The organism is Dactylosporangium sp. NPDC049525 (assembly GCF_040676755.1).
In the GTDB taxonomy this organism is placed as follows: domain Bacteria; phylum Actinomycetota; class Actinomycetes; order Mycobacteriales; family Micromonosporaceae; genus Dactylosporangium.
In genome coordinates this window covers 114,233-169,991 of sequence record NZ_JBFAPO010000012.1, presented here as the reverse complement: position 1 = coordinate 169,991, position 55,759 = coordinate 114,233, and the positions used below count along the sequence as shown (strand labels likewise).

The 55,759-nt window shown below is 70.3% G+C and carries 56 protein-coding genes and 1 pseudogene (1 of these 57 only partly in view); 32 read left to right on the top strand and 25 right to left on the bottom strand.

The window, feature by feature from the left end; translation table 11 throughout:
- Positions 1-349 carry the 5' portion of a BTAD domain-containing putative transcriptional regulator gene (locus AB0K00_RS20005; RefSeq protein ID WP_363522715.1) on the bottom strand. The gene continues 2,669 nt to the left of window position 1, outside the view, so 349 of the gene's 3,018 nt are visible here — the first part of the coding sequence; the start codon lies at positions 347-349; its stop codon lies off the left edge, out of view.
- 57 nt (positions 350-406) lie between these two features.
- Between AB0K00_RS20005 and AB0K00_RS20000 the strand changes: the two genes are divergently transcribed.
- Complete coding sequence (locus AB0K00_RS20000) at positions 407-1,243, top strand: alpha/beta hydrolase (protein ID WP_363522714.1); 837 nt, start codon at positions 407-409, stop codon at positions 1,241-1,243.
- 190 nt (positions 1,244-1,433) lie between these two features.
- Entirely contained in the window at positions 1,434-2,465 is a 1,032-nt protein-coding gene (locus tag AB0K00_RS19995) for a PHB depolymerase family esterase (RefSeq protein WP_363522712.1), read from the top strand.
- 88 nt (positions 2,466-2,553) lie between these two features.
- Here AB0K00_RS19995 and AB0K00_RS19990 read toward each other — a convergent pair whose 3' ends face one another.
- The gene (locus tag AB0K00_RS19990) at positions 2,554-3,666 is read right to left on the bottom strand and encodes a hypothetical protein (RefSeq protein ID WP_363522710.1); all 1,113 of its coding nucleotides are present in this window, start codon (positions 3,664-3,666) and stop codon (positions 2,554-2,556) included.
- 517 nt (positions 3,667-4,183) lie between these two features.
- Here AB0K00_RS19990 and AB0K00_RS19985 point away from each other — a divergent pair.
- A complete protein-coding gene (locus AB0K00_RS19985) occupies positions 4,184-5,245 on the top strand; it encodes a hypothetical protein (protein WP_363522709.1) in 1,062 nt (353 codons plus the stop codon).
- A gap of 30 nt (positions 5,246-5,275) precedes the next feature.
- Here AB0K00_RS19985 and AB0K00_RS19980 read toward each other — a convergent pair whose 3' ends face one another.
- Entirely contained in the window at positions 5,276-6,319 is a 1,044-nt protein-coding gene (locus AB0K00_RS19980) for a LacI family DNA-binding transcriptional regulator (RefSeq protein ID WP_363522707.1), read from the bottom strand.
- Between the two features lie 174 nt (positions 6,320-6,493).
- Between AB0K00_RS19980 and AB0K00_RS19975 the strand changes: the two genes are divergently transcribed.
- Genes AB0K00_RS19975 through AB0K00_RS19940 form a run of 8 tightly spaced genes read left to right on the top strand, consistent with a single transcriptional unit; the run spans position 6,494 to position 15,796 of the window.
- Positions 6,494-7,498, top strand: a complete 1,005-nt coding sequence (locus AB0K00_RS19975; RefSeq protein WP_363522705.1) for an alcohol dehydrogenase catalytic domain-containing protein — start codon at positions 6,494-6,496, stop codon at positions 7,496-7,498.
- A complete protein-coding gene (locus tag AB0K00_RS19970; RefSeq protein WP_363522704.1) occupies positions 7,495-8,556 on the top strand; it encodes a Gfo/Idh/MocA family oxidoreductase in 1,062 nt (353 codons plus the stop codon). The genes AB0K00_RS19975 and AB0K00_RS19970 overlap by 4 nt, the downstream gene beginning before the upstream one ends.
- The gene (locus AB0K00_RS19965; RefSeq protein ID WP_363522702.1) at positions 8,553-11,174 is read left to right on the top strand and encodes a glycoside hydrolase family 2 TIM barrel-domain containing protein; all 2,622 of its coding nucleotides are present in this window, start codon (positions 8,553-8,555) and stop codon (positions 11,172-11,174) included. The genes AB0K00_RS19970 and AB0K00_RS19965 overlap by 4 nt, the downstream gene beginning before the upstream one ends.
- Positions 11,171-12,367, top strand: a complete 1,197-nt coding sequence (locus tag AB0K00_RS19960; protein ID WP_363522700.1) for a family 1 glycosylhydrolase — start codon at positions 11,171-11,173, stop codon at positions 12,365-12,367. Before AB0K00_RS19965 ends, AB0K00_RS19960 begins: the two co-directional genes overlap by 4 nt.
- Positions 12,364-13,710 (top strand): ABC transporter substrate-binding protein, encoded by a 1,347-nt coding sequence (locus tag AB0K00_RS19955; protein WP_363522698.1) that lies wholly within the window; start codon positions 12,364-12,366, stop codon positions 13,708-13,710. The genes AB0K00_RS19960 and AB0K00_RS19955 overlap by 4 nt, the downstream gene beginning before the upstream one ends.
- 57 nt (positions 13,711-13,767) lie before the next feature.
- Positions 13,768-14,733, top strand: coding sequence for a sugar ABC transporter permease (locus AB0K00_RS19950; RefSeq protein ID WP_363522696.1), 966 nt, complete (start codon positions 13,768-13,770; stop codon positions 14,731-14,733).
- Complete coding sequence (locus AB0K00_RS19945; RefSeq protein ID WP_363522798.1) at positions 14,733-15,599, top strand: carbohydrate ABC transporter permease; 867 nt, start codon at positions 14,733-14,735, stop codon at positions 15,597-15,599. Before AB0K00_RS19950 ends, AB0K00_RS19945 begins: the two co-directional genes overlap by 1 nt.
- A complete protein-coding gene (locus AB0K00_RS19940; RefSeq protein ID WP_363522694.1) occupies positions 15,596-15,796 on the top strand; it encodes a DeoR family transcriptional regulator in 201 nt (66 codons plus the stop codon). Before AB0K00_RS19945 ends, AB0K00_RS19940 begins: the two co-directional genes overlap by 4 nt.
- An 85-nt stretch (positions 15,797-15,881) precedes the next feature.
- Here the strand turns inward: AB0K00_RS19940 and AB0K00_RS19935 are convergent, their stop codons facing one another.
- Positions 15,882-17,138: an MFS transporter gene (locus tag AB0K00_RS19935; RefSeq protein ID WP_363522796.1), complete on the bottom strand. Its 1,257-nt coding sequence runs from the start codon at positions 17,136-17,138 to the stop codon at positions 15,882-15,884.
- Positions 17,139-17,533: 395 nt separating this feature from the next.
- Here AB0K00_RS19935 and AB0K00_RS19930 point away from each other — a divergent pair, with 395 nt between their 5' ends.
- From AB0K00_RS19930 to AB0K00_RS19920, 3 genes are all read left to right on the top strand, one after another.
- Positions 17,534-17,995: a response regulator gene (locus tag AB0K00_RS19930; protein ID WP_363522692.1), complete on the top strand. Its 462-nt coding sequence runs from the start codon at positions 17,534-17,536 to the stop codon at positions 17,993-17,995.
- A 515-nt stretch (positions 17,996-18,510) separates the two neighbouring features.
- Entirely contained in the window at positions 18,511-19,317 is an 807-nt protein-coding gene (locus tag AB0K00_RS19925) for an SAM-dependent methyltransferase (RefSeq protein WP_363522690.1), read from the top strand.
- On the top strand, positions 19,314-19,424 hold the full coding sequence (locus AB0K00_RS19920) for a hypothetical protein (protein ID WP_363522794.1): 111 nt from the start codon (positions 19,314-19,316) through the stop codon (positions 19,422-19,424). The genes AB0K00_RS19925 and AB0K00_RS19920 overlap by 4 nt, the downstream gene beginning before the upstream one ends.
- Here AB0K00_RS19920 and AB0K00_RS19915 read toward each other — a convergent pair.
- The 7 genes and pseudogenes from AB0K00_RS19915 to AB0K00_RS19885 form a co-directional block, all read right to left on the bottom strand.
- Positions 19,402-20,700, bottom strand: coding sequence for an MFS transporter (locus tag AB0K00_RS19915; protein WP_363522688.1), 1,299 nt, complete (start codon positions 20,698-20,700; stop codon positions 19,402-19,404). The genes AB0K00_RS19920 and AB0K00_RS19915 overlap by 23 nt on opposite strands.
- Positions 20,701-20,704: 4 nt before the next feature.
- Positions 20,705-22,117, bottom strand: a complete 1,413-nt coding sequence (locus tag AB0K00_RS19910; protein ID WP_363522686.1) for an FAD-dependent oxidoreductase — start codon at positions 22,115-22,117, stop codon at positions 20,705-20,707.
- A 106-nt stretch (positions 22,118-22,223) separates the two neighbouring features.
- A pseudogene (locus tag AB0K00_RS19905) lies at positions 22,224-22,322 on the bottom strand (N-acetyltransferase); the annotation flags it as partial.
- Positions 22,319-22,651, bottom strand: a complete 333-nt coding sequence (locus tag AB0K00_RS19900; RefSeq protein WP_363522684.1) for a metalloregulator ArsR/SmtB family transcription factor — start codon at positions 22,649-22,651, stop codon at positions 22,319-22,321. The pseudogene AB0K00_RS19905 and the gene AB0K00_RS19900, both read right to left, overlap by 4 nt.
- A gap of 9 nt (positions 22,652-22,660) precedes the next feature.
- Entirely contained in the window at positions 22,661-23,923 is a 1,263-nt protein-coding gene (locus tag AB0K00_RS19895) for a M28 family peptidase (protein ID WP_363522683.1), read from the bottom strand.
- A complete protein-coding gene (locus tag AB0K00_RS19890; protein WP_363522681.1) occupies positions 23,920-24,168 on the bottom strand; it encodes a hypothetical protein in 249 nt (82 codons plus the stop codon). Before AB0K00_RS19890 ends, AB0K00_RS19895 begins: the two co-directional genes overlap by 4 nt.
- A 44-nt stretch (positions 24,169-24,212) precedes the next feature.
- Positions 24,213-24,359: a hypothetical protein gene (locus AB0K00_RS19885; RefSeq protein WP_363522679.1), complete on the bottom strand. Its 147-nt coding sequence runs from the start codon at positions 24,357-24,359 to the stop codon at positions 24,213-24,215.
- 91 nt (positions 24,360-24,450) lie between these two features.
- Between AB0K00_RS19885 and AB0K00_RS19880 the strand changes: the two genes are divergently transcribed.
- On the top strand, positions 24,451-24,831 hold the full coding sequence (locus AB0K00_RS19880) for a metalloregulator ArsR/SmtB family transcription factor (protein WP_363522677.1): 381 nt from the start codon (positions 24,451-24,453) through the stop codon (positions 24,829-24,831).
- Here the strand turns inward: AB0K00_RS19880 and AB0K00_RS19875 are convergent.
- The gene (locus AB0K00_RS19875) at positions 24,776-25,369 is read right to left on the bottom strand and encodes a hypothetical protein (protein WP_363522676.1); all 594 of its coding nucleotides are present in this window, start codon (positions 25,367-25,369) and stop codon (positions 24,776-24,778) included. The two genes, AB0K00_RS19880 and AB0K00_RS19875, sit on opposite strands and share 56 nt — an antisense overlap.
- 103 nt (positions 25,370-25,472) lie before the next feature.
- Here AB0K00_RS19875 and AB0K00_RS19870 point away from each other — a divergent pair, with 103 nt between their 5' ends.
- Both AB0K00_RS19870 and AB0K00_RS19865 read left to right on the top strand, forming a co-directional pair.
- Positions 25,473-25,817, top strand: a complete 345-nt coding sequence (locus AB0K00_RS19870; RefSeq protein ID WP_363522675.1) for a helix-turn-helix transcriptional regulator — start codon at positions 25,473-25,475, stop codon at positions 25,815-25,817.
- Positions 25,799-26,374 (top strand): permease prefix domain 1-containing protein, encoded by a 576-nt coding sequence (locus AB0K00_RS19865; protein ID WP_363522673.1) that lies wholly within the window; start codon positions 25,799-25,801, stop codon positions 26,372-26,374. The genes AB0K00_RS19870 and AB0K00_RS19865 overlap by 19 nt, the downstream gene beginning before the upstream one ends.
- 32 nt (positions 26,375-26,406) lie before the next feature.
- On the opposite strand, the gene AB0K00_RS19860 is transcribed toward AB0K00_RS19865, so the two are convergent.
- The 3 genes from AB0K00_RS19860 to AB0K00_RS19850 are packed head-to-tail and all read right to left on the bottom strand — an operon-like array spanning position 26,407 to position 28,058.
- Entirely contained in the window at positions 26,407-27,018 is a 612-nt protein-coding gene (locus AB0K00_RS19860; protein WP_363522672.1) for a hypothetical protein, read from the bottom strand.
- A gap of 2 nt (positions 27,019-27,020) precedes the next feature.
- Positions 27,021-27,725, bottom strand: a complete 705-nt coding sequence (locus AB0K00_RS19855) for a cation transporter (RefSeq protein ID WP_363522670.1) — start codon at positions 27,723-27,725, stop codon at positions 27,021-27,023.
- A 3-nt stretch (positions 27,726-27,728) separates the two neighbouring features.
- Positions 27,729-28,058 carry a metalloregulator ArsR/SmtB family transcription factor gene (locus AB0K00_RS19850; RefSeq protein WP_363522668.1) on the bottom strand — a complete coding sequence of 110 codons (330 nt, stop codon included), beginning with the start codon at positions 28,056-28,058 and terminating at the stop codon, positions 27,729-27,731.
- A 248-nt stretch (positions 28,059-28,306) separates the two neighbouring features.
- Here AB0K00_RS19850 and AB0K00_RS19845 point away from each other — a divergent pair, with 248 nt between their 5' ends.
- Complete coding sequence (locus tag AB0K00_RS19845) at positions 28,307-28,693, top strand: hypothetical protein (protein ID WP_363522666.1); 387 nt, start codon at positions 28,307-28,309, stop codon at positions 28,691-28,693.
- Between the two features lie 107 nt (positions 28,694-28,800).
- Here the strand turns inward: AB0K00_RS19845 and AB0K00_RS19840 are convergent, their stop codons facing one another.
- The 3 genes from AB0K00_RS19840 to AB0K00_RS19830 are packed head-to-tail and all read right to left on the bottom strand — an operon-like array spanning position 28,801 to position 30,970.
- A complete protein-coding gene (locus AB0K00_RS19840) occupies positions 28,801-29,076 on the bottom strand; it encodes a hypothetical protein (protein WP_363522664.1) in 276 nt (91 codons plus the stop codon).
- 7 nt (positions 29,077-29,083) lie between these two features.
- A complete protein-coding gene (locus tag AB0K00_RS19835) occupies positions 29,084-30,028 on the bottom strand; it encodes an MFS transporter (protein ID WP_363522663.1) in 945 nt (314 codons plus the stop codon).
- Positions 30,029-30,049: 21 nt separating this feature from the next.
- Entirely contained in the window at positions 30,050-30,970 is a 921-nt protein-coding gene (locus AB0K00_RS19830) for a cation diffusion facilitator family transporter (protein WP_363522661.1), read from the bottom strand.
- Positions 30,971-31,198: 228 nt separating this feature from the next.
- On the opposite strand from AB0K00_RS19830, the gene AB0K00_RS19825 reads away from it, so the two are divergent.
- The 7 genes from AB0K00_RS19825 (at position 31,199) to AB0K00_RS19795 (ending at position 38,956) form a co-directional block, all read left to right on the top strand.
- A complete protein-coding gene (locus AB0K00_RS19825; protein ID WP_363522659.1) occupies positions 31,199-31,849 on the top strand; it encodes a copper resistance CopC family protein in 651 nt (216 codons plus the stop codon).
- A gap of 24 nt (positions 31,850-31,873) precedes the next feature.
- Positions 31,874-32,581, top strand: a complete 708-nt coding sequence (locus tag AB0K00_RS19820) for a YcnI family protein (protein WP_363522657.1) — start codon at positions 31,874-31,876, stop codon at positions 32,579-32,581.
- A gap of 79 nt (positions 32,582-32,660) precedes the next feature.
- On the top strand, positions 32,661-34,676 hold the full coding sequence (locus AB0K00_RS19815; protein ID WP_363522655.1) for a cytochrome c oxidase assembly protein: 2,016 nt from the start codon (positions 32,661-32,663) through the stop codon (positions 34,674-34,676).
- A 116-nt stretch (positions 34,677-34,792) separates the two neighbouring features.
- Entirely contained in the window at positions 34,793-35,437 is a 645-nt protein-coding gene (locus AB0K00_RS19810) for a thioredoxin domain-containing protein (protein WP_363522793.1), read from the top strand.
- Positions 35,438-35,439: 2 nt separating this feature from the next.
- Entirely contained in the window at positions 35,440-36,003 is a 564-nt protein-coding gene (locus AB0K00_RS19805; protein WP_363522653.1) for a vitamin K epoxide reductase family protein, read from the top strand.
- Positions 36,000-37,664, top strand: coding sequence for a copper resistance protein CopC (locus tag AB0K00_RS19800; protein WP_363522651.1), 1,665 nt, complete (start codon positions 36,000-36,002; stop codon positions 37,662-37,664). Before AB0K00_RS19805 ends, AB0K00_RS19800 begins: the two co-directional genes overlap by 4 nt.
- 47 nt (positions 37,665-37,711) lie before the next feature.
- The gene (locus AB0K00_RS19795) at positions 37,712-38,956 is read left to right on the top strand and encodes a serine protease (protein ID WP_363522649.1); all 1,245 of its coding nucleotides are present in this window, start codon (positions 37,712-37,714) and stop codon (positions 38,954-38,956) included.
- Between the two features lie 304 nt (positions 38,957-39,260).
- Here the strand turns inward: AB0K00_RS19795 and AB0K00_RS19790 are convergent, their stop codons facing one another.
- Positions 39,261-39,722: a hypothetical protein gene (locus tag AB0K00_RS19790; RefSeq protein ID WP_363522647.1), complete on the bottom strand. Its 462-nt coding sequence runs from the start codon at positions 39,720-39,722 to the stop codon at positions 39,261-39,263.
- 170 nt (positions 39,723-39,892) lie between these two features.
- Between AB0K00_RS19790 and AB0K00_RS19785 the strand changes: the two genes are divergently transcribed.
- Together AB0K00_RS19785 and AB0K00_RS19780 are read left to right on the top strand one after the other, a co-directional pair.
- Positions 39,893-40,285 carry a hypothetical protein gene (locus AB0K00_RS19785; protein ID WP_363522645.1) on the top strand — a complete coding sequence of 131 codons (393 nt, stop codon included), beginning with the start codon at positions 39,893-39,895 and terminating at the stop codon, positions 40,283-40,285.
- 251 nt (positions 40,286-40,536) lie between these two features.
- Entirely contained in the window at positions 40,537-40,923 is a 387-nt protein-coding gene (locus AB0K00_RS19780; protein WP_363522643.1) for a hypothetical protein, read from the top strand.
- A gap of 60 nt (positions 40,924-40,983) precedes the next feature.
- On the opposite strand, the gene AB0K00_RS19775 is transcribed toward AB0K00_RS19780, so the two are convergent.
- Complete coding sequence (locus tag AB0K00_RS19775) at positions 40,984-41,106, bottom strand: hypothetical protein (RefSeq protein WP_363522642.1); 123 nt, start codon at positions 41,104-41,106, stop codon at positions 40,984-40,986.
- Between the two features lie 73 nt (positions 41,107-41,179).
- On the opposite strand from AB0K00_RS19775, the gene AB0K00_RS19770 reads away from it, so the two are divergent.
- The gene (locus AB0K00_RS19770) at positions 41,180-41,587 is read left to right on the top strand and encodes a BlaI/MecI/CopY family transcriptional regulator (RefSeq protein ID WP_363522640.1); all 408 of its coding nucleotides are present in this window, start codon (positions 41,180-41,182) and stop codon (positions 41,585-41,587) included.
- Here AB0K00_RS19770 and AB0K00_RS19765 read toward each other — a convergent pair.
- A complete protein-coding gene (locus AB0K00_RS19765; RefSeq protein WP_363522639.1) occupies positions 41,551-42,492 on the bottom strand; it encodes a M56 family metallopeptidase in 942 nt (313 codons plus the stop codon). The genes AB0K00_RS19770 and AB0K00_RS19765 overlap by 37 nt on opposite strands.
- Positions 42,489-42,860 (bottom strand): BlaI/MecI/CopY family transcriptional regulator, encoded by a 372-nt coding sequence (locus AB0K00_RS19760; protein WP_363522637.1) that lies wholly within the window; start codon positions 42,858-42,860, stop codon positions 42,489-42,491. The genes AB0K00_RS19765 and AB0K00_RS19760 overlap by 4 nt, the downstream gene beginning before the upstream one ends.
- 232 nt (positions 42,861-43,092) lie before the next feature.
- On the opposite strand from AB0K00_RS19760, the gene AB0K00_RS19755 reads away from it, so the two are divergent.
- Together AB0K00_RS19755 and AB0K00_RS19750 are read left to right on the top strand one after the other, a co-directional pair.
- Entirely contained in the window at positions 43,093-43,797 is a 705-nt protein-coding gene (locus AB0K00_RS19755) for a DUF1775 domain-containing protein (protein WP_363522636.1), read from the top strand.
- 82 nt (positions 43,798-43,879) lie between these two features.
- Complete coding sequence (locus AB0K00_RS19750) at positions 43,880-44,515, top strand: hypothetical protein (protein ID WP_363522634.1); 636 nt, start codon at positions 43,880-43,882, stop codon at positions 44,513-44,515.
- A gap of 8 nt (positions 44,516-44,523) precedes the next feature.
- On the opposite strand, the gene AB0K00_RS19745 is transcribed toward AB0K00_RS19750, so the two are convergent.
- A complete protein-coding gene (locus AB0K00_RS19745) occupies positions 44,524-45,567 on the bottom strand; it encodes a Dyp-type peroxidase (RefSeq protein WP_363522632.1) in 1,044 nt (347 codons plus the stop codon).
- A 418-nt stretch (positions 45,568-45,985) separates the two neighbouring features.
- Here AB0K00_RS19745 and AB0K00_RS19740 point away from each other — a divergent pair, with 418 nt between their 5' ends.
- Positions 45,986-49,039, top strand: coding sequence for a glycoside hydrolase family 9 protein (locus tag AB0K00_RS19740; RefSeq protein WP_363522631.1), 3,054 nt, complete (start codon positions 45,986-45,988; stop codon positions 49,037-49,039).
- Between the two features lie 93 nt (positions 49,040-49,132).
- Entirely contained in the window at positions 49,133-50,392 is a 1,260-nt protein-coding gene (locus tag AB0K00_RS19735; RefSeq protein WP_363522629.1) for an ROK family transcriptional regulator, read from the top strand.
- Between the two features lie 165 nt (positions 50,393-50,557).
- Here AB0K00_RS19735 and AB0K00_RS19730 read toward each other — a convergent pair whose 3' ends face one another.
- Both AB0K00_RS19730 and AB0K00_RS19725 read right to left on the bottom strand, forming a co-directional pair.
- Positions 50,558-51,862, bottom strand: a complete 1,305-nt coding sequence (locus AB0K00_RS19730) for a hypothetical protein (RefSeq protein ID WP_363522628.1) — start codon at positions 51,860-51,862, stop codon at positions 50,558-50,560.
- A 93-nt stretch (positions 51,863-51,955) separates the two neighbouring features.
- On the bottom strand, positions 51,956-55,330 hold the full coding sequence (locus AB0K00_RS19725) for a ThuA domain-containing protein (protein ID WP_363522627.1): 3,375 nt from the start codon (positions 55,328-55,330) through the stop codon (positions 51,956-51,958).
- Between the last annotated feature and the right edge of the window lie 429 nt (positions 55,331-55,759).

The window sequence follows — 55,759 nt, the reverse complement described above, 5'->3', positions numbered from 1 at the left end:
CGAGCCGGTCCACGTCAGTGGCGTCGACGAGCGCGGCGAACCGGTCGGCGTCCACGTCGTCGGCCCGCAGCCGGTAGCCCGGGGGCCGCGACTCGATCAGGTCACGGGCTCCCGCTTCGGCGTCGTTGAGCGCCTTGCGCAGCTGCGATACGCGCACTTGCAGCGCGGCGGCCGGGTTCGCGGGTGCGCCGTCGCCCCACAGATCCTCGACGAGCCGGTCCGCGGAGACCACCTTGTTGCGGTGCGCCAGCAGGTCGGCGAGCAGCATCCGCGCTTTGGCGCCGGGCACCACCACCGGCTCACCGTCGTCGGTGGTGACGGCGAGCGGACCGAGGATTCCGAAGCGCACAGCGGGACATGGTACGGCGGTAAGCCGACCGTAAGCGCACCCACGCACGCTGGGCGCATGGAGATGTACTTCGAGGACTACGGTTCCGGGCCGGGACGGCCGCTGATCCTCGTGCCGGCGGCGCTGTCCGGCATCCGTACGTCGTACGGCGCGCTGTTGCCGTTGCTGGCGAGAAGGCGGCGCGTCATAGCGATCGAGCTGCCGGGGCACGGCCGAACTCCCGACTGCGATGGCCCGTACACCGTCGAGGGCTTCGCGGCGGAGGTGGTGCACCTGCTGGACCGTCTCGGCCTGCCACAAGCGGACGTGCTCGGCTGGGGTCTGGGCGCCGCGGTCGCGCTGCGGCTCGGCACCCACCATCCGGCGCGGGCCGGTCGGCTCGTGCTCGCCTCGTCGACCTTCGACCGCGGTGGCCTGCACCCCGGCCTGCTCGACGGCGCCCAGCACCTGCGGCCTGAGCACCTGTACGGCTCCGAGCTGCACGAGGAGTACCTGCGGACCGCGCCCGACCCGGCCGGCTGGGACCGCCTCGTCATCAAGATGGCCGTGCTGGACGCGCATCCACCGGAGTGGACGGCCGCGCAGATCCGGGCGTTACGGGTTCCCGCGCTGGTCGTGGTGGGCGACGCGGACATCGTCCAGCCGGAGCATGCCGTTCGGATGTTCCGGCTGCTCGGCGGCGGCGTTCCTGGCGACGTCTACGTGCTGCCGAGCTGCCGCCTCGCGATCCTGCCCGGCACCACGCACGCCTCGCTGCCGCAGCGGGCCCCGCTACTGGCCCCGATGGTGGAGGAGTTCCTCGACGAGGGCTTTCAGGACACCGGTTCCTCGGAGATGGCAGGAAGGCGGCAACCCGCTCCGCGGTCAGACACTGCGGTTGCGCATGAAACGTGAGCTGCCGCATTTCAGCCACCCAGCTTGACGGCGCGGTGTACGTCGCCGGCGCAGGCCTCGGGCGGCGGTGGGCGGTCCGCGACGTGAGCCACACCTGCGGACATCGAACTATGTGCCTGCCGCCGATGGTTCGCCGGCGCACGGTCCTCCTACCCTCGGCGGACACACCCCCGCCGCCACGGGAGGATCCATGAGATTCCTCGTCCGCTCCGTCACGGCCGCCGCCGTGACCGCCCTGCTCGTGCTGGCCGGCGCCATGCCGGCGCAGGCCGCCAACCCGCCCACCAAGCTGCCGGTCGCCGGGTCGCTCGGCACCTACAACGTCTCGTCCGTTTACGTCGCCGGCGTCTCGTCCGGCGGCGCGATGGCCACGCAGCTGCACGTCGCGTACTCGTCGCGGATCCAGGGGGCGGCGATCTTCGCGTCCGGGCCGTACTACTGCGCCCAGAACAACGTCAGCCAGGCGCTGTACGGCTGTACGGACAACGTGTGGCCGACGTACCTGACGAACCTGCAGACGTACACGCGCACCTGGGCGACGTACGGCTGGATCGACCCGGTCGGCAACCTCTCCGGCCGACCCGTGTACGTGTTCCACGGCAACGGCGACACTACGGTCAAGAAGTCCGTCAACGACGACCTGGTCCGCTACTACCAACATTTCGGCGCGAGCGTGCAGTACGACAGCGGCTCGTCCGCCGGGCACGCCTGGGTCAGCCCGTACGGGACGGTCAGCTGCTCGGCCACCGCGTCGCCGTTCCTCAACGACTGCGGCACCGACCCGCAGAACGCGTTCCTGCGCAAGCTGTTCGGCTCGGTCAACGGGCCCAACGCCGGCGCGCTCGGTGGCCGGCTGATCAGCTTCAGCCAGAACACCTTCGCCGTCAACGGCTACGCCAACGGGATCAGCATGGGCGCGACCGGTTTCGCGTACGTCCCAGCGGCGTGCACCGCAGGCCAGTCGTGCCGCCTGCTCGTCGCGCTGCACGGCTGCAAGCAGAGCTACACCGACGTTGGCACGGCCTTCGTCGACCGGGCCAACCTCAACCAGTACGCCGACACGAATACCATGATCGTGCTGTACCCCCAGGCGCTCGCCACTCCGGTCAACCCCAACGGCTGCTGGGACTGGTGGGGTTATCTCGGCGCGACCAATTACCCGATCAAGGGCGGGGCGCAACTAGAGACGATCATGAACATGGTGCGCCGCCTGGACGGCTGAGGGTGCTCTGCCGCGCCAGGCTCACGGCGCGTTCACGGTCGACACCCTGGACGCGCCGTGAAGGGCGACCCGGCCGGCGTCGACGCGGTCACAGGCTGTACAACAGCTTACCGGTCAGCGGGTCCTGGCCGTAGCGCAGGCACAGCTCCGCCAGCACGTCCTCGTGGGTCACGGCCACGTTCATGACCGTGTCGTTGCCGGCGTAGTAGATGACGATTGTGCCGGTGGTCTCGCGGACAAGTCCGCAGGAGAAGACCACGTTCGGCACGTGGATGTAGTCGGTGTCGGGGACCCGGCAGTCGGCGCGCGACGGGAACAGGATCGGGATGCTTGACATGCGCACCACGCTCGGGTCGTCGAGATCGTGCAGGGCGACGCCGAGCACGTACGGGTTGCCGTCCATCGTCGTGCGTACGCCGTGGAAGACGTTGAGCCAGCCGTGCGGCGTACGCACCGGCGGCGCGCCCGGCCCGATCTTGTCGGAAAAGGCGCTCGGTCCTGCTCCCGTGCGCATCACCGGCTCGTCGGCGACCTCCCACGGCCCGGTCCGGAAGTCGTCCGTGTATCCGATCCTGACCTGCGTGTACGCGCCGCCGGTGTCGCCCGGGCTGACGTCGTTGGGCCGGAAAAGCCCGACGTACCGCCCGCCGATCCGCTCCGGGAACACGACCACGTTGCGCATGTCTCGATCGAGCATCGGGCCGTGCCTGGTGAACGTCATGAGGTCGTCGGTGAGGGCGAGCGACACGCGTACCCGATTGCGGACCCCGGCATGGTATGCGCTGTATGTAACCGCGAACGTGTCCTCGACGGGGTTGATCCGGGCGTCCTCGACGCCGCCGGACTCGACCTCGACGAGGTTCTGCCAGTCGACGCCGTCGACACACCGGTCGCGTTCGGTCGCCGGCGACAACACCGGCTGCGGGTGCACCGTCCAGTCCGTCACGCCGTCGGCGCTGGTGGCGAGGCCGAGCACGCTGATCCCGCAGCGCAGGTGCGACCGGAACAGCAGCGCGGTCCGGTCCGCGAGCGTCGCCACGCCCGCGTTGTGCACGGTGACCACCTGGAGGTGCGGCTCGCGCCAGACGGCGTTGACCTGCCGCGCGGTGAGGATCGGATTGGCCGGGTGACGCAGGACCGGCCGGTCGATCGAGACCGTGCCGGTCGTCGCGTCGGTGAGGCGTACGTCGCGCGTCGTCACAGCGCTCACCGTCGCACGCGTGCGGCGGTCCCGGATCACCATTCGAGGGCGACGTCACCGCGATTCCGCCGATGCTCTCACGCAGGCCGCGGTCCTGGCTTCCCGCCTGCTCCACAAGCACCGAGTCGTGCTCAGCGGCATCCGTATGCCGAGAATGAACTCGATCATGGAACGTTGGGTCCAGACCTGCCGCCGAAAGCTGCTGGACCGGACCCTGATCTGGAACCACCATGCCGCTTGACCGGCGTGGATGAGGATTTCGGCAAGCACAGGGTCAACAGCTGCAGAACCTGACGCAGGAGCAGGTACACCGGCGAGACGCTCATAGCACGGATCGTCGCAGCCGCCCAAAACTGATCCACGGACAAACCTGCACGCCACAGCCGCCGTACCGAATCTACGAGCCCCACAGGGTCGGCCAGGACCCGGCAAGCGAGGAGTTGCCACGTGGCTTACCACGTGGTAAATCACCTGGTCCGGTGGCACGAGCGGCGGCCGGCACGGCTGGGGCGACTCGGTGCGCGGCACCAACGCGGCCAACATCTTCGGCGGTGGCCTGGTCCGCGGGTCGTGGAGCCTGCCCAGTGCCACCGCGGCGACCGTCACGAGCCTCGGCTCGGGCTGGAACTCGCTCTACCGCGGCGCCGACACGCGCCTCGCGGACTACTCGATGAGCGTCGACGTGCGGCGCACCGCGGCCGGCACCACGTCGGCGTCGCCGAAGTACGGTGTCTACGGCTGCTACCAGAACGACGACAACTACGTGCAGGCGTGGATCGACCCGGTCAACACCACGTTCGTCTCCCACGCCCGGCTCGGCGGCACCGACCTGGGCTGGTCCGGGACGCAGGCGCTGCCGGGCGGCTTCAACACCGGCGTCGCCCACAAGCTGACCGTCGACCGGCAGGGCAGCACGTTCCGGTTCGCGCTCGACGGGGTCGCGCAGCCGTCGCGGACCGTGGCGATCACCGGCGGGTGCCAGATCGGCCTGGTCACCGAGGACACCGCGGCCGAGTTCACCAACGCCCAGGTGCTGGACCGCCTGGAGTGGGGCGACGCACGGTTCGGGTCGAACCCCGGCAACATCTACGGCGGGAAAGCGGTGCGCGGCGGCTGGGTCGTCAACGCGCCGCAGAGCCTCGAGTCGACGTCGCTGGGCTCCGGCTGGAGCTCCATCTACGGCGCCGCCGGCATCCGCACCACCGACTACACGCTCAGCGCGTCGGTGCGCCGGGTCGCGGCGGGCACCACGTCGACGTCGCCGAAGTACGGCGTCTACGGCTGCTACAACGACGACCTGAACTACGTGCAGGCGTGGATCGACCCGGTGAACAACGCGTTCGTGTCGCACGTGCTGGTCGGCGGCACCGACCTGGGCTGGTCGGGTGTCCAGGCGCTGCCCGGCGGGTTCAACCCGGCGGTGCCGCACACGGTCACGGTGACGAAGACCGGCAGCACGTTCACGTTCAAGCTCGACGGGGTGGCGCAGCCGTCGCGCACGGCGGCGCTGAGCAACTGCCAGGTCGGCGCGGTCACCGAGGACGTGAAGGCGAACTACCGGGCCGTCACGATCAGCTGAAGGACAGCGAACCGGGACCGCGCCGCGCGTTCAGCGGCGCGGTCCTGCCGTGCTCTCCCGCACGACCAGGGAGAAGTCGGTGACGGTGTCGTGGTCGGCCTCGTCGCTGCCGTTGACCCGGTCCAGGAGCAGGGCCACGGCGGTCTCGGCGATCTGGGCCTTGTCCGGGGAGACCGACGTCAGCGACGGGATGCTGTAGGTCGCCTCGTCGATGTCGTCGAAGCCGACGACGGCCACGTCATGCGGGATGCGGTAGCCGGTGTCGTGCAGGGCGCGCATCAGCCCCTGCGCGAGCAGGTCGTTGGCGCAGAAGACGCCGTCGGGGCGCTCCTCGGGGGGCAGGGCGAGGATGCGCCGGCCCGCCTCCGCGCCGTCGCGGCGGTGGTACCCGTTGACGCTGAACACCAGCTCGGGGCGCAACGGGACGCCGGCCGCGGCCAGGGCCTGCCGGTAGCCGGCGAGGCGCAGGTCGGCCATGTGCGAGTCGGTGCTGCGGCTCGCACCCACGAACGCCACCCGCTTGCGGGGCAGCGACAGCAGGTGCTCGGTCGCGGTGCGGGCCGCGGCGACGTTGTCGATCCCGACGTGGTCGATGCCGGCGTGGTCCGGCGCGACGGAGACCTGCTCGCCGAGGAGCACGACGGGGAAGCCGCCGCCGCGGTTGAGGATGTCCTCGCCGCTGCTGGCGATCGGGCTGCAGATGAGGCCGTCGATGAGCCGCTGGTGGCCGAACCCGTTGAGTGACGCGTGCTCCCGGGTCAGGTCGCCGAACGTCTGGATGATGAGCACGGTGAAGCCCCGGCGCTCGGTGGCCTGCACGACGAGGCGGGTGAGCTCGGCGAAGTAGGACACGTCGAGCTCCGGCACGGCGAGCCCGATCATGCCGGACCGGCCGCTGCGCAGGTTCTGCGCGGCGCGGTTGGGCTGATAGCCCAGCTCCTCGATGGCGGCGAGGACCTTCTTACGGATGCGGTCGCTGACGTGCGGGTAGTCGCTGATGACGTTCGACACCGTCTTGCGCGCCACGCCGGCGCGGCGCGCCACGTCCTCCTGCGTCACGGCCAACGCGGACACCCACCGTTTCTGGAAAAGGCAGCAGAGAGCGACTGCTCGTGCAGCCACTGTACAGGTTCTCTGCCACGTGGTAAAACTTTCTCTGCCACGTGGTAAACACCGGCGAAGTGATCGTGGGAAATGCCGGTACAACACCGCTGACGTGCTACAACGCAAAGACCGAGGGAGGCGCACATGCCCCGCACCGCGATAGCACCGACATTCGTCGGCGAAGGAAAGATCGAGCTCCGTGAGCACACGTACCGTGACCCCGGCCCGGGCGAGCTGCTGCTCGCCGTGGGCGCGAACGCGATCTGCGGCACCGACCGCGAGCAGTGGTTCGAGGGCTCGGCCGTCGTGCCCGGACACGAGGCGGCCGGGACCGTCGTCGCCGCAGGGGAAGGCACCACGGTCGCCGAGGGCACCCGCGGCGCCGTGTTCCTGATGGACTACTGCGGCGACTGCCGCAGCTGCCGCCTCGGGTACACCAACCAGTGCCTCGCCAAGCGCAACGACATGGGTTTCACCGCCGACGGCGGCTACGGGCCCTACGAGATCGTGCACGAGAGCAACTTCTTCGCCGTGCCGGACAGCGTGAGCGCCGCCGAGGCGACCCTCCTGCTCGACGTGATGGGCACCAGCGGGCACGCGCTCGGCCGGATCCACCGCATGCGCGACGACGTCGAGTCGCTCTACGTCGCCGGCGCCGGACCGATCGGCCTCGGCGTCCTGGTCATGGCCCGCATCCGCTACGGCGCCGACGTCCCCGTCTACGTCAGCGACGTGTCGCCGTGGCGGCTGGCGTTCGCCGAGGAGCTCGGCGCCACCCCGATCGACGCGACCCGGCCGGTCACGCTCACCGGCGTCGACGCCGCGATCGACTCCACCGGCAAGCAGAGCGCCCGGCAGACCGCCGTCGCCGTGCTCGGCAAGCGTGGCGTGCTCGCCTGCGTCGGACACGGCGAGGGCCTGAGCCTCGATGTGTCCGCCGACCTCATCGCCCCCGAGCGGACCGTCATGGGCAGCGAGTACTTCGCCTACGCCGAGATGGCCGCCAACCTGGACCTGCTCCAGGCGCACCTGTCGCAGCTGTCCCGCATCATCACCCACCGGCTGCCGGCCAGTGAGCTGACCGCCGCGTTCGAGCTGTTCCTCGGCGGCGAGACCGGCAAGGTCGTCGTCACGCAGGACGAGCGGTGACCGCCCGCCTCAAGGTCGCGGTCGTCGGCGCCGGCGGCTGGGGCGAGCAGCACGCCCGCATCTTCGCCCAGCGCCCCGACACCGACCTCGTCGCGATCGCCGGCCGCACCCCGCAGCGCACCGCCGAACGTGCCGCCGCGTACGGCACCCGGCCCTACACCGACCTCACCGCCATGGTCGAGGCCGAACGACCCGACCTCATCACCGTCAGCCTGCCCAACGAGGGTCACTTCGAGCCCACCCTGGAGCTGATCCGGCTCGGCGTGCCGCTGCTGGTGGAGAAGCCGCTCGTGTTCGACCTCGCCGAGGCCGACCGGCTCATCGCCGAGGCGGCCGAACGCCACCTGTTCTTCGGCATCAACTTCAACCACCGTTACGCCGAGCCGGTGCTGCGCGCCCGGCAGGCCATCGCCGACGGCGCGATCGGCGACCTCGTCTTCGCCACCTGGCGCTTCGGCGGCGAGCCCAACTTCGGCACCTCCCCGCACGCCAACCTCATCGAGACCCAGTGCCACGGCTTCGACATGCTGGAGCACCTGTGCGGGCCGATCACCTCGGTCGCGGCGCAGCTGACCGACAAGACCCACCCCGGCGTCTACACCACCCTGGCGGTCGCCCTCGGGTTCGCCGACGGCGCCGTCGGCAGCCTCGTCGGCAGCTACGACTCGTCCTACGCGTACCCGGGCACCCAGCTCATCGAGCTCAACGGCACCGCCGGCCGGGCCCTCATCGAGGACACCGTCGCGCGGCTCACCCTGCAGTCCGTCGGCGACGAGACCCGCCACGTCTGGCAGGCCGGCTACTTCAACGACGCCGCCCGCCAGTTCCACCTCACCTTCGACCGGCACGTCGACGCGGTCCTCGCCGCCCTGCGCGCCGGGGCAGAGCCGCCCGTCCACGCCCGCGCCGGCCGCCGCGCCCTCGCCCTGGCCATGGCCGTCATCGAGTCGTTCGAGACCGGCCGCCGCGTCGATGTCCCCGCAGATGTCCCCGCAGATGTCCCCGCAGATGTCCCCGCAGACGTCCCCGCAGACGTCCCCGCTGAGGACCCGTCGTGACCATCGCCGACCACGAGGCCCGCACCTCGGTGCTCAGCCTCGACGGCACCTGGGGCTTCCACCCGGGCGACACCGCCGACTCGCTCCCGCCGGCCCCGGCCGGCCTCGGCACCATCCAGGTCCCCGGCCTCTGGGAAGCGCAGGGTCACCTGCATCTCAGCGGGTTCGCCTGGTACGTCCGTGAGCTCGACCTCGCCGACGTCGAAGGGCACTGGACGCTGGCGTTCGGCGCCGTCATGGACGAGGCGACCGTCCACGTCAACGGCGTCGAGGTCGGCGCGCACGCCGGCGCGTACACCCCGTTCACCGTCGACGTCACCGGGGTGCTGCGGGCCGGGCGCAACGTCATCGCCGTGCGGGTCCTCGACATCCCCGCCGACGCGCCGGAGCACCCGCGCGGCCCGCACGGCAAGCAGGGCTGGAAGAACGACCTGTTCCCCAGCCCGCCCAGCCTGTACCTGACGTACGGCGGCATCTGGCAACCGGTCACCCTGACCCGGCACGGCGCCGTCACCCTCCAGGACGCCTTCGTCAACGGCGACCCGGCCCGGCCCGAGGCGAAGATCCGCATCCGCAACCGCGGCGGCCGCATCGCCGCGGTCGTCGAGTGCACGATCGACGGCCGGGTCACCCGCCAGGAGGTCATGGTCCCCGGGCACGCCGACACCGAGGTCGTCCTGCACCCGCGGCTCGACGGCCTCGGCCGCTGGTCGCCGGAGTCGCCGGCGCTGCACCACGCCCGGTTCGTGGTGCTCGCCGACGGGTTCGCCTGCGACGAGACCGAGGTCCGCTTCGGCGTGCGCACCGTCACCGTCGACGGCGACCGGATCCTGCTCAACGGCGCGCCGAGACGCGTGCAGGCCGCGCTCGTACAGGGCTTCCGCGCCGACACCCTCTACGCCGAGGGCTCCCGCGACGCGATCGAACGGGAGGTACGCGCCGCGAAGGCGATCGGGCTCAACATGCTGCGCCTGCACATCAAGGCGTTCGACCCCCGGTACCTCGACGTCTGCGACGAACTCGGCATGCTCGTGCACTGCGACCTGCCGATCGCCGAGCCGATCGCGGTCGACGAGCTCGACGACACCGGGCCCCTCGCCCGGGCCTGCGCCGCGGCCGCCGCCGAGCAGGTCCTGCGCGACCGCAACCACCCCAGCGTCGTGCTGTGGTCGGCGATGAACGAGATCGGCGCCGAGAACACCGACCGCGACGTGCGCGCCTCCGCTGGCTACGAACGGTTCGCCCGGATGCTGTACGCGCTCGTCACCGACCTCGACGGCACCCGTCCCGTGATCGAGAACGACTCCGTCGAACCCGGCCCGGAGCACGTCTACCGCAGCCCGATCCTTACCGCGCACTGGTACGGGCGGCTCAGCCGCCAGTACCTCGCCGCGCTGCGCGCGAAGAGTGCCGCCGCCCCCGTGCCCGGCAAGGTGCTGCTGGTCAGCGAGTTCGGCGACTGGGGCCTGCCGTCGCTGGAGACATCCACCACAGACACCCCGTTCTGGTGGCCCGTCCATCTCGCCGACGACATCGCGGCGCTGCCGTGGCCCGGCACCGCGGCCGCCTTCGTCGAGGGGACCCAGGCGTACCAGGGCCTCGCCGACCGGCTGCAGATCGAGCTGTTCCGCAGCACGCCCGGCATCGCCGGGTGGTGCCTCACCGAGCTCACCGACGTGCCGCACGAGTACAACGGGCTGTGGGACCTCGAACGTGGCGGCAAGGACCCGGCGATCCGCGAGGTCGCCGCGGCCTGCCGGCCCACCCTGCCGATCGCGCTGCACGACGACGACGCCTGGAACGGCTTCGCCGGCGAGACCTTCGGCCTGTCGGTCGTCGTCTCCAACGACACGCCCACGACGGTGACCGGCGAATGGTCCGTCGACGGCGTCACCGGCACCGCCACGCTGCTGCCGTACACGCCGACGACACCGCACCCGGTGACCGTGCCGCTGCCGTCCCGGCCGGGACGCCACGAGCTGTCCGTGACCTGGAAGGCACCTGGCGCGGCCCCGGTCGAGCAGCGCTATCCGCTCACCGTCCTCGCCCGGCCGTCGGCGGCGCACCCCGTACACCTGCTGGGGTCGGCGACGGACGAGCGGGCGCTGGCCACGGTGGGCGCACGGACCGGCGACACCGGGTGCCTGGTCGTCGGCGAAGGCGCGCTGTCGGCGGCCACCGGCCCGCTGGTCGACGCGGCGCTGCGCGAAGGGCGCAACGTGCTCGTCCTCGCCCAGGGCGTCGACGGCGCCGCGCACCTGCCGGTGCCGGCCACCGTCAAGGACCTGGCCACCGAATGGGGTTCGCTGCCGAATGTGTTCACGACCGGCGAGGCGGTGCTGTCCGCGGTGCCACCCGGCACGGTCGTCACCACCGAACTGCTCAGCGTCACCGCGCACGTCGTCTACACGTCCCTGGACGGGCGTGACTGGCCGCAACGGCCGGTGCTCGGCGTCTACAAACCCCTCCCCGGGCGGCTCACCGGCGTCATCGTCGCCGCGCTGCCGGTGCACGACGGATGGCTGTGGCTGTGCCAGCTGCCGCTCGTCGACGCCGTCCTGCGCGACGACCCGACCGCCGTGGCCACCCTCGCCGACCTGATCGGAGCCGCATCGTGAACCAGTTCTCCGACGGCGCCTTCCGGCTCGGCGTGGGCATCGAGGACACGTTCATCGCGCACACCGCGCTCGGCCGCCGCAAGCTCGACGAGTACGAGCTGACCCAGCACTACACCCGCTGGGCCGGCGACCTCGACCTGGTCAAGGCGTCCGGCGCGCAGACGATCCGGTACGGGCTGCCGTGGTACCGCATCAACCCCTCGCCCGGGACGTTCGTGTGGTCCTGGGCCGATCGGGTCGTCGACCGGCTCTGCGAGCTCGGCCTCGAGGTCATCGTCGACCTCGTCCACTACGGCACCCCCGAATGGCTCGACAACCACTTCATCAACCACCGCTACCCGCAAGCCGTCGCGGAGTACGCGTTCGCGCTCGCCGAACGCTACGGCGACCGGCTCACCGCTTGGACCCCGCTGAACGAGCCGCAGTGGACGGCGCGGCTGTGCGGGGAGTCCGGGACCTGGCCGCCGTACCTCACCGGCGACGACGGCTACCTGCAGCTCATGCGGGCGATCGCGAAAGGCGTCGTCGGCTCGCAACGCGCGATCACCGACGCCACCGGCGGCAACGCCACCTTCGTGCACGTCGAGGCGTCCTTCCGCTACCCGTCCGGGGACTCCGGTGTCCTCAACGAACGCCGGTGGCTGTGCGGCGACCTCCTCAACGGCATGGTCGGCGACGGCCATCCGCTGCTCGGCTACCTGCGCGAGCACGGCTTCACCGACGACGACCTGACCTGGTTCGCCGAGAACCCGGCCGTCCCCGACGTCATGGGGATCAACTACTACCCGATGTGGTCCACGCTCGTGCACGAGGACGGCACGGGCCGGGAGCGCGACGACGGCGTCGCCGGGCTCGAGGAGCTCGTCCGCGAGACCGCGGCCCGCTACGGCGTCCCCGTCATGGTGACCGAGACCAGCTACGAGGGCACGATGGCGCAGCGCATCGCCTGGCTGCGCGACTCCGTCGCCCTGCTGCACAAGCTCCGCTCCGAGGTCGAGATCGCCGGCTACATCTGGTGGCCGTTCTTCGACCAGATCCGCTGGCAGTACCGGGAGGCGCTCGACCCCGTCGAGCACCACCTGCACCGGCTCGGCCTGGTGACCCTCGACGCCGACGACGTGGGCGGCTTCCCCCGCCGGCCCAACGAGCTCTTCGACGTCTTTCAAGCACTCTGTCAAGGAAGGCAACCATGAGACGGACACCCCCCATCCGCGTTCTCAGCCGCGTTCTCAGCATCGCCGCCGCCACCCTCCTGCTCGCCGCCTGCGCCGACACCGCCGGCGACACCGCCCAGGGCACCGCCGGATGCGAGGCCTACCAGCAGTACGGCACGTTCAAGGGCAAGACGGTGTCGCTGTACTCGGGCATCGTCGCGCCCGAGGACGAGCCGCACATCAACTCCTACAAGACCTTCGAACGCTGCACCGGCATCCAGGTCGAGTTCCAGGGCGAGAAGGAGTTCGACACCCAGGTCCAGGTGCGCATCAAGGGCGGCAACCCGCCGGACCTCGCGATCTTCGCGCAGCCCGGACTCGTCAAGCAGCTCGTCGAGACCGGCAAGGCGGTGCAGGCCCCGGACACCGTCGTGGCCAACGTGAAGAAGTTCTGGAGCGAGTCCTGGCAGGGCTACGTCACGGTCAACGGCAAGGTCTACGGCGCGCCGCTCGGCGCCAACGTGAAGTCCTTCGTCTGGTACTCCCCGAAGGAGTTCAAGGCCAAGGGGTACGAGGTGCCCAAGACCCTCGACGAGCTCAAGGCGCTGTCGGAGAAGATCGCCGCGGCCGGGCAGAAACCGTGGTGTGTCGGCATCGGCTCCGGTGACGCGACCGGCTGGCCGGTGACGGACTGGATGGAGGACATGATGCTCCGCCTGTCCGGGCCGAAGGCGTACGACGACTGGGTCAATCACACGATTCCGTTCAACGGCCCGGAGGCGACCGGCGCCCTCGACGCCGTCGGCGAATACCTGAAGAACCCCGCCTTCGTCAACGGCGGCCTCGGCGACGTCAAGAGCGTGGCGTCGACCCAGTTCCAGGACGCCGGCCTGCCGATCCTGCAGGGCCAGTGCAGCCTGCACCGGCAGGGTTCGTTCTACGCGCAGAACTGGCCGAAGGGCGTCAACGTCGCGCCCGACGGCGACATCTACGCGTTCTACTTCCCGAGCAAGGACGACACCACCAAGCCCGTCCTCGGCGGCGGCGAGTTCGTGGTCGCGTTCTCCGACCGGCCCGAGGTGAAGGCGTTCCAGACCTTCCTGGCCTCCGACACGTGGGCCAACGAGAAGGTCGCGAGCACCCCCGGCGGCGGCTGGATCAGCGCCAACACCGGCATGGACGCGAGCAAGCTGACCAACCCGATCGACAAGCTGTCCGCGCAGATCCTGCAGGACCCGAAGTCGGTGTTCCGCTACGACGGCTCCGACCAGATGCCCGGCGCCGTCGGTACCAACGCCTTCTGGAAGCAGGGCACCAACTGGGTGACCGGACAGTCCACCAAAGCCACCCTCGACGCGATCGAAGCGGCCTGGCCCAAGTAGTGCCGTCGGCGCGGCGGCCGCACCCCGTGGCCGCCGCGCCCCACTGGAGGAAATCGCATGGAAATTGCGGCGAAGCTGGGCCAGCTCGCCCTCGGCCTGGGAGCGTTCGCCCTCGTGGTGGCGGTGATCCTGCTCCTTGCCGGGCGCTTCAACGGCCCGACGGCCGACCGCCGGCTGGCCTGGCTGTTCCTAGCCCCGACCGTCCTCGGCCTTGCGGTCGCGGTCGTGTACCCGGCGCTGCGCACCGTCTACGAGTCGCTGTTCGACGCGCACGGCTCGCAGTTCGTCGGCTTCGACAACTACGTCAGCGTCTTCAGCTCCGCCGAGCAACTGCATGTGCTGCGCAACACGGCCATCTGGGTCCTGCTGTCGCCCCTCGCCGCGACCGCGGTCGGACTCGTCTACGCCGTCCTCGTCGACCGCAGCCGGTTCGAGTCCTTCGCCAAGGCGCTGGTCTTCCTGCCGATGGCGATCTCGTTCGTCGGCGCGTCGATCATCTGGAAGTTCGTCTACGAGTACCGCCCCGACCTGCCCGGCGTCTCCCAGATCGGGCTGGTCAACCAGATCCTCGTCGCGCTCGGCGGCACCCCGCAGCAGTGGCTCATCAACGCGCCGCTCAACACCGTGCTGCTCGTCGTCGTGATGATCTGGATCCAGGCGGGCTTCGCGATGACCGTGCTCTCCGCCGCCATCAAGGAGATCCCGGTGGAGATCATCGAGTCGGCGCAGCTCGACGGCGTCACCGGCATCGGCCTGTTCCGCACCATCACCCTGCCGAGCATCCGGCCCACGATCATCGTCGTGCTCACCACGATCGCGATCTGGACACTCAAGGTTTTCGACATCGTGCGCACCATGACCGGCGGGCAGTTCGACACCAGCGTCGTGGCGAACGAGTTCTACACGCAAAGCTTCCGCTCCGACAACCAGGGCCTCGGCTCGACGCTCGCCGTGCTCCTGTTCGTGCTGGTCCTACCGGTCATCCTGTACAACATCCGGCAACTGCGCCGGTGGGGGGCGTGATGCAAGCCATCTCCGAACGGTCGGCCACGGCCCGCAAGCACCTGTCCTCGCCGATCGCCTCGCTCGCCACGGTCATCATCGCCGTGCTGTGGAGCCTGCCGACCGCGGGCCTGCTCGTCACGTCGTTCCGCCCGCAGGCCGACATCCAGCGGACCGGCTGGTGGACCGCCTCGAGCTTCACCCTGGACAACTACCGGCAGGTCCTGGAGAGCCAGACCTCCGGCCGGTCGCTGTCCCAGGCCTTCGTCAACTCCGTCGTCATCACCCTCCCGTCGGTCCTGGCCCCGCTCGCCATCGCGCTCATCGCCGCCTACGCCCTCGCCTGGATCGACTTCAAGGGCCGCGACCTGCTCTTCGTGCTCATCTTCGCGCTGCAGATCGTGCCGATCCAGGTGACCCTGATCCCGCTGCTCAACCTGTACGTCGACGCCGGCCTCGCCGGCACCTACTGGCCCGTGTGGATCTCGCACACCGTCTACTCGCTGCCCCTGGCCATCTTCCTGCTGCACAACTTCATGCGCGGCCTGCCGAAGGAACTCGTCGAGGCGGCCCGCGTCGACGGCGCCGGCCACGTCCAGATCTTCCTGCGGGTCCTCGCCCCGCTGCTCGTGCCGGCCGTCGCCGCGTTCGGCATCTTCCAGTTCCTCTGGGTGTGGAACGACCTGCTGGTCGCCCTGACCTTCGCGAACACCCCCGGCACCAACCCGATGACGGTCGCCCTGGCCAACCTGGCGGGCAGCCGCGGCAGTGCCTGGTACCTGCTGTCCGCGGCCGCCTTCGTCTCCATGCTCCTGCCCCTGATCGTCTTCCTGTCGATGCAGCGCTTCTTCGTCCGCGGCCTCCTCGCCGGAAGCGTGAAGGGATGACCGGCGCCATCACGGTGCTGCCCGAGCTGCGGCACCGCTGGATCATCGAACAGGTGCTGACCTCCGGCGCGGTCACCGTCCGCGAAGTGGCGCAACGCTTCCACGTCTCCGCCTCCACCGCCAACCGCGACTGCGACCGCGTCGCCACCCGCATCGGCCGCCGCGTCCACGGCGGGATCGTCCGCGAGCTCCCGTAAACGGCCCGGTACACGTGCCGCCAGACACCGCTGACCTTCACGTACGTCTCACCCCGGCCGGGCAGCGCCGCCGGCAACGGTCAGCTCAGTCGTCCTCCGGCACGGGCAGGTCCCGGCCCAGGCGTACCAGCGGAGACACCAGCATCAGCAGGGGCGACACCATCATGCCGGCGGCGGCGACCAGGATGGCGGTGCGCAGGCCCAGTTCGCCGGCCAGGAAACCTCCGAACAGCGAGCCGAGCGGGGTCAGGCCCATGCCGGTGAACGTGATGGTCGCGGATGCCCGGCCCTGCATCCCGTCCGGGGTGACGGCCTGCCGGATCGCCATGACGGTGACGTTGACCAGCTGGCTGAAGGTTCCGAAGACGAAGCTGATGCCGATGAGCACCGGCAGCGTCACCGCCGCGGCGCCGTGCACCAGGGGCACGAACAGCATGGCACCGTTGCCGATCGTCGCGGCCGCCGCCAGGACCGCGCCGTAGCCGAGCCTGCCCGGCAGGTGCGCCGCGAGCAGCGAGCCGACGAGCGCGCCCGGCCCGGCGGCCGCGAGCACGATCCCCACGGCGCTGCCGGACAGGTGCAGCTCCCTGGGCAGGAAGATCAGGTACGCGGTCATCACTGCCGCGAAGGAGAACTGAAACGCGGCCGACGCCAGGCACACGGCCCGCAGCGACGAGTGTCCCAGGACGAACCGGACGCCTTCGCGGATCCTGGAGGACCTGCCCGTGCTCTCCGGAACCGTTTCACGGTGCCGGATCCGTGCGACCGACACGAACGACGCCGCGAACAACACCGCGTTGCACGAGGCCGCGATCGGCGCCGACAGCAGCGACACCAGCGCTCCACCGAGGGCAGGACCGCCGATCTGCGCCACGGACCGGCTGCCCTCGACCGCGCTGTTGCCGAGCAGCAACTGGTCGCGGCGCAGCATCCGCACGATGAACGTCTGGTATGCCACGTCGAAGAACGCCGACATCGTGCCCACGGCGAACGCCGCGACCAGCAGCGTCGGCAGCCCCAGACCGCCGGCGAGCGCGGCCACGGCGACGCCGGCCAGCGCCACGGCCCGGCCGAGATCCGCCAGCACCATCACGTTGCGCGCCCGCCGGCGGTCGATCCAGGCGCCGATGAACAGCGTCAGCAACAGCAGCGGCGCCTGCCCGACAGCTCGCAGGGCACCGAGTTGGCCGGCGTCCACATGCAGGGTCAGCACCGCCAGCAGCGGCAGGATCACCACGCTCGCATGCTCGCCGAGTTGCGAGGCGGTCTGGCCGATCCAGAGCCGGCGGAAATCAGCGTCCCGCCAGAGGCTGGACGCAACGATGTGCTTGGCATCGGGCACAGCGGATGAAGCGGTCGACACAGAAACACCCCTGGGATAGCGGAGGACAACGACCGCCGCCCGTTCCGCAACTGCGTGAACGGGTCAGAGCGGGAAACGCTCGCTGTGCCGCGCTATCGAAGGCAGCACGCGATTGACGGGCCGCTTACGGCCCTACCGTCAACGCGTGCTCGGACGACCGGGCATTTCGACTCCTCCGGGGGTTCAATCCGCGCCCCGACAGTAGCCATCGACGGGCCTCCACGACAAGGTCGTCGGGGTACGTTAGCTTCATGATCGGCAGTTGGCCGGTGGAGTTACCGGGTGGCGCGGCCCTGCGACATGTATAGCTGTTCGCGCTGGCGACAGGCTGGTCGGAACACGTGCGCCGGCCACCCTGCATTGAGGAGTGAGACATGGAGGCCGACGAGCGACTGCTGCAGGTGCTCGTCGTCGAGGACGACCCCGGCGACGTCGCGCTGGTGGAGAGCGCCTTCGACGAGCACAGCATCCGCAGCGCGCTGCACCACGTTCCCGACGGCGGGGAGGCCCTCGCCTTCTTGAACCGGGACGACCCCTACGGTGACGCGCCGCGACCGGATCTGATCCTGCTCGATCTGAACATGCCCCGGGTCGACGGCCGGCAGGCACTCGTGATGATCAAAACCGATGACAGGTTCAAGTCGATCCCGACGATCGTGTTCACCACCTCGTCCTCGGACAGCGACGTGACTTCGGCCTACGACGCGCGGGCCAATGCGTACGTCACCAAGCCCATCGATCTCGACGACTACGACCGGGTCATCAGCAAGATCCACGACTTCTACGGTCACGCCGTCGCTCTGCCCGGTCAGCCCTCTGAAGAACCGGCGCCCTGATCGATCCGCGCCGGCAACGACCTGGCTGAGCACCATCGATGCCGAGCCGTTACGTGTACAGATCGGCATCGTTGGCGCCATCGGCCGAGCGCGGCGACCGTGGCGGCATGTGGATGAGTGCTGTTCGTCGGGAGACCAGCCGACGGTACTTGTCGACGGCGCAAACACATCCGGTACGGCGTCGCGTTCGAGCCGGACCGTGGTGGAATGATGCAGGAGACCTACCTAACGTGAATGCATGTGCACATTGCGCTATCCTCGAAGTTCCGCATCGTCGATGTGTCGCCGCGGTCTGCCACCCGGCGCGGCTGGCGGGTGACGATCGCAGCGGGCGGTCGCCGGTGACCGGCGCTGCGGGGAACGCGGACCTGCAGCTGGCTGAGGCGGACCACCGCGACGGCCGCCGGGCTGCGCAGTCACACCTGACGGCGTTCTGGCGTCGGTGAGCTGCACGGGTGTGAAATGGACAGGTGAGCCGGGCCGATGGCCTGGCGGTAGGCGGAGAGGGATCGGCAATGCTGCCGGACTGGGTGCCTGACGGGGTTGACATCACCACACCGAACGCGGCAAGGGTCTACGACTATGCGCTCGGCGGGTTCCACAACTTCGAGGTCGACCGGCGCTTCGCCGAGGAGGCGGAACGCGCGTGGCCGGGTGCCATCCAGGTCGCGCATGACAACCGTGCGTTCCTGGGCCGGGTCGTGCGGTGGCTGGCCGGCAGCGGGGTGCGGCAGTTCCTGGACATCGGCTCGGGTATCCCGACGCTGGGCAACGTGCACGAGGTGGCGCAGTTCGCAGCCGCGGACGCGCGCGTGGTGTATGTCGACATCGACCCGGTTGCCGTCGCGCACAGCCGGCGGATCCTGGCCGGCAACCGGTACGCGACCGCCGTACAAGGGGATCTGCGCCGACCGCAGGACATTCTGGGCCATCCGGACGTGGCCGGGATGCTCGACCTGTCCGAACCGGTCGCCGTGCTGATGGTGGCGGTGCTGCACTTCATCGACGACGCGGACGACCCGGCCGGCATCGCGCGGCAGTTCGCCGCCGCCACCGTGCCAGGCAGCTACGTCGCGATCTCCCACGCGGCGCCCGGCACTGACGCCGTAGCGCAGGAGAACGTGCGGCGGCTGTATCAGCGCACGCCGACGGCACTGCACGTGCGCTCCCCCGCCCGGGTGGCCGAGCTGCTCGCCGGTTGGCACCTGCTCGACCCTGGCCTGGTACCGATCAGCGACTGGCACCCGGACCCCGAGGATGTCGACGATCCCCCGCAGCGCCTAGCGGTCGGTGGGGTCGCCCGTAGGTCCTCGACGGGCTGAGCCTGCAGCGCCGGCCCCGACAAGTTCCGGCGGACCGCTACGACGTCATCGGCACCGCGGTCTGCCTGGTCGGCGTCGTCGTCATCAGGTACGCGCCGCGCCATTGAGGCGGGCTGCCAGGTCATCGTTGGTGGCATCCGTGTCGGGCACCGGCGGCGGTGCGGAGGCCCGGGTGACGATGCCGGTCGCGGCGATGAGGCAGGCGACGCCGATGGCGGCAAGGACGGGGGTGTACCCGCCGGCCGTGTGCAGCGCGGCCGCGCCGAGGGGTGCGCCGGCCCGGGCGAGGGTGATCGGGACGGTCAGGATGCCGGCGATGGTGGCGTAGGCGATGGTGCCGTAGCGGTCAGCGAGCAGCGCCGGGGAGGCGAGGCTGGAGATGCCGAACCCGAGCCCGAACGCGACGACGCCGGCCACCGCCCCCGTCCTGCTGTTGCCGATCGCGAGCAGGGCCAAGGCGGCGACGGCCTGGACGGCGTAGATGGCGGCGACGACGGTGGTGATCCGGATGCGGCGTTGCGCGCCGGTGAGGACGAGCCGGCCGGTCACCGACAGCACGCCCAGAAGGCCGGCGACGGTGGCGGCGAACGTGACCGGGTGCCCGCGGCTGGTGAGGAACCCGACGAGGTGGACGGTCATGGCGGTCATGGCGGCGCCGTGGGCGACGAACGCGACGCCGAGCGCCCAGAACCGGCTGTCGTGCACCGCGGCCCGCACCACCGCTGACCGGCTCGCGCTGGCCCGTTGCCGTGCGGTGATGGTGAGGTGCGGCGCGCGGCGCACGACGAGGCCGTGCAGCGGAATGGTGACGACGCCGTGCAGGGCAGCGAGGATCAGCAGGGCGTGCCGCCAGTCGTAGCGTTGTACGAGGGCACCGGTCAGCGGCAGAAACACGGCGCTGGCGAACCCGGCGACGATGGTGATCGTCAGCAGTGCCCTGGCTCGTCGTTGCGGGTCGAACCAGGACACCACGACGGCGAACGCCGATTCGTACAGCACCATCGCCGAGGTGAGCCCGACACCGACGAGCACGGCGTAGAGCTGCGTGACGGTGCGGACCTGCGACCAGGCCACCAGTAGGCCGGTTGCCGCCGCCGAGCCGGCCGTCATCAGCGCCCGGCCGCCATGCCGGTCCAGCCACCGCCCGACCGGCACCGCCATCACGGCGCCCGCGAGGATGGAGGCGGTCAGGGCGCCGGTGACGGTGGTGGTAGAGGCGTGCAGCGTGGTGGCCATCGGCTGGAGGAACACGGCGAAGGCGTAGTACAGGGTGCCGTACCCGACGGTCTGGGTGACGGCGAGCGCGGCGACGATCCGCCAGCCGTGAAACGACCCGTGGCCGCCGACACGTGGGGCGGCGGCCGCCGTGGTAGCTGGGTTCACGTGGTCAGCTGCAGCAGCTGCCGGACTGCTCACCGCTGGCTGGCACCGACACGCTGACCAGCGTCAGCGGCGAGGACAGCAGCCCACCGGCGATGCCCGTGGCCAGTCCCCGCCCCGCCGGCGCCGTCTCGGCGGCGGGAGCGCCGCAGCAGCCGCCACCGGTCGCGTCGATGGTGTCGTCGCCGACGACCGGGTTGCTGTTGCAGACGCCGGTCTCGGGCAGGTCGAGCTGGACGTCTCGGGCGGCGGTCCAGTCCCCCGCCAGGGCGGCGACGACGGAACGGGCCTGTTCGTAGCCGGTGGCGAGGAGGAACGTCGGGGCGCGGCCGTAGCTCTTCACGCCGATGGCGTAGAAGCCCGGTTCGGGGTGGGTGAGCTCGTCGACGCCGTGCGGTGGGACGGTGCCGCAGGAGTGCTCGTTCGGGTCGATGAGCGGCGCGAGGGCGCGAGTGGAGCCCAGGATCGGGTCCAGGTCCAAACGGAGTTCGGACACGAAGCCGTGGTCAGGCCGGAATCCCGTCGCGGACACGATGCGGTCGGCGACGACGGCGCGGACGCCGTTGGACACCTCGACACCGCCATCGGGCAGGACGGTGAGTGTCTCGGCCGAGAACCCGGTGATGAGGTCGATCCGGCCGGCCTCGACGTGCTCCCGCAGCCGGGTGCCGATCGCGCCACGGGCAGGCAGTGCGTCTGCGGTCTCGCCGCCGTAGGTGCGTGCCGGGGTGGCCGCCCGGATCGCCCACGTGACGTGGGTGCCTGGTACCTCCTCGGCGAGGGCTGCCAGGACGAGCAGTGTGTTGGCGGCGGAGTGCCCGGCGCCGACGACGAGGGTGCGCTTGCCGGCGAACCGGTCTCGGTCGGCGCCGAGGACGTCGGGCAGGGCGTGCTCGAGGTACGTGGCGGCGTCGGCCTCGCCGTGCGCGGCGATGCCGGACGCGCCGAGGACGTTCGGGGTGGACCAGGTGCCCGAGGCGTCGATCACGGCACGCGCGAGGAGGTCGGTGCCGTCGGCGAGGCGTACCAGGAACGGCGTGGATTCGCGGCCGGCGGTCCGCAGCCGGTCCAGGCCGAGCCGGGTCACGGCGGTGACGCGGGCGTCGTATCGCACGTTCGGCTTGAGCGCGGGCAGGTCGGCGAGGGGCTGCAGGTAGTCGGCGGCCAGCTGCCCGCCGGTGGGCAGCCGCTCGGCGTCGGGCTCGACCCAGCCCGCGTCGATGAGGAGCCTGCGGGCTGCGGCGTCGATGTTGTACCGCCACGGCGAGAACAGCCGGACGTGGGCCCACTGGCGGATCGCTGCGGCCGGCCGGTCGCCGGCTTCGAGGACGACGAAGGGCAGGCCGCGCTGGTGCAGGTGGGCGGCGGCGGCCAGGCCGACGGGGCCGGCACCGATGACGACGACAGGCAATGTGTCCATGACAGGTTCCTTTGTCTCGACAGCATTCGAAATATGAGGTCGGTCTGCGGCCTGCGGTGCCGCGGTGAGGGCGTCAGGCGCCGGCGGCGTGGTGCAGGGCAGTGTCCTCGAAGCAGGCGTTGCCGGCGTCCATGCCCGCCTGGTAGATGGCCAGGACTGCGGCCGCGTCGTCGGCTGTCATCGGCCGGATCGCGGTGTCCGTCATGTGCAGCCTCCGATCGGGCTCGGGGCAGGCTTGCCCATGACGACGTCCGCGGCGGACGGGAAGCACGCGATGCAGTTGGTGTTGATCCGGTAGTGCCGGGCGGTACCGACCGCCTCGACCAGGACGAACCGCACCTCGGTCAGGATCTTCAGGTGCTGCGACACGGTCGACTGCGCCAGCCCGACCGCCGTCACGATCTCCCCGACGCTCAACGGTTTTCCCTGCCGCGCCAGGTACTCCACGATCTGCACCCGTGACGGATCGGCCAAGGCACGGAACCAGGACGCGTACGTCTCGGCAGTCCCCCGGTCGAGGAGTTCGCCCACCATCCACCAACTTCATCGTTTATCGCCGATTAACGATTGAAGTGTAGTCGGATCCGCGGTCGCCAGCCAGGCGGTCGCGACGACGAGCTTCGCGACGGCGGTCAGGGTGCTGGTCTCGACGCGGTCGGCGGTGTCGGCAGGGCTGTGATACCCGGCCATCCCGGCGCCGATGCCGACCGACGGAAGGCCGGCGGCAGCGTAGCGGCGGTTGTCGGAGGCCACCGGCCCGGCGACGAGCGGCATGCCCGTGTGCCGGCCGGCCTGGTCCAGCGCGGCGAGGAGAGCGTGCGCGGGGCCGCCGGCCTCGACCGCGGCGGCCTGGTGCAGGTTGCCGGCGCCATCGACGTTGATGACCATCGGCGCCGCACTGGTCTCACGCAGCTGCGCCGCGTGGTGCGCGGAGCCCAACGCGCCCGCTTCCTCGGCGTCGAGCAGCGCGACCGACAGTCGCGCACCGGGCAGGTGCCGGGTGAGGACGCGGGCCGCCTCGAGAACGACGGCGACGCCGCTGCCGTTGTCCGCCGCTGCCGGCTGGCGCAGGCCCGGGTGGTCGCCGACCCCGTCGTAGTGCGCGGTCAGCAGCACCTCCGCACCCGCGCCGGCATGCCACGTGCCGTGCACGTTGATGGCGGACACGTCGAGCCGGCGGATCGGAGCGTTCGCGGCCAGCCATCCGGCACCTGCCTCCGCCGCCGCGCGGAATGCGGTGTGAGTGGCGGTGTCGAGGGTGAGGATCGGCAGCGGGCCGGGGTTCGGGCCGGCGAGCATCGTGTAGTGCCAACCGTCGGCGTCGACACCCCGGCCGAACAGCAGCCCGATCGCGCCGTGGGCGTGGCCGTACGCGTCGAACAGCGTCATCCCCGATGGGACGACCAGCCACCGGCCGGTCGGATCTCCCACCCCGGCCACCGCCAGGTCGCCGCGGCGGATGAGGGGCCGGTCGGCCGAGGCGAGGTGGACCGCGACGTCCCGGCCGAAAGCGAGGCGGCGGGTGGTGCCGCCGTCGTGCCACAGCACGTCGGGCGTGGCGTAGACCTCGGGGACGAACCTGACGGCGAACGCCTCCAGGGTCACGGCTGCGCCGAGGTCGTCCAGGTGCTGGGCGAGCCAGGCGCGGGCTGCGGCGCCGCCGGCTGAACCGACCCGGCGACCGGTGAACGGCTCGCCGGCGAGCGCGGCGACCGTGGCCGCCATGCGCTCGCCGGAGACCGTGTCGAGGAGCCCGGCGAGTGCCTCCACGACGGTGGCGGGCGACCGGCCGGCGGCGGCGTTCATCCGCAGCAACCCGCGCCGGAGGCGACCGCCTCAGCCTTCGCCGACGTACCGCAGCAGGCGCCGGCCTCGGTGGCCTCGGCCGTGGTGCCGCAACAGGGTGACGCGCCGGCCGCCGCAGCGCCGCTGGGCTCCGGCAGGGTGAGGGTTGCCTGGGGCGGGTTGCCGCAGCAGCCGCTCGTGCCGGAAACGTTGAGGGCCGTTGCCGGGTCGCCGGCGAATCCGCCCTGGGTGTGCGTGCTGGTCATGGTGTGCTCCTTCACAGTACGGATGGATGGCAGGGGTCGGGTCGCTAGCGGGGGCCCGCGAGGGCGGTGAGCTCGGTGCGGGTGCGCTCGACGCGGCGCTGGGCGCGCTCGGCGGCGGTGCTGACCTCGGCGCAGCCGTCGCAGAACCGGACGCCGGCCTTCACGGCGGAGCGGCGGGAGAAGCGGAACATGGCGATCTCCTCATCGTGCAGGTACGGACTGTCTTGACGTCTGTCGAATCAAACAGTTGCACGCTGATTCGAGATCTGTCAACCTAGAGGCATGTCGAAACAAGCGGCGGTGCTCACCCTCACGGACCTCAACGCGGACACCGCGTGCTGCCCGCCGATCGCGCAGCACCGCATCCCTGCGGAGACCGCCGCCGTGCTCGCGCCGGCGTTCAAGGCGCTCGGCGACCCGGTCCGGCTCCAGCTGATGTCGATGATCGCGTCCGCACCCGGCGGGGAGATCTGCGTGTGCGACCTGACCCCGGCGTTCGAGCTGTCCGGGCCGACGATCTCCCACCACCTGAAGACCCTGCGTGAGGCGGGCCTGGTGGACTCCGACCGCCGCGGCACCTGGGTCTACTACCGCGCCCGGCCCGGCATCATGCGCCAGCTCGCCGCCCTGCTCGCCGTGGACACCACCGCAGCGGTCGGCTGACCCGCACGTTGCCGGCCGGCGCGGACGTCGCCGGCCGACCGCCGCGCAGCGCACCGTTGCGGCGCAACGCGCGCCACGTGACGGGGATGCCCACGGCGGCCGGCAGCAGCCAGTACGCCAGCGGTGGCAACCGGTCCCACAGCGGCAGTTGCGGACCGTTGTCGACGTAGAAACCGGTCAGCAGGGCGACATACGAGCCGGCCATGGCCGAGCCGTGCCACGCTGCCCATCGACGGGGTCGTGAGCGGCGCGCCCACCAGCCGAGCAGCGCCAGGCCGAATGCGACCGTCGCGATCAGGAACAGATGCCAGTCGCGCTGCCAGCGCAGCGCGGCCATCACGGTTGCCGTCGCGAACACGGCGCCGGCCGCATACAAGTACACCGCACCGGCCCGTGGATGGCGGCCGGCCCGCTTGTGCGCGGCTGCCGCCAGAGCGCCCGCGACGACACCGGTCACGCCCGCGGTGACGTGCACCGCGAGGGCGGCCAGGAACAGCGGGCCTGCATCAGGAACGTCGAGGCCGGCAAGCATGCTCAACGCCGCTTGGTGATATGTCGGGGCATGTCGCCTCCGAACTCATACGTAGTTATCCTACCTACGTTCGAAGAGTAGCATAGCTACCTATGCGGGACGGTTGCCGATGAAGGCCGAGGCACAGGCGCTCAAGGGGCACCTCGACGTGCTGCTGCTCGCCGCCCTCGAGGACGGCCCGCGGCATGGCTACGCGGTCAAGGAGGCGCTCCGCGAGGGCAGCGGCGGCCGGTTCGACCTGCCCACCGGCACGGTCTATCCCGCACTGCACCGCCTGGAAGCCGCCGGCCTGATCAGCGGTACCTGGTCACACACCGACGGACGCCGGCGGCGCATCTACCAACTCACCGAAGCTGGTGAGCGCAAGCTCGCCGGCGACCGGATCAACTGGCAGGAGTTCGCTGCCACCGTCACCACCCTGCTGGACAGGCCGCCATGGCCGGCCACCGGCTGATCGACGCGACCGTCACCGCCCTCGCTCGGCGACTGCCCGCCGACGCGGTCGACGAGCTCGCCGACGGCCTGACCGAAACGTACCTGCACCACCTCTCCCGCGGCTTGGACCCCGATGCCGCCGCGAACGCGGCAATCGCCGAGTTCGGCGAGCCGCACGTGGTCATCGCGGCGTTCGTACGCCAGTCCCCCGGCCGGCACGTCGCGAAGGGACTGATCGTCTCCGGGCCCGCCGTCGGCGCATGCTGGGCCGTCGCGCTGATCGCAGGCCACGCCTGGACCTGGCCGGTGCCGGTCCCGATCAGGCTCGGACTCGGTCTCACCCTCCTGGCCGTCGTCACAACCCTGGCGCTCGCGGCCACCACGCGCCGCAACTACCGGCTCACCAGAGCGGCCGCGGTCGGCGGGCTCGGGCTGATCGGCCTCGACGCGGCGCTCCTCGCGGCGGTCGCGCTGCTGCCGGCGGCGTTCACCTGGCCGTTGATCGTCGCCACGGCAGCCAGCCTCGTTCGACTCGTCCTGACCGCCCGGGCCCTGCCCCGGCTCTTCACCGGTTGACCCTCATCCACCGAAACGACCACAGCACAGGTTCAATCAGCGGTGCGAAGCCAGTTCGTGCCGGCGATCTGCACGGCGTCCCAGGGACTGCCCAGCGGCGGCGTGTAGGACAGGTCGAGCTCGGCGATGTCGGCCACCTTGGCGCCGTAGCTGATCGCGGTGGCGAAGATGTCGATGCGCTTGGCGATCTCGGCGCCGCGGTGGCCCAGCAGTTGGGCGCCGAGGAGGCGCCCGGTCATGCGGTCGCCGGTGACCCGGATCTGGATCGGCGTGGCGCCCGGGTAGTACGCCTTGTGATCGTCCGCAGTGGTCGCGACGGTGACCGGGTCGCAGCCGGCTTCGCGTGCGGCGTGATCGCGCAGGCCGGTGCCGGCGGCGACCAGGTCGAACACCTTGACCGCCTGCGTGCCCGCCTGCCGCACCGGGCCGACCGAATCGCCGTCGGCAACGCCATGACCTGCACGCCGCCGGACAGACGGCAGTTCACGTTCGTACATGTCATCGTCGACCTGGCACCCGCCGGTCGACTGCCGGACCAGCCGCCGTGCGATGCGGGTCCACAGCGGTCGGACGGTATCGAAGTGTCCGAACGCGGGTGAGGCGATTGCGATGATGATCGCGCTGAGCAGCCACACGGCGGCCATGCTCACGCCTCTTTGGTGCAGCAGTCGTCGGTGCAGCCCGCTGCGGACACGTCCGGGGTGGGCGTAGTGAGAGGCGTGCAGCAGGTGTCGCCGCGCCATGCCTCGCGGCCTTCCTTCACCGCGACGGCGGCGATGACCAGCGCGGCGACCGGGTCGGCCCACCACCAGCCGAACAGCGAGTTGACCGTCAGCCCGGCCAGCACCACCGCGGACAGGTAGGTGCACAGCAGGGTCTGTTTGGAGTCCGCGACCGCCGAGGCGGAGCCGAGTTCCCGGCCGGCGCGGCGCTGCGCGGCCGACAGCACCGGCATCACCGCGAGGGACACCGCTGCCAGCACCAGGCCGATGGTCGAGTGCTGCGCGTGGTCCGCGCCGATCAGTGCTCGCACGGATTCGACGGTCACGTACGCGGCGAGGGCGAAGAACGAGATTGCGATGATCCGCAGCGCGGTTCGTTCGCGGCGTTCGTGGTCGGGTCCGGAAAACTGCCACGCCACGGCGGCGGCGGAGGACACCTCGATGACGGAGTCCAGACCGAAGCCGATCAGCGCGGTCGACGATGCCAGGGTGCCTGCGGTCAGCGCGACGGCTGCCTCGATCACGTTGTAGGTGATCGTGGCGGCGACGAAGAGCCGGATCCGGCGGGTGAGCGCCGATCGGCGCGCCGGGGATGGCCCGATCGACATCAGCGGCAGCGGGGCGCCCATCAGTCAGCAGCACCCTTCCTCGGCCGACACGGGGCAGGCCGCCGGGTCGACGGCGAGGACCAGGCCGAGCAGATCGCCCAGCGCGTGCGCGAGCCGGGCGTCGGCGAGCTCGTACCGGGTCCGCCTGCCCTCTGGGACCGCGACGACCAGACCGCAGCCGCGCAGGCAGGCCAGGTGGTTGGACAGGTTCTGCCGACTCGTGCCCAGTGTGTCGGCCAGCTCGGCCGGGTAACCCGGACCGTCGCGCAGCGCGAGCAGCAGCCGGGCACGAACCGGATCGGACAGGGCATGCCCGAAGCGGGCGAGCACCTGGCCGTGCGTCAACGTCTCCATATCGCGATAGTACATCATCTGCTGTATTCAGCACATGATGTATCAACCGCAAGGAGCCTCTACCTACGATGCAGCACCGTAGTGTGTCGGACCGCTTGCTGAAGGTGATTTCTCGCATGAACCCGGTAGACCAGCACGTCTCGCATCGGCAATTCGCTGGCACGAAACGGGGATTCCATCTACTAGGGAGACTAGTAGATTTCTGTTCATCGCAAGGAACACACCACACCACCTGAGAGGACGACACGATGAGTGAGTACGGCGAGTTCGAGACCGGCACCGAGTCCGGCGAGATCGAGCAGCTGCACACCGAAGCCGGCAGCGAGCAGGACTACCAGTCCCAGTTCGGCATCTACGCCCAGGACAGCGCCTCGGCCGAGTCCACCGACTTCGAGACCGGCAAGCACATCGAGTACGAAGGCGCCGACGGCTCCCGCTACGAGTCCACCGACTACACCAGCTACAGCCACGACGAAGCCGAAACCGACTCGGTGTTCGCCGCCGAAGGCAGCGAACAGTCCCACACCTCCGAATACGCAAGCATGGACGCCCTGCGCGCCCAGTTCGAGTCGGCGTTCGCCGAGGGCACCCAGATCTCGACCGGCGACCACGGCCCGGCCATCGCCGGACACTGACGTCGGTGACGCAGGCAACCGGCGAACCATAGTCGTTCGTACCCCCAGGCCGTGCGTGCGGGTGGCCTTGCGACGTACGGCGGGTGTCAGACAGGGCGTGTCAGCCGCTACCTGGCGGAGGGCGCGTCCTTTCTGGCACGTCCGGCAACCACCGATGCCGCGCCTGCTTCCGGCGTTCGAGCCGGCATGAAGATCACGGCGAGGACGGCGCCGACCAGCACGGCCGCCGCGCACGCGATGAGGACGAAGTCCATCGCGTCGGTGTACGCGGCGCGGGCGCTGCCGGCCAGCTCCGGCACGACGAGGCGCTCGGCGACCGCGATCGCCCCGGCGATGGAGTCCCTGGCAGCGTCGGCGGCGGGTGCGGGGAGTCCGGTCACCACGATGCGATCAGCGTAGGTCTCGGACAGCAGGCTGCCGAGCAACGCGATGCCGAGTGCTCCGCCGGCCTGCCGGACGGTCATGGTGATGGCGATGCCGGCGCCGGAGCGTTCCGGCGGCATGACGGCCAGGACGGCATCCATCGCCGAACTGCCGATCACGGAACAACCGCAGGTCGATCATCGGCTCCCGGCGGCGCAGCTCCCACCATCCGAACACGGCCAGCAACCCGACGCCGCCCGCAATCGCGACGATCACCAGCGGATCGTCCCAGCCGCGCCGAGGCGCTTCGATCACCCCGTACACGAACGCGACGAGACCCGTCGTAGATAGCGCGGCGCCCGGCAGGTCGAGACGAGGCGGGGCAGGATCGCGGGACTCGGGGAGGAAGGCCGCGACCACCACGATGGCGACAGCGGCAATCGGCACGTTGATGAGGAAGATCGACCCCCACCAGAAGCGCTCCAGGAGATACCCGCCGACGATCGGGCCGAACGGCACGCCGACGCCCATGCCCATCACCACGACCGACACCGCCCTGCTGCGGTCGGCTCCGGTGAACATCGCGGCGATGGAGGCGAGGGTGGTCGGCATGATGATGGCGGCGCCGAGACCGAGCCCGGCGCGGGCTGCCACGACGAGCGCGGCGGTGTCCGCGCAGGTGGCGACCAGGGACGCGAGGGCGAACACCGAAAGGCCGGCGAGGAGCCACCGGCGGCGTCCGTACCGGTCCGCGAGCGCACCGAACGGCAGCAGCAGCCCGGCGAAGACGAGCACGTAGGCGTTGACCATCCACTGCAGGGCGCTGGTGCCGGCATCGAGGTCCTTCGCCATGGTGGGCAGGGCAATGTTGAGGATGGTGATGTCGAAGCCGATGGCGACGACGGCGACCGTGAGGCCGATCAGCGCCCAGCTCCGTCGCCGCTGGGTGGACATTGGCCTGGAGATGCCCACGGCGTGCTCCGTTCCGGTCGGCTACGGATGGGTCGGGTGCTCGTGGTCGGAGTGGCCGGCCGGCTCCAGCTGGAATGTGGCGTGGTCGACGTCGAAGTGCCCGGCGACGCAGGCTTGGAGCGCGTCGAGCAGTTGCGGGGCGTGCCCGTCCTGGAAGCATTCGTCCCGCACGACGACGTGCGCGGTCAGCACCGGCAGGCCGGACGTGACGGCGTGGACGTGCAGGTCGTGTACTCCCAGGACGTGCTCCAGCTCGGTGATGTGGCTACGGATCTGGTCCAGGTCGATGCCGGACGGTGTCGCTTCAAGGAGCACGTTGGCCGCTTCGCGCAGCAGCCGGACCGCTCGCGGGACGATGACGAGACCAATGAGGACCGACACGATCGGGTCGGCGCGGGTGAACCCGGTCATGGCGATCACGGCGGCCGCGACGATGACACCGACGGAGGTGGCCGTGTCGGTGGCGACCTCGAGGAACGCGCCGCGCATGTTGAGGCTGGCGTTGCGGGCCCGCCACAGCAGGGCCACGCCGACGAGGTTGCCAACCAGGCCGATGACACCGAAGAGCGCCATCCCACCGGGTTCGACCGAGGTCGGTTCGATCAGGCGGCGGACACCTTCGACGAAGACATAGCTGCCCATCCCGGCCAGAACCAGGCCGTTCACCGCAGCGGCGAGGATCTCGGCGCGGGCCCAGCCGAACGTGCGGCGACCTGTCGCGGGGCGGTCGGCGAGCAGCGTCGCACCCAGGGCAAGGGCCACCCCTCCGGCGTCGGCGAGGACGTGGCCGGCGTCTGCGAGCAGCGCGAGGCTGCCGGTCATCAGCGCGCCGACGACCTCGACCGCGAAGATTGCCACTGAGACAGCGAGCGCGCCGCTGAGTGCGGCCCGGTGCCGGCCGGTCGCCGTCACCTGGTGGCCGTGATCGTGCCCGTGGCCCATCAGAGCACCTCCGCGTCACTCATGTTCACATGCGCATACTAATATGTGTCGAGGACGGCCCGTCAAGGCCCGCCCGTACGTCACCTGGATCACTGTCTACTATGCTGCTTCGTAGTTGCGGCTCGTCGGCGATTCACTTCCAGGCACCACCAGTGAGGCTCGGAACTTTCGCACCGTCGCGAACGACTATGTGACGTAGGAGTAGGGCCAGCGGAAGGAATCGGTGCGGTGGGGTCAGACGCACGGACGCGACAGTGGATCCGGTGGCGGGCGGGCGCCGTGCTGACGCTGGTGAGCGTCGCCACGGCCTTGATCACCACGGCTTCACCCGCATGGGCCCACAACGCGTTGCGCGGCAGCACACCGGCCGAGGGCGCGAGCCTGCCCACGAGCCCGGCGGCGATCACGATGACGTTCCGCGAGTCACCGAACGCGGCGATGGCGAAGGTGGTGGTGGTCGACGCCGCCGGTGTTGACCTGATCGCCGGAGCCCCGACCGGCGCCGGCACCACGCTCACGCAGCTCTTGCGGGCGGCGAGCACGGCCGGTCCCGTCACTGTCACGTACCGGGTCGTCTCCACCGACGGGCATCCGGTCCAGGGAAAGATCACCTTCACGGTCACCGCCGTCCCGGCCGCAAGCAGTCCGCCGCCTGCATCACCGGCAACCAGCACCGCTGCTCCGGTACCTACGCCAGCGGCGGCCACGTCCCCTGCCCCGCTCGCGGCGGCGGATGAGCCGGTCGAGCCGTGGGGTGTCGCATTCGTCGTCGGGCTGCTCGGCGGGCTCATCGCGATCGCCGCGGCTCTCGCGTTCTGGCCGCGCCGCCGACGTTCCGATCCGCCGAGCGCACCGGCCGGATCGCCGGACGCCACCTGACAGCCGCCCTACTGGAGGACGTACATGTTCACAGCCATGTGGCAGCGGGTCAGCGTCGCGGTCGCCGTCACCGCAGCCGTCCTGCTGGTCCCGGGCATCGCGGCCGCGCACGTCAGCGTCACCGCGGTCGACGCGATCCCGGGCAAGACCGCCCGCCTGACGTTCCGGGTGCCGAACGAGAGCGACACCGCCAGCACCGTCAAGCTGGAACTGGTCATGCCGACGGCGACCCCGATCGCGTTCGTCGCGCTCAAGGCGGTCCCGGGCTGGACGGCAACGACGGAACGGGCTCCGCTGCCCAAGCCGGTCGACACTCCGGACGGCCAGCTCACCGAGGCCGTCACGAAGGTGACGTGGACCGCGGCGGCCGGTGGCGGCATCAAGCCCGGCTACTTCGAGGACTTCGAGCTGTCCGCAGGTCCACTACCGGATGTGGACACCATCGTGTTCAAGGCGTTGCAGACGTACTCCGACGGCGAGGTGTCGCGCTGGATCGAGGAGCCGACCGGCGGCCAGGAACCGGACGACCCGGCACCGATCCTCCACCTGGACCCCACGTCACCCAGCAGCGCTCCCCTCGCTGCGGCACCCGCCGCGTCTGGGAGCGCCGGCTCCGACCCGCTGCCGGTCGCCCTGTCCGCCGCAGCGCTCGCGGTCGCCGTTGCGGCGTTGACACTGACCGTCATCGTCGCCCGGCGAACCGAACGCAGCGCGGCCCGGCGGCCGGAGTGACCCCACTGTGCTGACCGTTGACCCGGACGCCTCGCGGGTCACGGCACGCCGGCCGGGCCGACGCACGGCAGTAGCCGCGATGGTGATGACTGGGCTCACCGCGGCCGCGGGTGCGGTGTACGCCGGTGGCGGCACCGACGCGACGGCGCTGCCGGGACTGACGGTGGCCGGACCGGTGACCGCGTGGGGACTTCCGGCGGCGCGAGTGCTGGCCGACGTGAGCGCAGCGGCAACGCTCGGGTTGCTCGTCGCCGCCGTCTGCCTCGCACCGGTCGAACGCGAACGGACCTCGACCGGCCGTCGGATGTCGTTGTCCGCCCAGGGATTCCACGCGGTGCGGCTGGCATCCCTGGCAGCGGCGGGATGGCTGGTGGCGACCGCCGCCCTTGCCGTGTTCACCGTGTCGGACCTTCTTGCCACCCCGGCTGCCGATGTCCTGCGCGGGCAGGCGACGGCGAGTTTCCTGCTCGACCTGGTGCAGGGCCGGGCGATGCTGGTGAGCGCGTCCGCGGCGGCGGTGATCGCGGTCGTGGCGCGGTTCGCGCTCCAGGTGCGCACGGTCGTGCCTCTCGTTGCGGTGGCGGTGGTCGGGCTTGTCGCGCCGGCGTTCGCCGGGCACGCCGCCTCGTCGGGCAACCACCAGCTCGCCGTGTCGTCGCTGGTCCTGCACAGCGTCGCCGCGGCCGCGTGGCTCGGCGGGCTCACCGCACTGCTGCTCCTGCGCCCGCGCGGCGCCGCCGACCTGCACCGGGCGGTGCGCAGGTTCTCCGCCCTGGCGGCCTGGTGCCTGCCGCTCGTGGTGGTCGCCGGAGTGGTCAACGCCCTGACCCGCCTGCAACTTCCGGCCGAGCTGTGGAGCAGCACGTACGGGCGACTCATCTCGATCAAGATCGCCGCTGTGGCGGTGGTCGTGTGCCTCGCCGCGTGGCACCGGCGGGTCAGCATCCCCGAGCTGGCCGACGGCCGGTCCGGGATGTTCCGGCGGATCGCCGTCGTCGAGGTGGCCGTCCTGGCTGCGGCGTTCGGGCTGGCGGTCGGGCTGGCGCGCACCCCGCCACCGGCCGGTGACAGCGGCGAGGAGACTCTGGCGCAGACCCTGCTCGGCTTCCCGATGCCCGACCCGGTGTCGGTCAGCCGGCTGCTGACGCAGTGGCTGGTCGAGCCCCTCGCGCTGGTGGTCGCGCTCGTTGCGGTCGGTGGTTACGCCGCCGGGTGGTGGCGGTTGCGGCGGCGCGGTGTCACCTGGCCCGTGCACCGCCTCGCAGTATGGACAGCCGGCTGGGCGGTGGTGGTCCTCGCCACCAGTTCAGGGCTGGCCCGCTACGCGCCGGTGCTGTTCAGCGCACACATGGCGGTACACATGGCGTTGAGCATGCTCGCCCCGATCCTCCTCGTGCTCGGCGCGCCGGTCACCCTCGCGCTGCGGGCGCTGCGACCCAGCGGTGAACCCGGCTGGCCCGGGCCACGGGAGTGGCTGACCGCGGCCCTGCACAGCCGCCCCGCTGGCCTGCTCAGCCATCCGCTCGTCGCGCTCGCGGTCTATGTCAGCAGCCTGTACGGGCTGTACTTCACCGGCCTGTTCGAGCTCGCGCTGCGCTCCCACGCCGCGCACCTGGCGATGCAGACGCATTTCCTGGTCGCCGGCTACCTGTTCTTCCACGCTCTGATCGGTGTCGACCCGGGTCGCCGTCCCGCGCCGTATCCGCTGCGGATGGTGCTGCTGTTCGCCGCGATGGCCCTGCACGCCATCTTCGGTCTCGCCGTGCAGCAGTCCACGACGCTGCTTGCCGTCGACTGGTACACCACCTTGGCCCGTCCCTGGGGCATGTCACCGCTGGACGATCAGCGGCTCGGCGGCGGCATCGCGTGGTCGTTCGGTGAACTGCCGACCGCCGCCGTCGCGATCATCCTCCTCACCCAATGGTGGCGCGCCGACCAGCGCGAGGCCCAGCGCGTCGACCGGGCCATCGACCGCGCCGAGGCCGACGGCGAAGACCACGCCCTCGCCGCCTACAACCGCCAGCTGGCCGCTTGGTCCAGCGCCGCACGACGTACCGCCGCCGACGCCACCGACGAGGGAGCCTCCCGCCGATGACCAAGAAGCCGAAATCCCGCACCGCTGCCCGATCGGGCACCGCGTTCAACGCGCCGGCTCGACGCGCCGATCCGGCGCGCGGCCCGGCACGCAGGTGGTGGCAGAACGGCAACCTGATGCTGACCGTCACCCTGGTGCTCGCCGCCGTGGTCGCCGTCGGCGCGTTCCTCGTCTTCGACGACGCCGGCGGAGATGCCAAACCGGCCACCAGCGAGTCCGATCCGCGGCTGGTCCGCGAGGACAGCCACCGCCTCGACGTCGCCGCCGGCGGCAAGGTCACCCTGGTCGAGTTCCTGGACTTCGAGTGCGAGTCCTGCGGCGCGGCGTACCCGTCGGTCGAACGGCTCCGCAAGGAGTACGCCGGGACGATCACCTATGTGGTGCGGTACTTCCCGCTGCCCAACCACGCCAACGCCCAGAACGCCGCCCAGGCCGCCGAGGCCGCAGCGAAACAGGACAGGTTCGAGGCCATGTACACCAAACTGTTCGACACCCAGAAGGAGTGCGGCGAGGCGCGTACCTCGCACGCGGAGACGTTCGCCGGCTACGCCGAGCAGCTCGGCCTCGACATGACCCGCTACCGCGCCGACGTCACCGCCCAGGCCACGGTCGAACGCATCAACCGCGACAAGGCCGACGGCACCGACCTTGGCGTACAGGGCACCCCGACGTTCTTCCTCAACGGCAAACAACTCCAGGTTTCTCCCACGTACGCCAACCTCAAGAAGGCCGTCGACGACGCCCTCGCTGCGGGTAGCTGACCATGCCGGTGCACCCCCGCAGGATCGGGTGGCTGCTCACCGTCGCGGGCGCGCTCGGGCTGGTCGCCGCGTTCGTGCTGACCGTCGAGAAGGTCCGGCTGCTGCAGGACCCGGTGTACCGGCCGACGTGCAGCATCAACCCGATCCTGTCGTGCGGCTCGATCATGGCGAGCGATCAGGCCGAAGCGTTCGGGTTCCCCAACCCGCTGCTCGGCCTGGTCGGGTTCACGGTGGTCTCCACGACCGGCGCCGCTGTGCTCGCCGGTGCCCTGCTACCCCGCTGGTGGTGGCTCGGGCTCCAGGTCGGCGCTGTTCTCGGTGTGGTGTTCGTGCACTGGCTGTTCGTGCAGAGCGTGTACCGCATCGGCGCCCTGTGCCCGTACTGCATGGGCGTCTGGGTCGTCACGATCGTCATCTTCTGGTACGTGACGCTGCACAACCTCGACGGACGGCCGATCGTCGACACGGTCGCGCGGTACCACAGCACGATCCTCACCGTGTGGCTCCTCGTCCTGGTCACGTTGATCGGCGTGGAGTTCTGGGACTTCTGGCGGACCCTGCCATGAGCACCTCGACAACCAGACGGCGGTCGGTGCTCGCCGCATTCCTGCTCGGCATGCTCTCCGTGTTCGCGCTGCCCGCCGGACCAGCGAGCGCACATGCGACGCTGGTCGGCTCGACCCCGACTGCGGACGTTGTCGTCGACGCGCTACCCGGCGAGGTCGTCATCACGTTCACCGAGGCGGTCCGGCCGGTTGCCGACAAGATCAGGGTCATCGCGCCGGACGGCGCGCGCCTCGACAGCGGCAAGGCCGTCGCCCGTGGCGTCGAGCTCGTCATCCCGGTCCGCAGCGGCGGCCCGAGGGGCACCTACCTGGTCAGCTACCGGGTCGTCTCCGCCGACAACCACCCGATCAGCGGCGGTTTCGCCTTCTCCTTCGGCGAGGTCTCCGCCACGGCGACCAGCGACGCGGTCGCCGACGTCCAGACGGACCCGTTCGTCAAGCACACGATGTCCGCCGCGCGGTGGCTCGGCTTTGCAGGGCTGATCTTGCTCGTCGGACCGGCCCTCGTCCTCCTCACGCTATGGCCGGCCCGGCTGCCCACCGCAGGCCCAGCCAAGCTCGCGGTCGCCGGCGGCATCCTCCTCGCGGTCAGCGGCCTGCTGGAGCTGTACCTGCAGATCCCCTACACGTCAGGCAGCGGCCTGCTCGGCGGGACCGTCGAAGGGGCGGTCGAGGTGCTCGGGACCGCTTACGGCGCTGCTCATCTGGTCCGTCTTGCCGTCGTCGTCGCGGCCGTGCTGCTCCTGCGGCCGGTCGTCGGCCTGCGTGCGGGGAAGCTCGACCAGGCGCTCCTGATCCTCCTGGGCGTCGTCGGCGCCGCCACCTGGCCGCTGTCCGGGCATCCGAGTGCGTCACCGGTACCCGCGCTGACGGTCGTTGCGGATGCCGCGCACCTCGCGGCGATGGCCGTGTGGGTCGGCGGTCTGGTCGTGCTGGTCGGGTTCCTGCTCCGCCGCGCCGACGAACGCGAGCTGGGCGTGATCATGCCGGTATGGTCCGGCTGGGCGCTGCTCGCCGTGACCGTCCTCGTGCTGGCGGGCACCGCGCAGGCACTCGTCGAGGTCGGCACGCTCAGCGCGCTCACCGGCACCCCGTACGGGCAGCTGGTCATCGTGAAGGTCGGCCTGTTCGCGATCATCCTGGCCGCTGCCGCCTATGCGCGGAACGTCACCAACCGGCAGACCCCTGACGAAGGGAACCTTGCCGAGGTTCGTCGACGGCTACGGGTCGGGGTCCTTGTCGAGGTCGGCGTCGTGGTGCTCATTCTCGGCGTGACGTCCGTGCTGGTGCAGACGACGCCCGCCCGCAGCGTCGAAGCCTCCGCGGCCCAACCCGGCAGGCCGGTTGAGGTGAAGGTCAGCAGCAGCCTGTTCCAGGTAGTGGTGGACGTCGCTCCGGCGAAGACTGGGATCAACACCGTCCACCTGTACGCGCTGAAACCTGACGGCCGCACACCGATCAGGGTCGTGGAATGGAAGGCAACGGTCGCGTTGCCGGCCAAGGGCATCGAGCTGATCACCGTCCCGGTGCTGGCCCTCACCCCGGACCATGCGACCGGACAGATCCAGCTCCCGGCCGCCGGCATCTGGGACATGCGCGTGACCCTGCGCCTCGACGACATCAACCAGGCAACGGTCACCGCCAAAATCCCGGTCGGGTAGGAGCGCGACGCACCATCCAGGGACGCACCATCCAAGGTCGTATCTCGTTGAAGCTACGGGCCGACGACCGACGGCCCCTGACCGAGTGCCACGGCGAGTGGTCAGTACCGGGGGCTTGGGAGCGACCAGATGCGGTGGTTGGTGGCCGCGGCAGCGGTGGCAATGACAGTGACAGCGGCGGGATCGGCCCTGGCCGTCGACACCCTGGATCACCATCACGAGGCCTTCCGGAGCCTGTTCGGCAGCGGGTTGGCGTTCGGACAACGGTCGACCGGTTCATACCTGAAGGCGTCACCGGATCGACGATGGCGGTCAGCTTTCCCGGCGCGACGTACGTCAAGGTGCACTTCGGCGAGCTCGCCCTCCACCCGGGCGACGTGGTGACGGTTGCGGATCCTTCTGGCGCCGAGGTGTACCGGTATCAGCCGGCCACGATCGGCGACGGCTGGGCGGATTCCATCTCCGGGGACACGGCGTTGGTCTCGGTGCAGCATTCACCCTCAGCTGGTTCGTCCCTTGCGCTTGAGTCGTTGTCGCGGCCCGGCGTCCGGGTGGATCAGGTCACCCGCGGGTTCACCGCCGCCGAGTCCGCGGCACGTAGCGGGCAGCGGGCCGAGAGCATCTGCGGAGGTTCGGACGATTCCCGCAACGCCGTCTGTTACCGCTCCACGCAACCCATCGCGTACGGCAGGTCCAAGGCCGTTGCACGGCTGCTGATCAACGGCGCGGAACTGTGCACCACCTGGCGAGTCGGCCCGAACAACCGGCTGCTGACCAACAACCATTGCCTGGCGACCACCGAGGAGGTGCAGTCGGCCGAAGTGTGGTTCGACTACGCCTGCGTCCAGTGCGACGGTCCGGAAACGCCCCGCACGGTGAAGACGCGGGGGAACCGCCTGCTGGCCACCGACGCGACGCTGGACTTCTCCCTGTTCACCGTGGACGATTTCGCCGGCATCGAGCGTTTCGGATTTCTTGAGCTCGACGAGCGCCAGCCGCAACCAGGCGATGAGGTCTACATACCGCAACACCCGAAGGGCGTGCCAACCGTCATCGCCATGGCCGACCCGCAGGAAGCCACCGGCAACTGCGCGGTGAGCGATCCCCGTTATGACGGGTACGCACCGGACACTGATGTCTCCTACCTCTGCGACACCGACGGCGGGTCGTCCGGCTCGCCGGTCATCTCCCGCCGGAGCAACAAGGTGATCGCCTTGCACCACTTCGGCGGGTGCCCGAACTCCGGTGTGCGGATCGACCTCATCTCGGCCCGGATCGCCGCAATGCTGTGAGCGCCAGCTGAGTACTTTGGTGGCGTCGCGCTCCTGACAGATCTTCACACACTACTAGGGACAATAGTAGTATCTGGTGTGAGCCGGGGACCTTGGTGTGGGTCGCTGTTAACCTGGCTTGACGCGGTGCGGGTACCGTCTCGCTCCGGAACTCGCGCCGCGCCGCAGCATTCGCCGATCGTCATCGAACAGAACACCGCGGTCGTCACCAGAGTCAACGCGCTACAGGACAGCACCGCCTCGGCAATCGAACAGCAGCGCACTGACGCACCGCAACGTCTTCATCCCCGCTTCGGAGATCCGGCTACCGAGTGCCGTCCGTTCCCAGCAGTCTGCCGAACTGCCGGACCAGGTCGGCGCCGGTCATGCCGGCCGCCATGAACTCGTGGACGCCGCCGCCATCCATGCCGACGGTGACGCGGACCCGCTCCCCCTCGTCGGTGCTGCGCGCCCAGCGCATCTCCGCCAACGGCAGGTCCGGCGGTACCACACCACTGCGTATCGCCCGTCCAACGCTTGCGGACAGCGCCCACCCGGCCGCCGCCGCAACCACGGCGAAGACGCCAAGGACGCCTGCGCCCGCGAAGAGGACATCGCCGGCACGGGCGTTGACGGCGTTCCCAATACCCATGCCGGTCATCGCGACGGCCGCTGCGGCGAACGCGGCGCCGCCCGCCCAGCGCAACAGCCTGTGGTGACGGGCGGTGCGACCGATCACGTACACACCGCCGTCGGCGAACCACAATGTCGCGATCGTCCCGTCCACTGTTTCAACCCCACGTAGTTGCACGCTGCCACCGTACGCGCCCGGTAGCCGTCGTCTGGTTGACCGTGGCGGTGGCACGATTCGGGGATTCGTTACTACGAGGCTGCCTAGTAGTGTCCTTTTCATCAGAACGAACGACAACAGCACAGCCACTTGGAAGGAACACCGCGATGAGTGAGTACGGCGAGTTCGAAACCGGGTACGAGTCCGGTGACGTCGAGCAGCTGCACACCGAAACCGGCAGCGAGCAGGACTACCAGTCCCAGTTCGGCATCTACGCCCAGGACAGCGCCTCGGCCGAATCGACCGACTTCGAGACCGGCAAGCACATCGAGTACGAGGGCGCCGACGGCTCCCGCTACGAGTCCACCGACTACACCAGCTACAGCCACGACGAAGCCGAAACCGACTCGGTGTTCGCCGCCGAAGGCAGCGAGCAGTACTCCGCGTCGGAGTTCTCAAGCATCGACGCGCTGCGCGCCCAGTTCGAATCGGCGTTTGCCGAGGGCACGCAGATCTCCGACGGCGGCGGCCAGGCCGGCCTGTCGATCGCTTCGAGCTGACGCCCAACTCGTGACCCGTCGGCTGTCCGACGGATCCACATCGACTACTAAGTTCCATAGTAGATTCTTGGTGTCGGTGGCGTTGCGGGATGCTGCCGAACGATCTGACCGTCGGATGAGCCCGAACCCGTTCGCTCCGGGCGCTCGGGACGGACGGAGACAGGTCGGCGCCGGCTCCTGCCCAATCCCCCGGGCTGGAGCCGGCGCACCGCACCCACCCCTTCATCGACCCTGAACAGATCGGAAGTCCCATGAGTGAGTACGGCGAGTTCGAGACCGGCACCGAGTCCGGCGAGATCGAGCAGCTGCACACAGAAACCGGCAGCGAGCAGGACTACCAGTCCCAGTTCGGCATCTACGCCCAGGACAGCGCCTCGGCCGAGTCCACCGACTTCGAGACCGGCAAGCACATCGAGTACGAAGGCGCCGACGGCTCCCGCTACGAGTCCACCGACTACACCAGCTACAGCCACGACGAAGCCGAAACCGACTCGGTGTTCGCCGCCGAAGGCAGCGAACAGTCCCACGCCTCGGAGTTCTCCAGCATCGACGCCCTGCGCGCCCAGTTCGAGACCGGCTTCGCCGAGGGCACCCAGATCAGCGGCGGCGGGCATGGCCCGGCCATCGCTGGACACTGACCTGTCGCGCGACGATGCCGCGATGACCCGGTTCTCAGGCCGGAGTCGTCGCGGCATGCGCTATTTGCTGCTCATCGTCATGTAGAGGAATCCGACGATCACCAGCAGCGCCGCCAGGCTGATCAGGATCAGCGACGTGGCAGGTGCCCCGCTGGAGCCAGGCGGCTCTTCGTCCGGTTCCATCGCGCGCCCCCTTCGGCAGCCCGGTGGAAAATCTACTATCCTTGATAGTAGCTGACTGTCCGAGGAGGCGTGCATGCGTGGCTCCGGCGAGCTGGAGGCCGTCGTCATGCGCCGCATCTGGGACCGCGACGGACGCGCCACCGTCCGGGAGGTCATGAGCGACCTTCAGCCCATCGCGTACACCACCGTGCTCACAGTGATGGAGAACCTCCGGCGCAAAGGGCGGCTCGATCGGACGCCTGCCGGCCGCGCGTACTGCTACATCGCGGTCACCGGCCGGAACGAGTACGTCGCAGGTCTCATGCGCCAGACACTCGACGACAGCGACAACAGCGGTCTGGCCTTGTCGCATTTCGTCCGGCAGATGACCGTCGAGGACGCCGCCGACCTTCGTCAGGCGCTCGCCCTCCACGCCGGTGACAGCCCCCTGGACCGGTCCGGCGGCTACAGCGACAACGCGTCGGGCGCCCAGGACACGTAGCGGTCGAACATCGCCATCGCGAGCGGCGCGATCGCGACCGCAGCAACACCAACAGCGATGCACGCCCTGCTCAGGGCGGTGAGCGGGCGTGGCGGCGCAAGGAGGCGGTGCAGCCGTTCCAGGCTGTCGCCACCGCCGACGGCCAGCAATCCGCCGGGCGGGCCGGCCGGCTGCGCCATGGTGACGAGCGCACGGGCAAGGTCGATCCGATCGGCGCTGCGGGCGGCCGTGTCGTCCGCGCACAGCTCGACCAGCCGCTCGACCTGGCGTCTCGCCAGCTGGAAGCAGGTGATCCCAGGGAACGCCTGCACGAGGAACCGGACCCAGTGGGTCAGGTGGTAGTGGCGTCCGCTGGCGTGCGCCCGCTCATGCGCCAGGACAGCGCGCAGCTCCGGAGCCCCGAGCTGGTCCACCGCGCCGGACGTGATCACGATGTCGGTCGCCCGCCCAGGCATCAGATAGGCAGCGGGCTGGTCATGCCGCACCATCGTCGCCCCCGGCACCGACGACGGGATACCGGCGAGCCGGACCAGCAGCCGCAGATCCGCACGCTGGGACCGCTGGGCGGCAACCATCCGGACGGTGCCCAGCCCCATCCGGTAGCACAGCGCCGCCACGGTCAGCAGACCGGCGACCGCGGCGACCTGGGCGGGTTCGTCGTGGCGGCCGAGCAGAGCGTCGAGGCAGAAGTGCCACGCCCCGCTCACCAGGTCGTGGGTGCGGTCCCAGTACAGCAGCAGGTTGAGGCCAGTGAGCAGGCTCGACGCCACGACCGCGCACGACCCTGTGAGCCATGCGGCCAGAGCCAGCCGCGGCGCGCGCAGGACCCACGAGGCGGCAGCCAACCGTGGCGCGGCCAGGAACGCGAGCAGAGCCGTGAACGCAATGAGCAGCAGCGGGCTCATCGGCCCGAGATCCGGCGTTCGTAGCTGCTCAGCGCCTCACGCAGCGCGGCCGCCTCGTCCATCGTCATCCGGCCGACAAAATGCATCAGCGCTTCACCGCGGTCGCCGCTGTCGACCAGGACCTCGTGCATGGTCTGCGCCACCAGCTGATCGCGGGTCAGCGCCGGCAGGTACCGGTAGGCACGACCGTCCGGCTCACGGGTGAGCCACCCCTTACGGAACAGCGTGTCGATCACGGTCATGACAGTGGTGTAGGCGAGCTCCCGATGCCACCGCAGGTCGGCCATCGCCTCACGGACGGTGGTCGGTGCCTGCCGCTTCCACAGCACCTCCATGAGTGCCGTCTCCAGCTCTCCGAACCCCTGCACGACGCACCCTTTCGACCCGACTGACGGCCAGCGTAGCGTGGCGACGCCCACAACCGGACCGACCGAACGGTGGCGATCCGCCCCGCTTGCACCTCAGCCGGGTCCGACCTTGCCTCCGGCTATCGGGGATGCGACGACCGCTCGTCACCTACTACTTCTGATAGTAGTGTCTTCCCGGTCAACGGCGAAGCCGTGCCCCTGCCGCCGCCACCGACCACAGGAGGAGCACGGCGTGTTCAAACCTCGTCCGTTCCCGCTCGCCGGAGCGGCCGCCGCCGGCGCCCTGCTCGGCGTGCTGACCACGGCCATCGGCACCACGCCAGCCGGGGCGCACGTCACCGTCAGAGCCGACAATCCGCAGGCCGGGGCCCGCGACGTGACGGTGACGTTCACCGCCAAGGCGGAGTCACGGCAGGCCGGTCTCGTCTCGGAACGCGTCCTCCTGCCGGCCGGCCTCAGCCCGAGCGACCTCCGTCCGGTCTCGGCACCGACCGGATGGAAGTTCACCGCAGCAGCTGACGGATACACGGTGTCCGGCCCAGCGTTGCGCCCCGGCGTCGACGCGACCTACGCCATCATGATCGCGCAGCTACCGATGAACGCCACGACGCTGGCTTTCAGAACACTCGAGACGTACAGCGACGGCACCACCAACCGATGGGTAGACATCCCGACCAGCGAGCAGCCCGAGCCGGCCAGTCCTGCCCCCATGCTCACGCTCAGACCCGCCACGGCGAGGGCCGAGACCTCCGCTCCAGCGACCGCAGCGGCCAGCCCAGCAGCTCCGCAGGCCGCGACCCCGACGATTGCCAGCGGCGGCAAGTCCACCGGCGCCCGGATGGCGCTCGCGGTGATCGCTGCGCTCGCAGTCCTGGTCACGGCAGCAGTCATCGCCTTCGCCCTGACCCACCTGCGCCGCCAGCCCCCGACCGCCTGATCCTAGCCACGCGCAAATCCGCAGGTCAGACGCTTTTTTCGCGACCTGTTAAAAATATATCGATGGACGTACACTCGCATGCATGTGGAGAACGCCCGCCAGGCAATCGTTTTCCTATCGCGTACTGGCTGCAGCGGCAATTCTGACAATCTGTGCTGGCTGCACCAGCGAGTCGTCACCGGGAGTGCCCGGCACACCCGCCGCCCGTCCGCCTGCCGGTCCCTTTTTGGCCGGGACGCCGACGGGCCATCCGGGAAGTCCGACGGCCATGCACGGCTCCTGGGACGTCAGCCAACTGGACGACCCGTGCCGGACACTGACACGGGAGGAAGTCGTTCAGGTCCTGGCAATACCGGTCAACCCGGCGCTGAAGGTGGACAGCTGGCCGCCGGTGTGCGCCTTCGGCCTGACGCCAGGCTTCGGCCCGCTCGCACCCAGCGATAAACCCGGCGTGACGGAGTACTTCTACATCCTCGACGACTCCGCGATGAGCGGTCGGGAGGACTTCGAACGTGGGCGCAGCAATCCCGCCGTCGTCGAGTCGGTCGCCGGGATCGGTGATGAGGCGTACTGGACGCCGGACAAGTTCGAGCTGCAGGTGATGAGCGGCAGGACGCATCTCACCGCCAAGTTCAGCGGCGCCAAGCCACCGGCCGACCCCAAGACGAAGGTCATCGCGCTCGCCCGCATCGCGCTACCCAGAGCCAAACCCCAGTAGCCGACGGCTCAGGACAGCAGGCTCGCGCCGATCCACGACCCGCGCTCGACCCCGGCGGGGCAGGCGAACACGCCGCTTGCCAGGTGCTGGCTGAAACCGTTGAGCGGATCGCTCGAGGCCAGTCGCTGCTGGATGGGAACGAACTGGCGCTGCGGATCACGCTGGAAGCAGATGAAGATGAGACCGGCATCCATCAACCCGTTGGGGTCTGCGCCGGCGTCGTACGAGTACGACCGCCGCAGCAGTTTGGCGCCGCCGTTCGCCTCGGGCGACGCCAGCCGGACGTGCGCGGCGGGAACCCCGTCGAGCCGGTCGTTGCTGTCGCGGTGGCGTCCGATGATCGTTTCCTGCGTGGCAAGGTCGGTGCGGTCCCAGGTGTCCAGCAGGAGCCGGATCCGCCGCACGACCAGATACGTGCCGCCGTGCAGCCACGCCGGACCGTCGCTCACCCACAGGTGGTCTGCCTGTTCCTGCTCGCTGGCCAAGTCAAGGTTGGCGGTGCCGTCGCGAAACCCGAACAATCCGGTGGGATCGGCCCTGTCCCCCGCATCGCGGGAGCCGATCTGCCGCCAGCGAAGTTTGGCGCTGGACCGTCCAGCGTTCACCAGGGCACGGACGGCGCCGTGCGCCGTCGTCGGGTGTTGAGCGCAGATCTGGACGCACAGGTCCCCGCCGCCTGCGGCCGGGTCGAGCTGCTCACCGGGAAACGACGGAAGCTCGGTCAGCGCCGTTGGACGCCGGTCGGCCAAGCCGAACCGCCCCTCCGTGAACAACGCCGGACCGAAGCCGAACGTCAGGCTCAGTGCGGCATCCGGCCTGCTGGTCAGTTCGACCGCGACCTGGGTCCACGTCTGCAGCAGCTCGATGAGACCTCCTCGGTCCCTCGCCACCACGTCGAAACCGGCGATCTGCAGGAACGGCAGGATCGGAGTGGTGATGCCCGCCTGGTGAACACCGTGAAACGCCAGCGACGGCGCATCGCTGCACGCCGCTGCGCCGAGCAGCGATCCTCCCAGGATTCCGGTGCTGGCAAGCACCGAGCGGCGCGACATCCCCCGCCCGCGCAATGCTGAACCCATAGCCAGAACCTACATCGAACGCAATCCATCGGACCAGCGCGCCGCTGCGGGTGTAGTGCCGAATCAGCCACGCAAGACGCTGGGGTTGCAGTCCGTACCAGGTCGACGCGTTGGACAGGAACGCTGCCCGCCTGTGCGCCGGGACGAGAACAGTCCTGGAGGAATCCACCCACCTCCGACAAGAGCGCCAGCTGGCCGACGTCGGCCCGTGGAAGGTGGCGTGGCGGTCATCAACGGCTGGTGATCGTTTTCAGGCGCTTTCATCGTCACCGCGCCGGTCGGCACGGGCCGCGTACGCCATCCACCGTGATTGATTGACGTTGACTCGGCGGCCCTGCCAGCATCCGGCTGCCCGCCGACCGGCGTGGCACCTGCCAGGGGAAGGACCGCCGTGACCGGATCTGTCACATGGCGCGGACGCGCGGCGGCGCTGGTCGCCGTCCTGCTGCCGCTCGCCGGCCTGCCGTTGTTCGCGTCCGCCGCGTGGGCGGCGCCGACCGAGCACATCGAGAACGGCACGTTCACCGACGGGACGGACCCCTGGTGGGCGGGCGGCACCACGCTGTCCGCCCGCGACGGCAGGCTCTGCGTCGACGTCCCGGCAGGCGCCGCCAACCCGTGGGACGTGAGCATCGGCCACAACGCCGTGCCGCTGGCCGACGGCGCCCGGTACACGCTGCGGTTCACCGCGCAGGCCAGTGCGCCGGTGACGGTCAAGGCCAACGTGCAGCTCAACGAGGCGCCGTGGACCACCGTCACCAGCCGCGACGTGGCGCTGACCAGCCAGCCGAGCACCCACACATACGAGTTCACCGGCGGTATCGACTCGGCCAACGGCACGCTGACCTTCCAGCTCGGTGGTGCCGCCTCCGCGTACACCTTCTGCCTCGACGACGTGTCGCTGGCCAGCGAACCGGGCGAGGACCCCGGCGGCGGTCCGGAGCAGATCGACAACGGCCGGTTCGACGAGGGCACGCTGGCCTGGTACTCCTACGGCACCTCGAACACCGGGGTCACCGACGGCGCGCTGTGCGCCACCGTGCCGGGCGGCCTGGCGAACCCGTGGGACGCCGGCGTCGGCCAGAACGACGTGGCGCTGGTCGCCGGCGCCCAGTACACGCTGAGCTTCCGCGCCAAGGGCAGCTCGGCGGCGTCGGTCCGCGTCGCGGTGCAGCTCGGCGAGGAGCCGTACACGGCGAGCCTGGCGCAGGCGCTGACGCTGGACACCGCGTGGAAGAGCTACTCCTACACGTTCACCGGCGCCGGTGACAGCGCCAAGGGGCAGGTCGCGTTCCAACTCGGCGGCGTCGCCACCGACCTCACGTTCTGCCTCGACGACGTGTCGCTCGTCGGCGGCGAGGCGGAGGAGCCGTACGTGCCGGACACCGGCCCGCGGGTCCGGGTGAACCAGGTCGGTTACCTGCCGGCAGGCCCGAAGGCCGCCACCGTCGTCACCACCCGCACCGAGGCGCTGCCGTGGCAGCTGCGGGACGCGGCCGGGGCGCTCGTCGCGTCGGGCACGTCCACACCCCGCGGCGTGGACGCCGCCTCGGGGCAGAACGTGCACACCGTCGACTTCAGCGGCTTCACCCGCCCCGGTACCGGGTACACGCTCGTCGCCGACGGCGAGACCAGCCACCCGTTCGACATCTCCGCCGAGCTGTACCGGCGGCTGCGCTCCGACGCACTGCAATTCTTCTACATCCAGCGCAGCGGCATCGCCATCGACGGCGGGCTCGTGGGCGCGCAGTACGCCAGGCCCGCCGGCCACCTCGGTGTCGCGCCGAACCGCGGCGACACCGACGTGCCGTGCCAGGCGGGCGGCTGCGGCTACCGGCTCGACGTGCGCGGCGGCTGGTACGACGCCGGCGACCACGGCAAGTACGTCGTCAACGGCGGTATCGCCACCGCGCAGCTGCTCAGCACGTACGAGCGGACAAAGACCGCAGCGACCGGCCGGTTCGGCGCGGCCCTCGGCGACGGGTCGCTGCGGGTGCCGGAGCGGGGCAACCGCATCCCCGACGTGCTGGACGAGGCGCGCTGGGAACTGGACTTCCTGATGCGCATGCAGGTGCCGGCCGGTCAGCCGCTCGCCGGGATGGCCCATCACAAGGTGCACGACCAGGCGTGGACCGGCATCCCGATGCAGCCGCAGGACGACCCGCAGCTGCGGGAGCTGCACCCGCCGTCGACGGCGGCGACGCTGAACCTGGCCGCGACGGCGGCGCAGTGCGCCCGGCTGTTCGCCCCGTACGACACCGTGTACGCGCGCCGCTGCCTGACCGCGGCCCGCACCGCGTACGCGGCGGCGACGCAGCACCCGGCGGTGTTCGCCGACCCGAACGACGGCAACGGCGGCGGGACCTACGCCGATGGTGACGTCAGCGACGAGTTCTACTGGGCCGCGGCGGAGCTGTACCTCACCACCGGGGAGGCCGGCTACCTCGGCGATGTGACCGCCTCCCGGCACCACACCGGTGACGTGTTCACCAGCTCCGGCTTCGGGTGGGGCTCCACGGCCGCACTCGGCCGGCTCGACCTCGCCACCGTCCCCAGTGGACTGTCCACTGCGGAGCGCAACAGGATCCGGCAGTCCGTGCTCGACGCGGCCGGCCGGTACCTGACCACGCTGCGCGGCCAGGCGTACGGACTGCCGATGCCCGGCGACGCGGGCGCCTACTTCTGGGGCGGCAACAGCAACGTCATCAACAACGCGGTCGTCCTCGCGACCGCGTTCGACCTGAGCGGCCGGGCCGAGTTCCGCGACGGCGCGGTGCAGGCGATGGACTACATCTTCGGCCGCAACGCCCTGAACCAGTCGTACGTGACCGGGTGGGGCGAGCACGCGTCGCAGAACCAGCACAGCAGGATCTTCGCCAACCAGGCCGACGAGCGGCTGCCGCACCCGCCGGCCGGCTCCCTCGCGGGTGGCGCCAACGCGGGCCTCGACGACCCGTACGCGGCGAAGCTCCTGCGCGGCTGCAAGCCGATGTTCTGCTACGTCGACCACATCGAGTCCTACGCGACGAACGAGGTGGCGGTGAACTGGAACTCCGCGCTGGCGTGGATGGCGTCGTTCCTCGACGACCAGGGCACAGCGGCGCCGGCAGTGGCCGCCTGCACCGTGCGGTACATCGACTACGGCCGTTGGCAGGACGGGTCGGGCTTCACCGGTCAGGTGGAGGTCACCAACACCGGGACCGCCACGGTCGACGGCTGGACGCTGCGGTTCGCGTGGGTCACCGACCCGGTGCTGCGCGAGGCGTGGATGGCGAAGGCGACCCAGGACGGCGCGACGGTGACGGCGACGAACGAGACCTACAACCGGCGCATCCAACCGGGAGCGACGGTGATGCTCGGATTCAACGCCACCACCGCCCTGGGACTCGCGAAGCCTCCACCGGGGTTGTTCACCCTCAACGGCGCGGTCTGCGGCAGCGGCTGAGCCACCGGTGACGTGGGCCTTCCCGGTACTCGGGAGGGCCCGCGCTCGGTACGCTGTCGGGCGGGGGCGCCAGCCCATGGTCGCGGCACGACGGTGGGTGCCCCGCAGGAGCCGGAGGTCGACGTGGTGACGCGGGATTCGTCGCACAACCTCGGCATCCTGCTGCGCCACGTGCACCTCAGTGGCCCGGTGTCGCGGGCCGAGCTGGCCGAGCGCATGGGGCTCAACCGCAGCACCATCCTGGCCCTGACCGCCGAACTGACCGCCGCCGGCCTGGTCAGCGAGCAGATCCCCGGCGGCACGGGCGGGCGTGGGCGCCCGTCGCTGGTCGTGCGCCCCCGGCCCGGCCGGGTCTACGTGCTGGCGTTCGACGTCGCGGTGGACAAGCTGACCGCGGTCCGGGTCGAGCTGGGCGGGGCGATCGTCGACCGGCACGAGGCCCCCCGGCCGCGGGCCGGCGCCGACCTGGACCTGGTGGTCGACGTGCTCGCCAGGTTCGGCCGCCAGTTGTACCGCACCGCGCCCGCCGGGGCGATCTGCGTGGGCATCGGCGCGTCGTACTGCGGCATGATCCGCCCCGGCGACGGTGTGGTGCGCTACGGGCCGGACCTCGGCTGGGTCGACCAGGCGTTCGGCACGGCGCTGTCCCAGCGGCTCGGGCTGGGCATGCCGGTCGCGGTCGGCAACGAGGCGCACCTGGGCGCTCAGGCCGAACAGCAGCGCGGTGCCGGCATCGGTCTGCAGAACCTCATCTACCTGCACGGCGACGTGGGTGTGGGCGGCGGCATCATCGTCGGCGGCAAGCTGCTGGCCGGTGACGGCGGCTACGGCTGCGAGGTCGGTCACATGATGATCAACCCGTACGACGGCCGCCCGTGCCTCTGCGGCTCGCGGGGCTGCTTCGAGGCCGAGGTGGGCGAGCGGGCCCTGCTGCAGAACGCCGGCCGCCCCGACAGCGAGTTCGGCCGCGACGCCGTCCGCACCGTCATCGACGACGCCGACCGCGGCGACCCGGCCGCCCAGGAGTCGGTCCGCCGCATCGGCGACTGGCTCGGCATCGGCGTCGCCAACGTCATCAATCTCTTCAATCCGGGCATGGTCGTCTTCGGCGGCATGCTGCGCGACGTCTACCCGGCCGCGGCGGCCGAGGTCCGCGCCCGCATCGCGGTCAACGTCCTGCCGGTGGCCCGCGAGCGGGTCCTGCTGCGCACGTCGGGCCTGGGCGACAACGCGACCATCGTCGGCGCCGCCGAACTGGCCTTCGCCCCGCTGCTGACCGACCCGCTGGGTGTGTTGGCCGGCCGGGAATCGGCGACGGTCGCGTCAGGGCTCGGCGCCCGCCGCTCCGCGTAGCGCGCCGTCGCCGAACGCCCGTAGTCGCGTTACTGATCGACCTCCTCCCGCTCGCCGGGTAAGCGTGCGCGGGCGGCGCCGCCCGCGCGCGGCCTGCCCGCGCACGGCCGAAGGCCGTCCCCGGGGCTGGCGGGGACGGCCTCCAACGGTCTCTAGCTGGACGGGTCAGCCGCGCAGGGTTGCCATGCCGGCGGCGCTGATCCTGGAGAATCGCAGTGACTGGCCGGGGTCGCCGTTACCGCCGGGGGCGTTGTCCTGCTCGTAGTTCGAGTTGTGGTACCCCTTGGCGCCGATGTTGCGGTAGAACCCCTCGTAGTTGATGTCGCTGCGGGGGTCGCCGAACGGGATCCACGAGTAGCCGTCGCCCACGCCGGGGGCCTGGCCGGTGGCGTCGCCGTCCTTGGCGTGGAACAGCGGGTACCGCTTGGTCTGCTTGGCGACCTGGGCCGTCGGGTCGAAGATGTCCTGGACGCGCTTGCCGTCCCAGTCGTAGCGCCAGCGGTGCTGGTGCTGCGCGACGTGGGCCCAGTAGACGTCCATCTCGATGACGACGAGGTCGGGGTTGGTGACATCGAGGTAGTGCTGCATGAGCCGCTTGCCCGATTCGCCGCGGACCTGGGTCGGTGCGATCGGCGCGCCGGTGATCCGGTCCTGGGTGACGGTGACCAGCGGGCCGTCCTGCAGGAAGTTGTACGCCGGCGAGTGGTTGTGGGTGTACATGTGGATGCCCCACTGCCCCACGCTGATCTCGTTGAGCGCCGACCACTTCTCGCCCGCGAGGGTCCACGGCTCGATGTTGCGGTTGTTGGCGCTCGTCGGGTCGTTGCCGGTGCCCATGTACGGCATGCCGAGGATCGCTGCGAACTCCAGCTCGGTCTGCAGCCGGTCGTAGTCCTGGGTGGTCATCGCGCCGCCGGCGCTGCCCGGGCCGTTCCAGGTGTTCGGGACGAACCCGTGGTTGCCGATCGCCTGCAGGCCGTAGGCGTCGAGGAAGCCGCGCAGGGTGCGGGCGTACGCCAGGTAGGCCGCCCGCGACTCCGCGGTGGTCGTGCCGCCCGGGGCCGGGTTGGGTGCGGCACCGCCCGGGTTCGCGGCGTTCTGGCCGTAGCCGGCGAACTCGATCTGCTTGAACCCGGCGTTGGCGAGGAACGCGAACAGCTCGAGCCAGCCGCCGGGCAGCGGCACCAGCGGCCCGAGGTCGGTCGGGTCCTTGGGGAAGTCGGGGCCGCCCAGGTAACCCATCGTCGGCGCCACGCCCAGCGCGGCGCTCGCGGCGATGCCGACGCGGGTCGGCACGTCACGCTGGCTGTAGGTGATGGTGCCGAGCTTGCCGTCGGGGATGAGCCGGCCGTTGGCCGCGCTCGCCGCCGTGGCGGAGAAGACGGAGGCCGGGCCGAGCGGGGTGAACGCGGCGGCCGCCGTGAGGCCGGCACCGGCCAGTAACCGGCGGCGGTTGATCTTTCCGGACATGTGTTGCTCCTTCTGCTGGTAGTGCCTGTGGTTCAGACCGGGGCGGGGTGTGGGCACTGCGGGGTGTCGCACCCCGCCCCGGCCGGGGTGGTGCTAGGGCGCGCTCACGCCCTGACCGCCGAACTCCACCCAGTTGAGGTTGAAGAAGTTGTTCGTCGGCCCGCCCGCGACGGGACGGAACACCAGGTAGATCCGGTGTGCCCCGCCGGGGTCAGTGATCGGGAAGGTCTGGCTGGCGTAGGTGGTCGCGTTCGCGGTGGGCGCGATCGTGACCGTGGTCAGGACCGGCCCGTCGACCGCGTCCAGGCGGACCTCGACGGATCCGGTTCCGGCCGCGCCGCTGCCACCGGACGTGCGGAACGTCAGCGAGTTGATGTTCTTGAGGTCGACCGTGCCGTTGAGGGCGATCCAGTCGCCGTTGCCGAGGCTGCCGCGTTGCAGCCCGCCGCCGGCGTCGGTGGTCGCCGCCGTGTTCGTGCCGGACTGGTCGACGGCGAACTCGAGCTCCTGCTTCTTCTGCCGGATGGTCGTCTGGTTGACCGTGGTCAGCGCCGGGATGCCGCCGGCACCGCCCAGGTCCGTGTACGAGGCGCTGATCACGCCGAACACGTTGCCGCCGTGCGAGACGTCCTCGGCGGACGTGGGCAGCGTCCCGGAGCAGCCGGTCGCGGTCGACTCGGCGTGGCCGTGGCTGTCGTGCCCGAGCACGAACGTCACCTCGACCCGGGAGCAGTCGATCGCACCGTCCTGCGGGTCGCTGACCGTGACGTTGAACGGGATCGAGTCGCCGAAGGCGAACAGTCCGCCCTCGATCGGCACGGTGACCTTGACCGTCGGTGAGGTGTTGCCGACGGTGATCGTCGTGTTGGCCGAGGCGGTCTTGCCGCTGGAGTCGGTGACGGTCAGCCGGGCCGTGTACACCCCGTTGGTGGTGTACGTGAACGTCGGGTCCGGGTCGACCGAGTCGGTCGTGCCGTTGCCGTCGAAGTCCCAGGCGAACTTGATGGAGTCGCCCGGGTCCGCGTCCTTCGAGCCTTCACTGGAGAACGCGACGGTCAGCGGCCCGACGCCGTCGGTCGGGGTGGCCGACAGCTTCGCGACCGGTGCCCGGGTGCCCTTGACGTAGCTGAACTTCACCAGCGCGGCGTCGGGGTTGATGTTGAAGAAGCCGTCGCCGTAGGTCAGCAGGTAGAAGCTGCCGTCCTTGCCCCACATCATGTCCATGGGGTTGTCGCACAGGAACGGCCGGGCGGGCGTGGCCGGCCCCGCGCCACAGCTGAGCAGGTCGTTGATCTTGAAGACCTGCCCGGACGAGTCCAGGCGGATCTCCCGCAGGTAGTCGCGGGTGAACTCGCCGAAGAAGATGGACTGGTCGTAGTACGCCGGGAACTTCGTCGGGTTGGGGTTGGCCGGGTCGTAGTCGTACTTGGCCGCGCCGTGCGGCCCGACGCCGCCGGTGCCGAGCTCCGGGAACAGCTGCGGGCACGTGCCGGGCGGGTTCTGCATGTAGTACGCCGCGCAGGGCGTGCCGAGCGGGTTGGCCGCGTTGTTGTCCTGGAACGAGTACCACATGTCCGGCTGCGCGATCGGCGGCGCGTACGTCAGGCCGGTGTTCCATCGTGACGTGTTGGCCGGGCCGTGGTCGGGGTTGTTGCACTCGAACGCCTGCGCCGGGTTGTCCAGCGGTGTCGAGGTGTTGAAGTTCCACCGGTAGTACGGCAGGGTCGGCGAGTAGCACAGCGGCCAGCCGTAGTTGGCCGGGCGCCGCACGATCTCCATCCGGCCGGTGCCCGCGGGCCCGCGGTTCACCTGCGGGGTCGAGGAGTCGGGCGAGTAGTCGGTGACGTAGGCGACGCCGGCCTTGTCCACGGTGATGCGGAACGGGTTGCGGAAGCCCATGGCGTAGATCTCGGGCCGGGTCTTGCCGCCGCCCTCCTCGTTGCCGGTGAACAGGTTGCCGGCCGGGATGGTGTACGAGCCGTCACCCTGGACCTTGATGCGCAGGACCTTGCCGCGCAGGTCGTTGGTGTTCATCGCCGAGCGCCGGGCGTCGACGAACGGGGCGTTGTACTGCCCGGTCGTGGTGAGCATGTCGTTGAACGGCGCGAAGCCACCGGAGTTGCCGCCACCCGCGGGGGTGTCGTCGCCGGTCACCATCCACAGGTTGTTGTCCTTGTCGAAGGTGATGTCGCCGGCGACGTGGCAGCAGGCACCGCGGTTGACCGGCACCTTCATGATCTTCTGCTCGGTCGCGACGTCGAGGGTCGGGGTGGGACCGTCGACGAACTTGAACCGCGACAGCTGGAAGTACCCCTTCCACGGATCCCAGACGCTGGGGTCGGTGCCGGTCGTCGGGGCGTTCGCGGTCGGCGTCGTCTGCGGGTACGGCGCTTCCATGGTCAGCGGCGAGTAGTACAGGTAGACCCAGTGGTTGTTGGCGAAGTCGTTGTCGACCGCCGGGCCGTACATGCCGTCCTCGCTGGCCATGTACACGGGGATCTGTGCCAGCAGGTGGGTGGTGTTGTTCGCCGGGTCGTGCAGGCGGACGCCGCCACGGCGGTCGGTCTGCACGACGCGGCCGTCGGGCAGCACGTCGAAGCCGATCGGCTCGCTGACGTTCGGCGGCGCGGCGACGTAGTCCATCTGGTAGTTCGCCAGCACGGTCGCACCGCAGTCGCCGTCGGTCTGGCCGGCCGCCCACTGGACCGCGCCGCCGAGGTGCGCGCGCAGGTCGGCCGTGGCGAAGCTCGCCGGCGTGTCGCCGAGCCCGGTGTAGAACGAGCGGCCGCCCTGGTAGTCCTTGCACCAGGTGATCGGGTGGTCGGACCCCATCGTGCCGCCGCTGTACGTGGTCTCGTCGACGGTCGCCAGCACGTGCGAGACGCCCCGCACGTTGGACGTGAAGTTGTACCACTGATCGGTGCGGTTCCAGCGCTCGGGCAGATTCGCCGATGCCGGGTGCACGCGGTCCGCCACCTTGATCGTGGCCTTGGTGACGCTTGACGATCCTGCCGCCCTGGTGCCGAGGACCTCGGTGAGGAACGGCCAGTCCGGCTCGGTCTCGATCGCCGAGTGGATGCCGACGAAGCCGCCGCCGTCACGGTAGTACGACTCGAACGCGGCCTGCTGGGTCGCGTCGAGCACGTCGCCGTACGTGTTGAGGAAGACGACCACCCGGAACTGCTTGAGGTGGGGTTCGTCGAACTTCCTGGCGTCGTCGGTCTCCTCGACGGTGAACCGGAGCTGCTTGCCCAGTTCCTTGAGCGCGTTGACGCCGGCCGAGGTCGACGCGTGTTTCGTGCCGACCGACTTGGTGAATGCCAGAACCTTGTACTGGATGCCGTTACTGGTCGGCTGGGGCGCGGCGACCGCCGGGGCGGACGCCGACACCGTCCCGACCAACACACTTGCAACGAGCGCGAGCAGGCTGCCGTACGCGGTGACACGACGGCTCTGAGCTCTGGTCATGGGGCCTCCTCCGCAGGGGTGCAGGACGAACGGACCGTCGAGGGCCGCGGCGCTGCGCCGCGAGCGGACGACGTCCGGTCGTGTGACGGGGGTGTGGTGCTGCGGCACGCCCGGAGGGAGGCGTACGAGGGTTACGTGGAACCGCCAAGGCATCGCCGAGCTGCGCGTCAGTGCTCGCCGGGATCCCGCTCAGCGGGGCGAGCGACTGGCTCGGTCAACCTGTTGCCGACACCGTATAACCCGACTCCAGCAAAAGAAAGGGCCCAACACGCAGAAGTTCGGTTTGACAAGACGTAACTTTTAGTTCTACTTACAAAAGTTTCCTCTCGTGGGCAGGGCTCGCCAAGGCATTCCCGTCGGCCTTGAGAATGCCCCTATCCGAAGGAGCGAAAGACAGGCGTTTCGCGTTACACGTAGCCCGCGACGATG

What these genes read in the sequence shown, in the direction of transcription:
- AB0K00_RS19995 (WP_363522712.1), top strand. Translation starts at nt 1,434, where the DNA reads ATGAGATTCCTCGTCCGCTCCGTCACGGCCGCCGCCGTGACCGCCCTG.
- AB0K00_RS19750 (WP_363522634.1), top strand. Translation starts at nt 43,880, where the DNA reads ATGTGGAGAACGCCCGCCAGGCAATCGTTTTCCTATCGCGTACTGGCT.
- AB0K00_RS19815 (WP_363522655.1), top strand. Translation starts at nt 32,661, where the DNA reads ATGGTGATGACTGGGCTCACCGCGGCCGCGGGTGCGGTGTACGCCGGT.
- AB0K00_RS20000 (WP_363522714.1), top strand. Translation starts at nt 407, where the DNA reads ATGGAGATGTACTTCGAGGACTACGGTTCCGGGCCGGGACGGCCGCTG.
- AB0K00_RS19845 (WP_363522666.1), top strand. Translation starts at nt 28,307, where the DNA reads ATGAGTGAGTACGGCGAGTTCGAGACCGGCACCGAGTCCGGCGAGATC.
- AB0K00_RS19850 (WP_363522668.1), bottom strand. Translation starts at nt 28,058, where the DNA reads ATGGAGACGTTGACGCACGGCCAGGTGCTCGCCCGCTTCGGGCATGCC.
- AB0K00_RS19800 (WP_363522651.1), top strand. Translation starts at nt 36,000, where the DNA reads ATGAGCACCTCGACAACCAGACGGCGGTCGGTGCTCGCCGCATTCCTG.
- AB0K00_RS19745 (WP_363522632.1), bottom strand. Translation starts at nt 45,567, where the DNA reads ATGTCGCGCCGCTCGGTGCTTGCCAGCACCGGAATCCTGGGAGGATCG.
- AB0K00_RS19820 (WP_363522657.1), top strand. Translation starts at nt 31,874, where the DNA reads ATGTTCACAGCCATGTGGCAGCGGGTCAGCGTCGCGGTCGCCGTCACC.
- AB0K00_RS19730 (WP_363522628.1), bottom strand. Translation starts at nt 51,862, where the DNA reads ATGTCCGGAAAGATCAACCGCCGCCGGTTACTGGCCGGTGCCGGCCTC.
- AB0K00_RS19890 (WP_363522681.1), bottom strand. Translation starts at nt 24,168, where the DNA reads ATGACCAGCACGCACACCCAGGGCGGATTCGCCGGCGACCCGGCAACG.
- AB0K00_RS19775 (WP_363522642.1), bottom strand. Translation starts at nt 41,106, where the DNA reads ATGGAACCGGACGAAGAGCCGCCTGGCTCCAGCGGGGCACCTGCCACG.
- AB0K00_RS19945 (WP_363522798.1), top strand. Translation starts at nt 14,733, where the DNA reads ATGCAAGCCATCTCCGAACGGTCGGCCACGGCCCGCAAGCACCTGTCC.
- AB0K00_RS19895 (WP_363522683.1), bottom strand. Translation starts at nt 23,923, where the DNA reads ATGAACGCCGCCGCCGGCCGGTCGCCCGCCACCGTCGTGGAGGCACTC.
- AB0K00_RS19805 (WP_363522653.1), top strand. Translation starts at nt 35,440, where the DNA reads ATGCCGGTGCACCCCCGCAGGATCGGGTGGCTGCTCACCGTCGCGGGC.
- AB0K00_RS19870 (WP_363522675.1), top strand. Translation starts at nt 25,473, where the DNA reads ATGAAGGCCGAGGCACAGGCGCTCAAGGGGCACCTCGACGTGCTGCTG.
- AB0K00_RS19925 (WP_363522690.1), top strand. Translation starts at nt 18,511, where the DNA reads ATGCTGCCGGACTGGGTGCCTGACGGGGTTGACATCACCACACCGAAC.
- AB0K00_RS19770 (WP_363522640.1), top strand. Translation starts at nt 41,180, where the DNA reads ATGCGTGGCTCCGGCGAGCTGGAGGCCGTCGTCATGCGCCGCATCTGG.
- AB0K00_RS19865 (WP_363522673.1), top strand. Translation starts at nt 25,799, where the DNA reads ATGGCCGGCCACCGGCTGATCGACGCGACCGTCACCGCCCTCGCTCGG.
- AB0K00_RS19910 (WP_363522686.1), bottom strand. Translation starts at nt 22,117, where the DNA reads ATGGACACATTGCCTGTCGTCGTCATCGGTGCCGGCCCCGTCGGCCTG.
- AB0K00_RS19810 (WP_363522793.1), top strand. Translation starts at nt 34,793, where the DNA reads ATGCTGACCGTCACCCTGGTGCTCGCCGCCGTGGTCGCCGTCGGCGCG.
- AB0K00_RS19780 (WP_363522643.1), top strand. Translation starts at nt 40,537, where the DNA reads ATGAGTGAGTACGGCGAGTTCGAGACCGGCACCGAGTCCGGCGAGATC.
- AB0K00_RS19880 (WP_363522677.1), top strand. Translation starts at nt 24,451, where the DNA reads ATGTCGAAACAAGCGGCGGTGCTCACCCTCACGGACCTCAACGCGGAC.
- AB0K00_RS19940 (WP_363522694.1), top strand. Translation starts at nt 15,596, where the DNA reads ATGACCGGCGCCATCACGGTGCTGCCCGAGCTGCGGCACCGCTGGATC.
- AB0K00_RS19975 (WP_363522705.1), top strand. Translation starts at nt 6,494, where the DNA reads ATGCCCCGCACCGCGATAGCACCGACATTCGTCGGCGAAGGAAAGATC.
- AB0K00_RS19830 (WP_363522661.1), bottom strand. Translation starts at nt 30,970, where the DNA reads ATGGGCCACGGGCACGATCACGGCCACCAGGTGACGGCGACCGGCCGG.
- AB0K00_RS19885 (WP_363522679.1), bottom strand. Translation starts at nt 24,359, where the DNA reads ATGTTCCGCTTCTCCCGCCGCTCCGCCGTGAAGGCCGGCGTCCGGTTC.
- AB0K00_RS19955 (WP_363522698.1), top strand. Translation starts at nt 12,364, where the DNA reads ATGAGACGGACACCCCCCATCCGCGTTCTCAGCCGCGTTCTCAGCATC.
- AB0K00_RS19860 (WP_363522672.1), bottom strand. Translation starts at nt 27,018, where the DNA reads ATGGCCGCCGTGTGGCTGCTCAGCGCGATCATCATCGCAATCGCCTCA.
- AB0K00_RS19900 (WP_363522684.1), bottom strand. Translation starts at nt 22,651, where the DNA reads ATGGTGGGCGAACTCCTCGACCGGGGGACTGCCGAGACGTACGCGTCC.
- AB0K00_RS19765 (WP_363522639.1), bottom strand. Translation starts at nt 42,492, where the DNA reads ATGAGCCCGCTGCTGCTCATTGCGTTCACGGCTCTGCTCGCGTTCCTG.
- AB0K00_RS19930 (WP_363522692.1), top strand. Translation starts at nt 17,534, where the DNA reads ATGGAGGCCGACGAGCGACTGCTGCAGGTGCTCGTCGTCGAGGACGAC.
- AB0K00_RS19950 (WP_363522696.1), top strand. Translation starts at nt 13,768, where the DNA reads ATGGAAATTGCGGCGAAGCTGGGCCAGCTCGCCCTCGGCCTGGGAGCG.
- AB0K00_RS19725 (WP_363522627.1), bottom strand. Translation starts at nt 55,330, where the DNA reads ATGACCAGAGCTCAGAGCCGTCGTGTCACCGCGTACGGCAGCCTGCTC.
- AB0K00_RS19785 (WP_363522645.1), top strand. Translation starts at nt 39,893, where the DNA reads ATGAGTGAGTACGGCGAGTTCGAAACCGGGTACGAGTCCGGTGACGTC.
- AB0K00_RS19855 (WP_363522670.1), bottom strand. Translation starts at nt 27,725, where the DNA reads ATGGGCGCCCCGCTGCCGCTGATGTCGATCGGGCCATCCCCGGCGCGC.